Raw genomic sequence first — 57,671 nt, forward strand, 5'->3', positions numbered from 1 at the left:
ATGAGGCAGCCAGCAGCAGCGATCCGATATGATCCGTTGCGCTTTCTCCGGTTGGGATCCCGTGTGCACTCAGAAAACCACGAACTTCAGCTTCTGTCGCCCCTTCCACCCATGCGCTACGGTAAGGCGCAACGCTGCACTCTTCACCAACAAACAGGGCGTTATATTCAGCGGCCAGCGACTGCATATCACAACTCTTTTGCAGACGCTCCAGCAGCTCATCCTGCTCCAGCGGCCAACTCGCCGCCAGCTTCCCTTCACGAATAAGGGTAAACAGCGGGACCAGCAGTGGGTCCTGCGGCTGACGGTTGTAAAGTGAACCCAGCACGCGGCAGAGGATAGAAAACTCGTTCATTCATTTCTTCCAGTTATTCAAATTAAAGTTCAGCAAATTCAGGGATCGCCGCCATTCCTCGTGATTCAAGGAAATCAAGCATACGCCGAGGTGTCACGTTAAGAATGCGATCCTCCGGGAAATCAACGGCATCAAGGATCTTACGACATTCGGTAAATTCGCCCAGCGTGAATGCGGTATGGGAATCTGACCCCAGCGCAACCCAACCTCCGGCATCACGCACGGCCTGCGCGACGGCACGGCAATTATCTTCGCTTCCAATGCGCGATGAGACAAAAGATGAGTTATTGATCTCCAGCGCAACATGGTATTTCGCCGCCGCAGCAGCAATGGCCGGGATATCAACGGGGAATTTGGGATTACCGGGATGGCTAATAATATGCACTGCGCCGCTGGCCATGGTGGCGATCATCGCCTCCGTATGAGTCGCTTTATCCTGAGGCGGGAACACCGGCTCGTGGAAACCTGCAATAATCAGGTCCAGAGAGGTGAGCATTGGCCCAGTACAGTCTATTTCGCCCTGTGTGTTTTTGATGTTGGCTTCGATGCCGCGCAGAATGCCAATGCCGTCCACCAGCCGCGGCCAGATGCGCATGTTGATGAAATGCCAGTAATGTGGCGCATCAGCCATATCAGGGCCATGGTCGGTAATGGCAAAGAGTTTGATCCCCTTGCGCTTTGCTTCGGCGATATAATCGTGCAGGGTACTGTAAGCGTGGGTGCTGGCAATGGTATGCATGTGCAGGTCAACAGGATACATCACATTCTCCTTCTCTGTTTGTGGCAAGAATAGCAGGAATATGCGCTCATGATCAGCAAAAACCCCGCCGCAGCGGGGTTATCTCTTAGTATCCTCGCTGGCGATCGACCTGCCCGCTTACCGTTTCGCCTCGTTCCAGTTGGCCGATAGTTCCTGCAATATAAGCAATGGCTTCCTGAGGCCGGGTGACAGCTGCAACATGAGGCGTCATCGCAACCCGTGGATGCGCCCAAAGCGGGCTCTCTTTCGGTAATGGTTCACGGCTGAACACGTCGAGCATAGCCCCTTTAAGCTTACCGCTATCCAGCGCCGCCAACAGATCGTCTTCAACCACATGAACTCCACGCGCCAGATTCAGCACATAGCTATTATCCGGAAGCTGCGCCAACAGCGTTTTATCAATAATGCCAACGGTTTCCGCAGTGTTAGGCAACAGGTTAATCAGCACGCGAGTGCTGCTCAGAAATTCGCCCAGTTCTTCTGCCCCAGCAAAACTCGTCACCTGCGGCCAGGACTTACGGCTACGGCTCCAGCTGCGCAGCGGGAAGCCCCACGCTTGCAGCCCTTCTGCCACTTTAGCGCCCAGCACGCCCGCCCCCATAATCCCGATAGTAAACTCGTCGCGATGATACTCATCCAGCGGCTGCCAGCGGGCTTCCTGCTTTAATGCCTGGTAATCATCAAAACGACGGAACCAGTGCAGAACCTGGCTCACCGCATACTCTTGCATCTGCAAGCCCATGCCGGTGTCTTCCAGACGGAATAACGGAATCGACAGCGGCAGCATTTCCGGATGTTCCCGCAGCTTGCTAAGGATTGAATCGACGCCAGCGCCAAGGGCAAAGACCGCCTTTAAGTCACGCCCTTGCAACATTTCTACCGGAGGATGCCATACCAGCGCATAGTCGGCGGGTTGGTTATCGCCCGGTTTCCACTCGCGCACTCGCGAACCGGGCAGTTGTTTCTCCAGCTCCGTAATCCAGTACGAAGTGTCAAACGTCGGGTGGTAAAAGATAATCTCCATGATGGCTCCTGATAGCCGACGCCTTAGGCAGGTTAGGTTAGCGTCGTGTTTTATTCGTTGTTTTCTATTGGTTTGTCAGCATAGCAAATTTCGTCTGGCTATCGTGTTAAAAAAGAAATGGTGACAAAAAAATCGATTCTCGCGCATTTAGAAAGCAAGTTGCTTGAAGTTTGGCTAAACGCACGGTTTTTTAAAAAAGTTGATTGACGAGACTTACGTATTTCCCTAAATTAGCGCCCGTTCCCGGCAGCAACGGGAATGACAATATGGTGAGGTGTCCGAGTGGCTGAAGGAGCACGCCTGGAAAGTGTGTATACGGCAACGTATCGAGGGTTCGAACCCCTCCCTCACCGCCATATTTTAAGAAGAGCTCGTACGCAAGTACGGGCTTTTTTTTCGCATGTTGCACCCCACCACCCGGTAGCCCGGACAGGCGCATCGCGCCGCCTCCGGGAACAGCCAGCCTTCTGCGGCTTCAGACTATCTTCGACAGCGCTGCTCCTTACGGATTTTATCAAATCCTAATCCTCCTCCATCCGCTGATACTCTTCGCTCAGGAAATCAACCAGCGCCCTGACCGACGGCAGCAGACCACGACGTGAAGCAAAAACCGCATGAATCACCTCCCTGCGCGGTTGCCACTCATCAAGCACAACCACCAGTTCCCCTGCCGCCAGCTGATCGCGCACCATTAATAAAGGAAGCTGCACCACGCCAACTCCGGCAATTGCCGCTTCTCGCAGCGCCAGCATATCCGTTGTCACCATCCGGGGAGCGAAATAGACCTCAGCCCGCGCGCCCTCGGGGCCGGTTAGTTGCCAGTGATGCTGATGTTTTCCTGCACCGATACTTAATCCCGGCCACTCGCTGAGTTCAGACGGTGCCTGGGGCACGCCCAGCCGCTCAACTAACGTTGGACTCGCCACCAGCCGATGCCCGCGGTCGGCCAATACGCGCATCACCAGATCGCTATCTTCTATAGGCCTTGGCCGCACGCGAATAGCCACATCGACGCCTTCCCCCACTACATCGACCCGCCGGTTCGTCGCTTCCAATAATAGTGTTACCCCCGGATGACGCTGCATAAACCGCGCCAGCATCGGACCGATGTGCACATGCAAAAGCGTCACCGGGCAGGTCAGCTTCACGCTACCGCACGGCTCTGAACGCAGCGTTTCCACCGCCTGCTCAGCCGCCTCCGCCTCTATCAACATCGCTTTGCAGTGTTGATAAAAGGTGTGTCCGACCTCGGTCACAGCAAACTGCCGGGTTGTACGCTGAATCAGACGCACCCCGAGACGTTCTTCAAGCTGAGCAATCCGGCGGCTTAATTTTGATTTAGGCTGATCGAGCGCTCTTCCTGCCGCAGCAAAGCCGCCGTGATCGACCACCTGGACAAACCAGGCTAAATCATTGAGATCCTGCATCCTTCCTCCATCGTTCCATTTTTAGAACAGTATAGGCCATTTTCACTATCTACCGGGCAATTAGAACTGAATATATGCTTATTCACATCAGAAACAGACATGCAGGAGACCACCATGAAACAGATTACTGGCATCTATACCGCCCCCTCGCAGCACTGGGTAGGCGACGGTTTCCCGGTTCGCTCGATGTTCTCTTATCAGACTCACGGCGAACAGCTAAGCCCCTTCCTGCTGCTTGACTATGCAGGCCCGCACCACTTCCCGGCAGGGACAGAGAAACGCGGTGTTGGTGAGCATCCGCATCGTGGATTTGAAACCGTCACCGTCGTGTATTCAGGGGAAGTAGAGCACCGAGATTCTACCGGCCGAGGCGGCGTTATTGGCCCCGGTGATGTGCAGTGGATGACGGCAGGTGCCGGAATACTGCACGAAGAGTTCCACTCGGCGAATTTCACCCGTACCGGCGGCGAGCTGAAAATGATTCAGCTCTGGGTCAACCTTCCGGCAAAAGACAAGATGACGCATCCGGGATACCAGAGCATCACCGCTGATGCGATCCCTAACGTTGCTCTACCGGATAACGCGGGCCGTATGCGGGTCATTGCGGGCCGCTACGGCGATGTTGTCGGACCGGCGCATACCTTTTCACCGCTCAATGTCTGGGACCTGCAGCTTAATCAGGGTCAGGACATAACGCTGCATCAGCCCGATGGCTGGAGCACCGCGCTGGTCGTGCTGGAAGGTGAAGTTAAGGTGAACGGAGAGGGAAGCGCCCGTGAAGGCCAGCTGGTGGTGCTCAGCCAGAAAGGGGAATCACTCCATCTTGAGGCGAGTTCCAACGCGAAAGTCCTGCTAATGGCCGGCGAGCCACTACAGGAACCAATTGTCGGTTACGGCCCATTTGTGATGAATACCAAAGCGCAAATCGCGGAAGCCGTTCGTGATTTTAACAGCGGCCGCTTCGGCCAAATCTAATATTACAGAGGTGAATAGTATGTCGACTCCAGCTAACTTTAACGGTTCTCGTCCGGTGATTGATGTGAATGATACCGCTATGTTGTTGATTGACCATCAGAGCGGCCTGTTTCAGACCGTCGGCGACATGCCGATGCCGGAACTGCGAGCCCGCGCCGCTGCGTTGGCAAAAATGGCGTCATTAGCAGGGATCCCGGTGATCACCACGGCATCAGTCCCGCAGGGGCCAAACGGCCCACTGATCCCGGAGATTCACCAGAACGCACCGCACGCGAAATACATTGCGCGCAAGGGCGAGATCAACGCCTGGGATAACCCGGAATTCGTTGACGCAGTAAAAGCAACCGGGCGTAAAACGTTGATTATCGCCGGAACCATTACCAGCGTCTGCATGGCGTTCCCGTCCATTGCCGCCGTTGCCGAGGGTTATAAAGTCTTCGCCGTGATTGACGCTTCCGGTACCTACAGCAAAATGGCGCAGGAAATCACCCTTGCCCGCGTAGTTCAGGCAGGCGTGGTGCCAATGGATACCGCCGCCGTCGCTTCCGAGCTACAGCGTACCTGGAATCGCCCGGATGCCGCAGAGTGGGCTGAGGTTTATACCAAAATCTTCCCGGCCTACCAGTTACTGATCGAGAGCTACGCCAAAGCGCAGGACGTGGTGAAAAACAACGAACAGCTTGATTCACAGCGTTAAAATGCCTGCCCTGCCGCCCGACGGTGGGGTAGTGTTCATTGCTTGACCGAACGGTAAAGAAAGAGTAAATACTGCTTGACCGTTTTAGCGCAACTCCCTATAGTAGCGCCCCGTTGCCCACCTAAGGTGAGCAGCGAAACAATATGGTGAGGTGTCCGAGTGGCTGAAGGAGCACGCCTGGAAAGTGTGTATACGGCAACGTATCGAGGGTTCGAACCCCTCTCTCACCGCCATATTTTGAGAAAAGCTCGTACGCAAGTACGGGCTTTTTTTTCGTCTGTAATTCCTTGCTAACAATTTACATAATCTATTGATATAGCAAGTTTTGTAGGCCGGGTAAGGCATTAGCCGCTACCCGGTAAAAATATGGGCACAGTGTTTAAAACGGATTTGCCATCCGTCTCAAAGCCCGGTCTTCCCGGGCTTTGCAAGCTCAAAAACAATCAGTAGTAGGCTTTAAGCGCGCGCTGACAAAGCGTCGAGCGCACGCAGTCATCGGTCGTGAAGCGCACCACACCAACCATCTCATCCTCTTCAAAACGCGCCAGCGCATCGACCAGGCCAGACCTCACGCCAGAGGGTAAATCACACTGGGTAATGTCGCCATTGACGATAACCGTCACGTTCTCCCCGAGGCGGGTCAAAAACATTTTCATTTGCGCAGCGGTCACGTTCTGAGCCTCGTCCAGAATCACGACCGCATTTTCAAATGTACGTCCGCGCATATAAGCGAACGGCGCGATTTCCACCTTGCCGATTTCCGGACGCAGGCAGTATTGCATAAAGGAAGCGCCCAACCTCTTCACCAGCACGTCATAAACCGGTCGAAAATAGGGAGCGAATTTCTCGGCGATATCTCCCGGTAAGAAGCCGAGATCTTCGTCGGCTTGCAGAACGGGACGGGTAACAATAATTCTGTCCACATCCTTATGGATCAGGGCTTCAGCTGCTTTTGCCGCACTAATCCAGGTCTTCCCGCACCCGGCCTCGCCTGTCGCAAAGATCAGCTGTTTATTGTCGATGGCATTCAAATAATGCGCCTGAGCGTCATTGCGCGCTTCAATTGGCGATGCATCACGACTATCCCGCGCCATACCAATTGCTTCTACGCCACTCATTTGCACAAGCGATGTGACCGATTCTTCTTCGCGCTGTTTATGGCTGCGCGAATCCTGTCTCAGCACACGTTTGGCCTCACGACGAGCTTTGGTCACTGCTTTTTGTCTTCCCATGGATAGCACCTTGCGTTGTTGGTTTACATCACACGCGTCAACATCGACGCGATTATGCGCACGAACGATTGAGGTTTGGCTTCCTTGTAAGCCATTGCTTGCCTGTCGAATTGACAACGGGTCACGGCTACGCGCACCGCGCACCCTGTCTGGGTTCGAGTTTTCTGTTGTAGTGGGGGATAAATTTGAGGTGTGAGAATCGCGGCCGGAAGTGTGGCCCCCGTACTGATAAGTACGGTATGAGGTTTGACGTTTTCCGTTACAGCAATCGGGCATTCGCGATCTCCATAGTGAGACGACATCACTGCCGGGAACTACCGCGTCTTTAATAAGTACATCAAAAATAATTCTTAATGCAACTTATTTTTCACACAAAAACAACAAATAATTCTCATTGCAGCTGGGAGGAGTTTCCGACATTAAGATTACAGAAAAATTAAACAAGGCAGGAAATACAAAAAAAGAATGGAAAAACAGCAGAAAACGCCCTGCCCTTACGGGCAGGAGCGTCAGGCTTCGAGCAGCGATTGCCCGAGATAGTGCTGACTGTCGATAACTCCCGGCAGAACAAAGAAATAGCCCCCGCCGATCGGCTTAACGTACTCTTCCAGCGCTTCTCCGTTCAGGCGCTTTTGCACCGTCAGAAAGCCTTTTTCCAGATCGTGCTGATAGCAGACAAACAGCAGCCCCATATCCAGCTGGCCTGAGTTAGTCACCCCCAGCGAATAGCTGTAGCCCCGGCGCATCATCAGGCTGGACTCGGTCTCCAGAGTACGCGGATTGGCCAGACGAATATGGCTATCGAGCGCAATGGTGTCACCGTCCGGGTCCTTGCTGTAATCCGGCACATCGTGCTCATGCTGCATACCCAACGGTGCCCCGCAGTGCTTATCGCGACCAAAAATCGTCTGCTGCTCTTTGAGCGGCGTGCGATCCCAGAACTCGACATGAAACTGAATAATACGCGCTGCCTGATAACTACCGCCCGTTGCCCACACAGGCTCTCCCTGGTCGGCAGTAACCCACACCACTTTATCCATCAGCGCGTTATCGGTACTGACAGGATTAGCGGTACCGTCTTTAAAGCCCAGCAGATTAACCGGCGTCTCTTTACCTTTACTGCGCGCGGCGCTATCGGAAATGAAGCCTTCCCGCTTCCAGCGTACGCTGAGCAGGTCCGGGGTGTGCTTAATCACATCCCGCAAGGCATGTATCACCGTATCCTGAGTATTCGCGCAAATTTGCAGCAGCAGGTCGCCGTGGCAAAGTGCAGCATCCAGCGAGTCATTCGGAAAACGCGTCATCTTTTGCAGCTTTTTCGGCGCGCGGTTGGCCAGGCCAAAACGCTCGTCAAACAGCGAATGGCCAACCGACACGGTCACCGTCAGGTTATCCGGGGCGATCCACGGCCCCAGAATCCCTGAATCCATCGGTGGCAAACGCGGGTTTGGCGTCTCCGGCGCTGGCCCACCTTTGGTCAAAAAGGCAATACGCTGAGTCAGCAGGCGAAACAGACGTTCAAGGTCTGCTTTATCGCTAGCCAGCACGTCGAAAGCGACAACCATCATCGACGTCTGCTGCGGCGTCAGCACACCCGCCTGATGCGGGCCATAAAACGGCTGCGCTTCCATACGCGCATTTGGCGACAACGTCCCCGGAGAGCTGTTATCTTTTGCCGCATGCGCCACCGGACAGCCACCGGTAATCGCCAGCGCGCCGCCCAGCGCACCGATCCCTTTTAATAACCGCCGACGCGACGGTTCATTGACATCATACTTTTGCTCTGCCATCGACTTAGTCCAGACCGAGGATCCCGCGCAGTTGTGCCAGATCTTCCGCCAGAGTGGTGATCGGACCTTTCAGCGCATTGCGATCCGCATCCGTCAGCTTATCGTAGGTCTCAAAGCCGTCTTTAGTGCGGTATTTGCTCAGGATGCTATCCACTTTCTTGAAGTTGGCATCCACTTTCGCCAGCAGCGTACTGTTCTCTTTTTGCAGTTGCGGACGCAGCAGGTCGACAATTTTCTGCGCGCCGTCAATGTTGGCCTGGAAATCCCACAGGTCGGTATGGCTGTAGCGATCTTCTTCACCGCTGATTTTGCTTGCTGCTACTTCTTCAATCAGGCCCGCAGCGCCGCCAACCACTTTTGATGGAGGGAAAGCCAGTTCGCTGATGCGTTTTTGCAGGTCGAGAACATCGGTGTTCAGCTGATCGGCATATTTATCCATTCCTTTGACGCTGTTATCGTCAAACAGCGCTTTTTCCAGACGGTGGAAGCCGGTGAACTTCGGATCTTCTGCTTTTTTCTCGTAGTCATCTTCACGGGCATCAATACTGCCGTCGAGGTCAGAGAACAGCTCGGCAATGGGTTCAATGCGCTCATAGTGCTGACGCGTCGGCGCGTAGAGGGCTTTTGCCTTATCGATATCGCCCGCTTTCACCGCATCGGTAAAGGCTTTGGTGCCGCTAACCAGTTCAGCGGTCTCAGCGGTAACGTAGGCTTTATAGGCGGTAATAGCTTCACCCAGGCTGAGCAGCGCATCAGCTTTGGCGGCGTCTTTGGTGGCTTCACCGGTCACAGTGAGCTTGCCTTTCGGGTTAGTCAGCAGGCCGCAGGTCATGTCATATTCGCCAGGCTGCAGGTTCGCCGTCAGCTTTTGCGTAAAACCAGGAGCGATATTCTCGCGCTCTTCCACCACCATCACGCCTTTCAGAATTTCCCACTCCAGCGCTTTCTGGCTGTGGTTCTGAATGATGAACTGGGTTTTGCCCGCTTTCACGGTGACGTTCATCGGCTCACACTGTTTGTCGGTGACGGTCACTTTGACCTGCGGGATTTCGGCAGCCTGGGCATAAAAGGCAGAGCTGAACAGCGCAGCGAAGGCGAGCTGCAACGCATTACGGCGAAATTGATTCATGGTGATGACCATCCCTTTCGATAAGTATGTTGTAACTATTTCAATCCGCGATGCCCAACTAAGCAGCTCGGGATGCAGTGGTTTTATTGCTCGGCGGCAGAATGAACAGCACCAGCGCCGGGATCAAATAGATAAAGTAGACCGCCACTTCACTGATGGTCGGCGTTTCCTGATAGCCAAAAATCCCCTCCAGCAGCGTGCCAAATAGCGTATGCGTAGAAAGAATGTTGCTCAGATCGAAGGCGACATCCTGGAAGTGATTCCACAAACCGGCTTCATGGAAAGCGCGGATAGCACCCGCCGCTAGTCCTGCGGCCACCAGCAGAATAAACAAGCTGGTCCATTTGAAAAACACGCCGAGATTCATGCGAATACCGCCCCAGTAGATCAGGAACCCTAAAACGATGGCGGTTGCCAGACCCAACATAGCGCCGATCGGCGGCCAGATTCCCACATCCTGCTGGAAAGCGGCCAGCAGGAAAAAAACCGACTCCAGACCTTCGCGAGCCACGGCAAAAAAGACCATCATCACCAGCGCCCAGCCGTGGTTGTTCCCGCGCTGAAGGGCATTGTCGACCGCCTGCTCAAGCTGCTGCTTCACGTTGCGCGAGACTTTACGCATCCAGAACACCATCCAGGTCAGAATGCACACCGCCACTACCGCCACGATGCCTTCGAACAGCTCCTGTTCGCGCTGCGGAAACTCACCGGTTGTTTCGTTGATGAAAATCCCCAGGCCAAGGCAAAGTGCCGCCGCGAGGAACACGCCAATCCACATTACGCCTATCCAGTTGCCACGCTGAGTGCGTTTCAGATAGCTGGCGATCAGGCTGACAATCAGCGCTGCTTCCAGGCCTTCACGTAACATGATGAGAAATGGGACAAACATGCCGACACCCTTAAATGTGAACCGCAGTCAATTGATGCAAAGATAGGTAAATATTTCTGATAGTGATTATCATTACAATAATCAGAAACACAAGTGAAATGTGTAGAGAATGATGACGAGTTGTAAATTAATCGCTAACAAATAATGACTTGCGGGATTATCTGCCTGGCATCCTGGAAAACCACAGGATAAGGGAATTTTTCACAGCGGATATTTACCCGGTCCGACGGCTGTGGCTAAATGGCGGCCTAATTGACCTGCGAAATGAACAACATGACTCAATTTTTGCACTTCCTGCTGGCACTGGTGGTTATTCTGGGCCTCGCCTGGCTCGCCAGCTATGACCGACAAAAAATCCGCATTCGCTATATTATCCAGTTAATTATTATTGAAATTGCCCTGGCTTTCTTTTTTCTCCACGCCGAAAGCGGCCTGTGGCTGGTTAAAAATATTGCTGGCTTCTTTGAATCACTGCTTGGTTTCGCCGCCGAAGGGACCAATTTTGTATTTGGCGGCATGGGCGAAAAAGGCCTGGCGTTTATTTTCCTCGGCGTACTTTGTCCCATTATCTTTATCTCAGCGCTGATCGGTATTCTTCAGCACTGGCGTATTCTCCCCATTTTCATTCGCTTGATTGGTACCCTGCTGTCAAAGGTTAACGGCATGGGCAAGCTGGAATCCTTTAACGCGGTCAGCTCGCTGATCCTCGGGCAATCGGAAAACTTTATTGCCTATAAAGGCGTGCTCGGCGACCTCTCCTCTCGCCGTCTGTTCACTATGTCAGCCACCGCCATGTCGACGGTTTCATTGTCGATCGTCGGCGCTTACATGAGTATGCTCGATGCAAAATATGTTGTGGCGGCGCTGATTCTGAATATGTTCAGTACCTTTATCGTACTATCGATAATTAACCCAACGCGTCCAGGCAGCGAGGAGGAAATTAAGCTCGAAAAAATGCACGAATCTCAGAGCTTCTTTGAAATGCTCGGTGAATATATTCTTGCCGGTTTCAAAGTCGCGATGATTATTTTGGCTATGCTGATTGGTTTTATAGCCTTAATTAGCGCGATTAATGCGCTGTTCGCCATGATATTTGGCCTGAGCTTCCAGCAGATCCTTGGTTACGTTTTTTATCCGCTGGCGTGGCTGATTGGTATCCCGCTAAGCGATGCACTTAATGCGGGCAGCATAATGGCGACCAAGCTGGTGGCGAATGAATTCGTCGCTATGATTGAGCTGCAAAAAATCGCCGCCAGCATGACGCCGCGCGGGCTGGGCATTTTGTCGGTTTTCCTGGTCTCTTTCGCCAACTTCGCCTCTATCGGCATTATTGCTGGGGCGATTAAAGGTCTGAACGAACAGCAGGGAAATATTGTTTCCCGCTTCGGCCTGCGCCTGGTGTATGGCGCAACGCTGGTGAGTTTGCTCTCCGCAAGCTTCGCGGGGCTGGTGCTGTAATCGTTGAATGTTGGCTTCGATGCTGGCCTGTTTTCCCGGGGGCGGCGCAGAGCGCCTTGCCCGGGCTACAGGTTCACAGCCGTTTGCGGGCCGGTAACCCGGGATTTGTCAGATTTATGGGTGTTGTAGCCCGGACAGATGCGCAGCATCGCCTCGGGGAAACAGCGCGCAACGTAGATCTCGTAAGCCCGGCCGCTACCGGGCCATTTTACCAGGGCACAGTTTAAAAATGTACGCAGACTGGCTGGTCAACGCGCATCACCGACTCCTGCGCAAAACGTGATTTGTAAGTATTGCGCAGCGCCTCAATCCCCTCTTCGCTCTTCGCCTCTTTGCCATGGATCAGCATCAGCGCCTTGCTCTGCTCGCGCGCAACGGTGCCATCATTGCCCAACCACTGACCACGCGCATCAAATACCGTCAGGCCATCGCGAAAGCGCGGCGTCACGTCGCGATCTACGAACTGCTGCCACTCCTGAGCGGTAATATCTTTCCCCGCAGGACGGCTTAAGCCGAAATAAAGCGTCGTCTGTACCATGGCGTTATCCGCCGGGCAGGCGTTAGCGTCTGCCGCCGGGGCCGTCTTCGCGGCAGGCGCCACGCAGCCGCTTAATATCCCTGCCAGTACCAGCGCCAGCGCACCCTGTCTGAAATTCATTTTGCTACCCTCGTTGTTATTTGTGCTGAGATATCAGCGTATTTTCAAGCAATTAGCAAGAGGCACAAATAACAAAGCCCGCAGAATGCGGGCTTGAGGTCAATTCAGAGGATTACTCCGCAGTAGCGCGTACCGGTGGTGCAGTATGATAATGCGCATCCGCTTCGGCAAAGCGTCTTTGCATTTCTGCCGACGGCGCTTTCCCCAGCAGGCTGAATACCACAATCCCCAGGCTACCGAAGATAAAGCCAGGAATGATTTCATACAGGCCCAGCCAACCAAACTGCTTCCAGACAATCACCGTCACTGCGCCGATGATCATCCCGGCCAGCGCGCCGTTGCGCGTCATTCGCGACCACATCACCGAGAACAGCACCACCGGACCAAACGCCGCACCAAAGCCTGCCCAGGCGTAGCTCACCAGACCCAGCACGCGGTTCTCCGGGTTTGCCGCCAGGGCGATGGACACCAATGCCACCACCAGCACCATAAAGCGCCCTACCCACACCAGCTCTTTTTGACCGGCATTTTTGCGCAGGAACGCTTTATACAGATCTTCGGTAATCGCGCTGGAGCACACCAGCAGCTGACAGCTCAGGGTCGACATCACCGCCGCCAGAATCGCCGACAGCAGGATCCCGGCAATCCACGGGTTAAACAGAATCTGCGCCAATTCGATAAACACCCGCTCGGCGTTTTGATTCACCGCGCCCGCAACGCCGGGATTGTTATTAAAGTAAGCGATACCGAAGAAACCAACGGAACAGGCACCCGCCAGGCAGAGGATCATCCAGGTCATGCTGATGCGACGGGCATGAACGATGCTGTGGTGCGAATCCGCCGCCATAAAGCGCGCCAGAATATGCGGCTGACCGAAATAGCCCAGACCCCAGCCCATCAGCGAAATAATCGCCACAAAGTTCAACCCTTTGAGCATATCGACGTTCTCAATGCTCTTTTGTTTAATGACTTCCAGGGAATCGCCAAAACCACCGACGGAAATAATCACCATGACCGGAGTCAGAATCAGGGCAAATATCATCAGGCTGGCCTGAACGGTATCGGTCCAGCTCACCGCGAGGAAACCACCAACGAAGGTATAAATAATGGTTGCCGCCGCACCGGCCCACAGTGCGGTTTCGTAGCTCATCCCGAAGGTGCTTTCAAATAGACGAGCGCCAGCGACAATGCCGGACGCGCAATAAATCGTGAAGAACAGCAGAATAACCAGCGCTGAAATAATCCTCAGCACCCGGCTGGTGTCCTCAAAACGGCCGGTGAAATAATCCGGCAGCGTCAGCGCGTTATTATTGACCTCGGTGTGAACACGTAAGCGCCCCGCCACCAGCTTCCAGTTAACCCATGCGCCCAGCGTCAGGCCAATGGCAATCCAGCTTTCGGAAATACCGGAAATAAATATCGCCCCCGGCAATCCCATTAACAGCCAGCCGCTCATATCCGAGGCCCCGGCGGAGAGCGCCGTAACAAATGGGCCAAGACTACGGCCGCCAAGGATATAATCATCAAAGTTCTTGGTCGATCGCCAGGCAATAAAACCAATGAGTACCATGCCAAAAATATAAACAGTAAAAGTCACCAACATGGGTGTGCTAATAGCCATGCAAAAATCTCCAGAATTTTTTGTCGACAGCGTCCAACTTTGTCGTTTTTTCCACTACCGGAACGGGGTAATGGCATATTGGTTGTATTGGGCGACCGTATCCTGACGGAAGCTTTGTTTTTTCACAAACGATTTAACACAGCATTTACACGAAATACTTCCGGGACCAAACTTCATTTTGTTATAGGTTGCACTCTCTCACGTTTTTAGCGGTTGCACCACGCAAAAGTGTTAACTCACGCATATAACGACTCTCATATACAGGGAATAAATACCTACCACTTTCACCATGAAATTTAACAATCAAAGCAATTTTCAGCCTGCCACACAATTCTCAATTAACAAGGTTGCACAAAGTTGCAACATGATAGATATTTCTACGCAACCGCATAACTGCACAGAAGCGAAGTTCGCAAAATCATTCAATCTGCGTCGAGGCGGCAAATTTGTAAGACCCTGGGAGCATAGATAACTATGTGACCAGGGCGCGCAAATGCAGCCAACAAAGAGGCAGGTTGAAGGATGAAGCGAATGACCAATAACAGGAGTTCCTGACATGGGCACCACCACCATGGGTGTAAAACTTGACGACGCGACGCGCGAACGCATTAAATCCGCGGCGAGCCGTATTGACCGCACGCCGCACTGGCTGATTAAACAGGCCATCTTCAACTATCTGGAAAAGCTGGAAAACGACGAGACGCTGCCGGAGCTGCCAGCGCTGCTCGCTGGCGCGGCTAACGAAAGCGATGAGACAGGCACTCCGGGCGACGAGCCTTATCAGCCGTTCCTTGAATTCGCCGAGCAGATCCTGCCGCAGTCCGTCTCCCGCGCCTCCATTACCGCCGCCTGGCGCTGGGCCGAAACCGATGCTGTACCGATGCTGCTGGAGCAGGCCCGTCTGCCGCAAAACCTGGGCGAACAGGCGCACAAGCTGGCTTATCAACTGGCAGAAAAGCTGCGTAATCAGAAAACCGCCAGCGGTCGCGCCGGCATGGTGCAAAGCCTGTTGCAGGAATTCTCGCTCTCCTCACAGGAAGGCGTGGCGCTGATGTGCCTGGCGGAAGCGCTGCTGCGCATCCCCGACAAGGCCACCCGCGACGCGCTAATTCGCGACAAAATCAGCAATGGCAACTGGCAGTCTCATATCGGCCGCAGCCCGTCGCTGTTCGTCAACGCCGCCACCTGGGGGCTGCTGTTTACCGGCAAACTGGTCTCTACGCATAACGAAACCAGCCTGTCGCGCTCGCTGAACCGCATTATCGGTAAGAGCGGCGAGCCGCTGATCCGCAAAGGCGTCGATATGGCGATGCGTCTGATGGGTGAGCAGTTTGTTACCGGCGAAACCATTGCTGAGGCGCTGGCTAACGCCCGCAAGCTGGAAGATAAAGGTTTCCGCTACTCCTACGATATGCTCGGCGAAGCGGCGCTAACCGCCGACGATGCTCAGGCCTATATGGTCTCTTATCAGCAGGCGATTCACGCCATTGGCAAAGCCTCGAACGGGCGCGGAATTTACGAAGGTCCGGGGATCTCGATTAAGCTCTCCGCGCTGCACCCGCGCTATAGCCGCGCCCAGTACGATCGCGCGATGGAAGAGCTTTACCCACGCCTGAAGTCCCTGACCCTGCTGGCGCGCCAGTACGATATTGGCATCAACATCGACGCTGAAGAGGCCGACCGTCTGGAGATCTCTCTCGATCTGCTGGAAAAACTCTGTTTTGAGCCGGAACTGGCGGGCTGGAACGGCATTGGCTTTGTTATCCAGGCCTACCAGAAACGCTGTCCGTTCGTGATTGACTACCTGATCGACCTCGCCACGCGAAGCCGCCGTCGTCTGATGATCCGCCTGGTGAAAGGCGCTTACTGGGACAGCGAGATCAAACGCGCGCAGATGGATGGCCTCGAAGGCTATCCGGTATACACCCGCAAGGTCTACACCGATGTATCCTATCTGGCCTGCGCGAAGAAACTGCTGGCAGTACCGAACCTGATTTATCCGCAGTTCGCAACCCACAACGCTCATACCCTGGCGGCGATTTATCAGCTCGCCGGGCAGAACTACTATCCGGGACAGTACGAATTCCAGTGTCTGCACGGCATGGGTGAGCCGCTGTATGAGCAGGTCACTGGCCCCGTCGCCGACGGCAAGCTCAACCGACCGTGCCGTATTTATGCCCCGGTCGGCACCCACGAAACGCTGCTGGCGTATCTGGTGCGTCGTCTGCTGGAAAACGGCGCTAACACCTCATTCGTTAACCGTATTGCCGATAATACCCTGCCGCTGGATGAACTGGTTGCCGACCCGGTAACCGCCGTGGAAAAACTGGCTCAGCAGGAAGGTCAGACCGGCCTGCCGCATCCGAAGATTCCGCTACCGCGCGATCTCTACGGCAAAGGTCGCAGCAACTCTGCCGGTCTGGATCTGGCCAACGAACATCGCCTGGCCTCCCTCTCCTCTTCTTTATTAAATAGCGCCCTGCATAAATGGCAGGCGCTGCCGATGCTGGAAAACCCGGTTGCCGAAGGCGAAATGCAGGCGGTGATTAGCCCGGCGGAGCCAAAAGATATTGTCGGTCACGTGCGTGAAGCCAGCGAGGCTGAAGTTCAGCAGGCGCTGAGCAACGCGGTCAACAATGCGCCAATCTGGTTCGCCACCCCTCCGCAGGAGCGCGCGGCAATCCTTGAACGCGCCGCCATACTGATGGAAAGCCAGATGCCGACTCTGATGGGCATCCTGGTGCGCGAAGCGGGTAAAACCTTCAGCAACGCCATCGCCGAAGTGCGCGAAGCGGTCGATTTCCTGCATTATTACGCGGGACAGGTGCGCGACGATTTTGATAACGAAACCCATCGCCCATTGGGCCCGGTGGTGTGTATCAGCCCGTGGAACTTCCCGCTGGCGATCTTTACCGGCCAGATTGCCGCCGCGCTGGCGGCGGGCAATACCGTGCTGGCGAAACCCGCCGAGCAGACGCCGCTTATCGCCGCTCAGGGCGTGGCAATTCTGCTGGAAGCAGGCGTTCCGCCGGGGGTGATTCAACTGCTGCCAGGGCGTGGGGAAACCGTCGGCGCTGCATTAACTTCTGATGAGCGCGTGCGCGGCGTGATGTTTACCGGCTCGACCGAAGTCGCCACCTTATTACAACGCAATATCGCCAGCCGTCTTGACGCCCAGGGTCGCCCGACGCCGCTTATCGCCGAAACCGGCGGCATGAACGCAATGATCGTCGACTCCTCTGCCCTGACTGAGCAGGTAGTGATCGACGTACTCGCCTCAGCGTTCGACAGCGCAGGTCAACGCTGCTCCGCCCTGCGCGTGCTGTGCCTGCAGGACGAAATCGCCGAGCATACGCTGACCATGCTGCGCGGCGCGATGGCCGAATGCCGGATGGGCAATCCGGGCCGTCTGACCACCGATATCGGGCCGGTGATCGATGCTGAAGCCAAAGAGAACATTGAGCGCCATATCCAGACGCTGCGGACCAAAGGGCGCAAAGTCTTCCAGGCGGTGCGCGAAAATGGAGAAGATTCCCGCGAATGGACCAGCGGTACCTTTGTTCCGCCAACGCTTATCGAACTCGACAGCTTTGACGAGCTGAAAAAAGAGGTCTTCGGCCCGGTGCTGCATGTGGTGCGCTATAACCGCAATGAACTGGCTCAACTGGTCGAACAGATTAACGCTTCCGGCTACGGCCTGACCCTCGGCGTGCATACCCGTATCGACGAGACGATCGCTCAGGTGACCGGCAGCGCTAACGTCGGCAACCTGTACGTCAACCGCAATATGGTCGGCGCGGTAGTCGGCGTGCAACCGTTCGGCGGCGAAGGGCTGTCGGGTACCGGTCCGAAAGCAGGCGGCCCGCTGTACCTGTACCGCCTGCTCTCCAGCCGTCCGCAAAACGCCGTGGGTATTACCCTCGCCCGCCAGGACGCCGAGCGCCCGCTGGATGCGCAGTTGAAAACGCTGCTGGAAAAACCGCTGGTTGCGCTACAGCAGTGGGCGGCAGATCGACCGGAGCTGAAGGCCCTGTGCCAGGCGTTCAGTGAACAGGCACAGGCCGGAACCCAGCGTCTGCTGCCGGGGCCAACCGGCGAGCGTAACACTCTGACCTTTATGCCGCGCGACCGGGTGCTGTGCGTGGCCGATAACGAGCAGGATGCGCTGACCCAGCTAGCGGGCGTCACCGCCGTCGGTTGCGAAATACTATGGCCGGATGCGCCTCTCCAGCGCGAGCTGGCGAAAAAGCTGCCGCGCGAAGTCAGCGAACGCATCCACTTTGCCAAAACGGAAACCCTGATGACCGAACCTTTCGATGCGGTTATCTATCACGGCGACTCCGATCAGCTGCGGGAACTGTGCGAGCAGGTAGCGGCACGCGATGGCGCGATTGTTTCGGTGCAGGGCTTCGCCCGCGGCGAAAGCAATCTGTTGCTGGAACGTCTCTATATTGAACGTTCGCTCAGCGTTAATACCGCCGCGGCCGGCGGTAACGCCAGCCTGATGACGATTGGTTAAGGTAATTTCCCGGAGGCGGTGCTGCGTACGGTCCGCTGGTATTGTAGCCCGGGCAAGGCGCTCTGCGCCGCCCCCGGGAAAACAGACCGGCATCAACGTCAGCTAATGACACCAGGCGCAGGCTGTGGTTAATTAAGGCTCCCGGACGGGAGCTTTTTTATGGGAGTTGAACAATGAAACGCACTTTACTCGCGCTTGCCGCGCTGCTGGCAAGCACTCATGCGCTGGCGGACGAATGCAATAACGCCAGCAATCAAACGGAGATGAATCAGTGCACCGCCGCCCAATACCAGGCGGCAGATAAAAAACTGAATGAAACCTATCAGGAAGCACTGAAGCGCGCCTCCGGCAAGCAGCAGGAATTACTCAAAAAAGCGCAGCTGGCGTGGATTACCCTGCGCGATGACGACTGCAAATTCCTCGCCTCCGGCGCAGACGGCGGCAGCGTACAGCCGATGCTTATCAACCAGTGCATGTCCGATAAAACCGTTGAGCGCGAGTCATTCCTTGCCTCGCTGCTACAGTGCGAAGATGGCGATCAAAGCTGCCCTCTGCCGCCCGCCAATTAACGCAGGCGAATCCCTTCGATAATCATCCGCTGCACGTTATCGACGGTTTGCTGAAAGAATGCCTCATCGCGCAGCGTTGCGCCGGTCACCGCCTCAACCTGAGTCGCGAAATCGGCGTAATGCTGGGTGGTCGCCCAAATCATAAAAATCAGATGCTGCGGGTCGACCGGTGCCAGCTTGCCGCTCTCGACCCAGCCGGAAACAATCGCCGACTTCTCATCCACCAGCGCTTTTAAATCACCGGTCAGTTCGCCCATCAGCAACGGTGCGCCCTGTAGCATCTCCAGACAAAACAGCTTCGACGCCTGCGGGTGATCGCGCGACACCTCCAGCTTGAGGCGAATATATTCACCAATCGCCACCAGCGGGCTGATATCTTCACGAAAGGCCTTCAGCGGCGCCAGCCAGATAGCCAGAATCTGCTGCAGCACGGCAATATACAGCGCCTCTTTCGATGGGTAGTAATAGAGCAAATTGGTTTTTGACACCCCAGCCAGCTCGGCGACCTGTTCAAGGCGCGTACCGTGGATACCAAACTGCGAGAACGCGTCCAGCGCAGCGGCCAGAATAGCCTCTTTTTTCGCGCTCACCGCCTGCGAACGTTTTCCGGTCTTTTTCACGGCGCCCTGTGCCATTGATTATCTCCTTCTTTTTACGCCATCAGCATAGCAAAAGCCCAACGCCGACACGACTCTCTGCACCTCGATTGCGCATGACTGCGGTTTTTTCGTGCACTGATTTTGACCATTTAGTCTACTTTTTCGCTGTTATTTTCAGCAACCACTCAGCAACACGTTAATAACATTAGCCTTTGCAAAACTGGCATCGCCTTTGCTTTACCTTTGACACGGGGCGACCAGAGGAGATGCAGGATGCAGCGCCGCGCGACTTCTTGTTCAACGACATGCAGAGAGGTAGGTATGAAAATTGGTGTCTTCGTTCCGATTGGTAATAACGGCTGGCTGATTTCCACCCATGCTCCCCAGTACATGCCGACGTTCGAGCTGAATAAGGCCATCGTGCAGAAAGCCGAGCACTATAATTTCGATTTCGCCCTTTCGATGATCAAACTGCGCGGTTTCGGCGGCAAAACCGAATTTTGGGATCACAACCTTGAATCCTTCACCTTGATGGCCGGGCTGGCGGCAGTCACCTCGCGCATTCAGATCTATGCCACCGCCGCCACGCTGACGCTGCCCCCGGCAATCGTCGCCCGTATGGCCTCGACTATCGACTCCATCTCCGGCGGTCGCTTCGGCGTCAATCTGGTGACCGGTTGGCAAAAACCGGAATATGAGCAAATGGGCATGTGGCCGGGGGATGATTACTTCGCCAGCCGCTACGACTATCTCACTGAATATGTCCAGGTTCTGCGCGACCTGTGGGGCACCGGGCGCAGCGACTTTAAAGGCGACTACTTCACCATGAACGATTGTCGCGTTAGCCCGCAACCGTCGCAGCCGATGAAAGTGATCTGCGCCGGGCAGAGCGATGCCGGAATGGCGTTCTCCGCCCAGCACGCCGACTACAACTTCTGCTTCGGCAAAGGGGTTAACACTCCCGCCGCCTTCGCACCCACCGCAGCGCGGATGATGCAGGCAGCGGAAAAAACCGGCCGCGATGTCGGCTCCTACGTGCTGTTTATGGTGATTGCCGACGAGACCGATGAGGCGGCCCGCGCCAAATGGGAGCACTACAAAGCTGGTGCAGATGAAGAAGCGCTGGCATGGCTGACCGAACAGAGCCAGAAAGATACCCGCTCCGGCAGCGACACTAACGTCCGCCAGATGGCCGACCCCACCTCAGCGGTCAACATCAATATGGGCACTCTCGTCGGCTCTTACGCCAACGTCGCCCGCATGCTCGACGAAGTGGCGGCTGTCCCCGGCACCGACGGCGTGCTGCTGACGTTTGATGATTTCCTTATCGGTATCGAAGCCTTTGGTCAGCGCATTCAGCCGCTGATGCGCTGCCGCGACCATATCGCCACACTCACTCAAGAGGTTGCCTGATGATTACCCTTCCCGCCCGCCCGGAATCCCTGACCTTTGCGCCGCAGCAGAGCGCGCTGATCGTGGTGGATATGCAAAACGCCTACGCCAGCCTTGGGGGTTATCTTGACCTCGCCGGATTTGACGTTTCCGCCACCCGACCGGTAATCGACAATATCAACACCGCCGTTGCCGCCGCGCGCGCCGCCGGAATGCTGATTATCTGGTTCCAGAACGGCTGGGACGACCAGTACGTCGAAGCCGGTGGCCCCGGCTCACCGAATTTTCATAAATCCAACGCGCTAAAAACCATGCGTAAAAACCCTGAGCTGCAGGGCAAGCTGCTGGCAAAAGGCGGCTGGGACTATCAGTTGGTCGATCAGCTCAAACCGCTGCCGGGCGATATTGTGCTGCCAAAACCGCGCTACAGCGGTTTCTTCAACACCGCGCTCGACAGCATCCTGCGCAGCCGCGGCATTCGCCACCTGGTGTTCACCGGGATCGCCACCAACGTCTGCGTGGAATCGACCCTGCGCGACGGCTTCTTCCTCGAATATTTCGGCATCGTGCTTGAAGATGCCACTCACCAGGCCGGGCCGTCGTTCGCCCAGCAGGCGGCGCTGTTCAATATTGAAACCTTTTTTGGCTGGGTCAGCGACGTCGCCAGCTTCTGCACAGCTCTTGAGCCCGCAGCACCGCTCTCATTCCCGGAGGAGAAACGTTATGCCTAAACAGGTAATTATTCCGCCAGGCACCACCACGCCTATCGCGCCTTTTGTCCCCGGTACGCTAGCCGACGGCGTGGTTTACGTCTCCGGTACGCTGCCGTTTGATAAGCAAAACAATGTGGTTTATATCGGCGACCCAAAGGCGCAAACCCGTCACGTGCTCGAAACCATCAAGAGCGTTATCGAGACGGCGGGGGGCAGTATGGAGGATGTGACCTTCAACAGCATCTTTATCACCGACTGGAAAAACTACGCCGCGATTAACGAGGTCTACGCTGAATTCTTCCCCGGCGATAAACCGGCGCGCTTCTGCATTCAGTGCGGGCTGGTGAAGCCTGATGCGCTGGTAGAGATAGCGACCGTCGCGCATATCGGGAAACCGGCATGATTAAGCTCAATATCTCCCCGGCGCCTTATCCGGGCGCGCCGGTGGTGGTGCTGAGCGCCGGGCTCGGCGGCGCGGGAGGCTACTGGCTGGCGCAGCGGGCGGTGCTGGAAACACGGTATCAACTGGTGAGCTATGACCATAACGGCACCGGTGAAAACGGCGGCCCGCTGCCCGCAGGCTACAGCATGGCGACCATGGCGCAGGAGCTGTACGCGGCGCTGCAAGAGGCGGGAGTTTCGCGTTTTGCCCTGGTCGGTCACGCGCTGGGCGCGCTGATTGGCCTGCAGCTGGCGCTGGATTTTCCCGAGGCGATCAGCGCCCTCGTTCTGGTTAACGGCTGGCTGACGCTCTCCCCACATACCCGTCGCTGCTTTCTGGTACGCGAGCGCCTGCTGCACGCGGGCGGCGCTCAGGCATGGGTCGAAGCGCAGCCGCTGTTTCTCTATCCGGCGGAGTGGATGGCCGCGCGCCTGCCGCGCCTCGAGGCCGAAGACGCGCTCGCCATCAGCCATTTTCAGGGCAAAGATAATCTGCTGAAGCGGCTTAATGCCCTTAAGCAGGCTGACTTTTCACGGCAGGCAGCGGCAATAGCCTGCCCGACGCTCATCATCAGCGCGGCTGACGATCTGCTGGTTCCGGCCTCCTGCTCCCGCGTGCTGCAAGCGGCAATCCCCGCCAGCCAACGGGTGGAAATGGCCTGGGGCGGCCACGCTTGTAACGTGACCGATACCGCCACCTTTAACTCTATTTTATGCGACGGGCTGGCCAGCCTGCTGCCCGTTGCCAAGGACAATCTATGAGCGAAGCCATTAGCCCGGCCGCCTGCGCCACGCTGTTTACCGATGCCCGAACCCACAACGGCTGGCTGGACAAACCGGTCACCGACGACCAACTGCGTGAAATCTACGCCTTGATGAAAATGGGGCCCACCTCCGCCAACTGCTCACCGGCGCGTATCGTTTTTATCCGCACCCCGGAGGGCAAAGAGACGCTGCGCCCGACCCTGTCCAGCGGCAATCTGGAGAAGACCATGCAGGCCCCGGTCACCGCGATTGTGGCCTGGGACAGCGCTTTCTATGACCGTCTGCCGGAGCTGTTTCCTCACGGTGACGCCCGTAGCTGGTTCACCTCCAGCCCACAGTTGGCGGAAGAGACGGCCTTTCGCAACAGCTCATTACAGGCGGCATACCTGATTTTCGCCTGCCGGGCGCTGGGCCTGGATACCGGTCCAATGTCGGGTTTCGATCGCGAAAAGGTCGATGCGGCGTTTTTTGCCGACGGCGGCTGGAAAAGCAACCTGCTGATTAATATCGGCTACGGCGATACCAGCAAACTGTACGCTCGCCTGCCGCGTCTGCCCTTTGATGATGCCTGCCAGCTGGCATAAGGAGCCCGCATGTCTATTACCGATAAACAAAGCTTTCGCGACGCCATGGCCCACGTCGGGGCGGCGGTTAACATTATTACCACCGATGGCCCGGCAGGCCGCGCGGGGTTTACCGCCAGCGCCGTCTGTAGCGTGACCGACGCGCCGCCCACGCTGCTGGTGTGTCTGAATCGCTCAGCCTCGGTCTGGCCGATATTCAGCCAGCACCAGGCGCTGTGCGTCAACACGCTGGCGGCTGGCCAGGAGGAATTATCGAACATGTTTGGCGGCAAAACGCCGATGGCGGAGCGCTTCGCCGCCGCTGACTGGCAAACCGGCGTAACTGGTTGCCCGCGTCTGGAACAGGCGCTGGCGAGCTTTGACTGCCGCATCAGCCAGATTGTTAGCGTCGGGACTCACGACATTCTGTTTTGCGAAGTGGCGGCGATTGTTCGCCATCCACAACCGCGCGGACTGATGTGGTTCGATCGCGGCTACCACACGCTAATGCGCCCGGCCTGTTAACCTTAAACCCAGGATATCATCATGGCTCTCTTCGATTTTCCTCGCTGGCAGTTAACCTCCCCCTCCGCCGCGTCCGGCGTCGTCGCTCCCGATGAACGGCTGTCTGCCGGGCAAACCGTGGTGATGGGCGTTCAGCACGCGGTGGCGATGTTTGGCGCAACCGTGCTGATGCCAATCCTGATGGGACTGGATCCCAACCTGTCGATCCTGATGTCTGGCGTTGGTACGTTGCTGTTCTTTTTGGTTACCGGCGGGCGCGTGCCGAGCTATCTCGGCTCCAGTGCCGCCTTCGTCGGCGTGGTCATCGCCGTCACCGGTTTCAACGGTCAGGGGCTGAACCCGCACCTCAGCGTCGCGCTGGGCGGCATTATTATCTGCGGGCTGGTTTATACCCTGATTGGCCTGGTAGTGATGAAGATCGGCACCCGCTGGATTGAGCGGATGATGCCGCCGGTCGTTACCGGTGCGGTGGTGATGGCGATCGGCCTGAACCTCGCGCCCATCGCGGTACGCAGCGTATCGGCAACGCCGTTCGACGGCTGGATGGCGGTACTGACCGTTTTGTGTATCGGCCTGGTGGCGGTGTTTACCCGCGGGATGCTGCAGCGCCTGCTGATCCTCGTTGGACTGATTGTCGCCTGCGCGCTCTACGCGCTGCTGGCGAACGTGCTTGGGCTGGGCAAGCCGCTCGATTTTGGCCTGCTTGAGCAGGCAGCGTGGTTTGGCATGCCGCAGGTTACCACCCCGACGTTTAACAGTCAGGCGATGATGCTGATCGCACCGGTCGCAGTGATTCTGGTGGCGGAAAACCTCGGCCACCTGAAGGCGGTTGCCGGGATGACCGGGCGCAATATGGACCCGTATATGGGACGCGCGTTCGTCGGCGACGGGCTGGCAACCATGCTTTCAGGTTCGGTTGGCGGCAGCGGCGTCACGACCTACGCAGAGAATATCGGCGTGATGGCGGTAACCAAAGTGTACTCCACGCTGGTGTTCGTCGCGGCGGCAGTGATTGCGATGCTGCTCGGATTTTCGCCGAAATTCGGTGCGCTGATCCACACCATTCCCGGGCCGGTTATCGGCGGCGCATCAATTGTGGTGTTTGGTTTGATTGCCGTCGCGGGCGCGCGGATTTGGGTACAAAACCGGGTGGATTTGAGCCAGAACGGCAATCTGATTATGGTCGCGGTGACGCTGGTACTGGGCGCGGGTGATTTTGCGCTATCGCTGGGCGGCTTTACCCTCGGCGGGATCGGTACGGCGACATTCGGCGCGATTCTGCTCCACGCCCTGCTTAACCGCCGCACGCATGAAGCCGGGCAGGCTAACGTCACAACCGTGTAAAAGCTTCCGACGCCAGCAGATCCGTATCGGGAAATCCCCGGTCGCGCTGCGCTTACCGGGGCTACAAAACAGCGTCGATCTGTAGCCCGGCTAAGGCGTCAGCCGCAAGCCGGGAGATCCTCCCGTTCAGCCGGTAGCCCGATGTGATGGACACCTCCCACCTTACGGCATCAGAACGTGCCAGACTGGAAGTGTTACCTGCAGTCCACAGGAGGAGGTGTCCACCATGAATATTAAACGTATCGGTCTTGACCTGGCAAAAAATGTCTTTCAGATCCATGCCGTGGATCACCATGAGCATGTCGTCGTACGAAAATCTATTCGCCGCGCCCACATGCACGCTTATTTCTCTCAGCTGGCTCCCTGCACCATCGGGATTGAAGCCTGCGCATCATCCCACTACTGGGCCCGCGAACTCACCCGCATGGGACATACCGTGCACATTATTCCCCCGAAGTTTGTTAAGCCCTACCTCAGGGGCAACAAGAATGATGCCAACGATGCCGAAGCCATCTGTGAAGCCATCAGCCGCCCCGCCATGCGCTTCGTCGCGGTTAAGACAGAGCGCCAGCAGACTCTTCAGGCTGAGCATCGCGTGCGGGCCAGAGTGATAAAAAGCCGCACGGCGCTGTGCAACGAGATACGGGGCTTTCTGGGCGAATTCGGCGTGGTGCTGCCGGTCGGCATCAGCCAGTTGCGTAAGGCGCTGCCGGAGATACTGTCACAGCAGGAGCAGTGGGATGACCGGTTTATGCGCCTGCTGTGCGAGCTGGCCGAAGAGCTGCGGATGCTGGATGACCGGGTGGCGGGGCATGACCGGCGGCTCGCAGAGGCGGCGCGGGAAGATATCTGCATCCAGCGGCTGATGAAAATAGAAGGTATCGGCGTGATAACCGCCAGCGCGATGGTGGCGTTGTTGGGTGACGCGACGCAGTTTAAGAACGGTCGGGAGATGGCGGCTTATGTGGGGCTGGTTCCCCGGCAGCACTCAAGCGGCGGTAAGCAGCAGCTGGGGCATATCAGCAAGCGGGGTGACAGCTACCTGCGTACGCTGGTCATCCACGGGGCACGGTCAGTTCTGAAGACATGTGCAGGCAAAGAAGACCGGCGGAGCCAGTGGCTGCAGTCGGTGGCGGAAAGACGGAACCGGAATATCGCGACGGTGGCGCTGGCGAACAAGAATGTGCGGATAGCGTGGGCGGTGATGAGTCGCGGAGAAGATTACCATGGCTCACGGGTCGCCGGTTAACCGACGCCCCGTGAGCCATGCAGTAAAAAGAGCAGTAACCCTGTCGTGAGATTGCGAAGCGATTTAGCGTGATGAGTAACCGGTAAGACCAGCACCTGAGAAATCCGGCCTGTCCGAAGGCTCCCTGCGAAGCAAAGCCGATAGCCCGAAAGGAAGCAGGTGCGCAGAACACATCATGGCCCGGGTACGACGGTACCGAACGAGAGGCCGGATATACGAACGCAACTTACCCTGGTGACTCACACAAAAAATAGCTTGCATCACGGGAGGTGTCCATATACGGACAGGTGCGCAGCACCGCCTCCGGGAATACTCAGCTAAGGTTCGGCACGATCCCTCATCCCGGATAAGGCGTTCACGCCTCCATCCGGGAGTTTCTCCGGCGGCAGGATCTTTTTCCGCTTCCACTTCAGCTCGCTAACCAGCACGCCCGCCAGAATAAACACACACCCGACCAGCGCCAGCAGCGGCAAACGCTCTCCGGCAATACGGCCAAACACCCCCGCCCACACCGGTTCTCCGGTGTAAATCAGCGTTGCCCGCGTCGGCGACACGCTGCGCTGCGCCCAGTTCATGGTCACCTGAATAATGGCGCTGAAGATGCCTAATCCCAGCGCAACGCCAACCAGCCCCGACGTCATCGGCGGAATGCTTTCTCCAACCGGGGCCATACCGGCAAACGCCACCAGCGACGCCGTCGCCAGCTGGACTACCGTCACCCGGCGGATATCCACCTTCCCCGCCCAGGCGCTAATCAGAATAATTTCTGCCGCAATCGCCACCGAGCTGGCAAGAGTGATCATCTCGCCGACACCCAGCGCCAGCAGGTTACTCTCCGGGCCGGCCAGCAGGATCAGACCGATAAACGCCAGCACGATACCGACGCAGGACATCATCCCCGGCATCCGTCTGAGGAACAGCCATTGCAATAGCGGCACCAGCGGCACGTACATGGCGGTAATAAAAGCCGATTTACTGCTGGAGATCGACTGCAACCCCCAGGTTTGCAGGCCGTAGCCCAGCGCAATCGAGATACCTATCGCCACGCCCGCTTTTAGCTCCAGCCATGTCAGGCCGCGTAATGTACGCAGCGACAGTAAAGCCACCGCCAGCGCGGCGGTACCAAAACGCAGTCCGACGAAGAACAGCGGCCCGCTTAGCGTCACCGCATACTGAACGGCGAGAAACGTACCACCCCAGAACATGGTGATAACAAGCAGGATGGCTTCCTGGCGGGTAAGGGAGAATTTAAACGAAGACATCGCACAGCCAATCATAATAAATAGCCCGCTAGTGTGCAGTCTGCACCCCGCAGAGGCAACCATTCAGCCATAAAAAAACCGCCGACAATAATGCGTCGGCGGCGAGGGTGATGGGGTCGGGCCCGGGAGATTAACCCCCATCAGGAAACAGTCAGATTAACCGCTAACTCTCACGGTTGCCGTGGCTGTTTTTCCCTCCTTTCTTGCCAGCTTCGGAAGCGCGCTGGGGATCGTTTTTAAAGTTCCCCCCGCTATGCTGGCCACCTTTACGACCGGCTTCTGATGCTCTTTCACGGTCTTCGGCAAAGTTGCCGGCACCGCCACGATGGTTTGCCATTATGGACCTCCATACATGCTGCATTAGTGAATCACAAGACCGTAGCCTCCACGATACAGGTGTCGTATCGCGTGCCTTTAAGGTTAGCGAATGAAAACCATGCTCAATGGATATAGTCACATCCTGAAATAGATTTTCCATAAGAACGACCATTACCATGCCGCGCGTTCGCTAAGCGCTTCTTATGATTGCCGAAAAACGTCGGGTTAAATATGTATCTTTTTGCAACAGTCTTTAATCTTTGCAATTTTGTTATAAATCAAACAAATGATTGTTGCATTTGCACTCTTCGCCAGAGGTCTTATCTTTAAAGGTAGCCAGTCAAGTAACTGGTCTATAACGCAACCGAGGAGTGATGCAAATGGCTAAGATTCTGGTGCTTTATTATTCAATGTATGGACACATCGAGACCATGGCGCATGCCGTCGCTGAAGGGGCAAACCGAGTTGACGGTGTCGAAGTGGTCGTGAAGCGCGTGCCGGAAACCATGCAGGCAGAGATTTTTGCCAAAGCAGGCGGGAAAACACAAAACGCCCCCGTAGCCACGCCACAGGAGCTGGCAGAGTATGACGCCATCATCTTTGGTACCCCAACCCGTTTCGGCAACATGTCCGGACAGATGCGCACCTTCCTTGATCAGACCGGCGGCCTGTGGGCATCCGGCGCGCTGTACGGCAAGCTGGCCAGCGTATTCAGTTCGACCGGTACCGGCGGCGGTCAGGAGCAAACCATTACCTCCACCTGGACCACCCTTGCCCATCATGGGATGATTATTGTGCCGATTGGCTACGGTGCCCAGGAGCTGTTTGATGTGTCGCAGGTTCGCGGCGGTACGCCATACGGCGCAACAACCATTGCCGGTGGCGATGGTTCTCGTCAGCCAAGCGAAGAAGAATTGGCGATTGCCCGCTATCAGGGTGAACATGTCGCCGGTCTGGCGGTTAAATTAAACGGTTAGGAGGAAAAGCATGCCGACTCAAGAAGCTAAAGCCCACCGCGTGGGTGAATGGGCAAGTTTACGCAACACCTCTCCCGAAATTGCCGAGGCAATTTTTGAATTAGCCAATTACGATGAGAAGCTTGCGGAGAAAATCTGGGAAGAAGGCAGCGATGAAGTGTTGCCCCGCGCTTTCGCCAAAACGGATAAAGATTCCCTGTTCTGGGGCGAGCAAACCATTGAGCGCAAAAACGTCTGATGCGCGGTAGCCCGGACAGGCGCAACGCGCCGCCTCCGGGAACCTCCTGCATCATTCCCGGAGGCGGTACTGCGTACCTGTCCGGGCTACACAGCCAAAACCCGGATTGCTCCGGGTTTTTTATTACCTTCGTTACTTCGTCGCCTCGGCCATCGCCTTTTTGAAGGTATCCATCGGGCAGAAACCATTGTCATCGACCGGACACCCATTCAGCGCCAGCGTCACCCGCTGCGGCGGGGATTGCAGGGTCAGCGCGTCGGCATTGCGCAACTGCTCGGTACTTTGATAGACATACTCAATTTTCATCAAATCGCGGTTGCCGCTGTTATCGTGCCAGCGCTGGAACACCAGCTTGCCGCCGATCGGCGTGCGCTCGTACTGGTTATGCAGCTGATAAGGTTTAAAATCCAGCGCCGTCAGCAGCGAGGCGATATTGGAGTCATGGCCTACCAGTAGCGTCACTTTCGCTGCCTTCGCGGCATCGCCCACCAGCGCGTTATCAATGTATTTCACCAGAGGTTTAGCCACGTTGCGCGCCACTTCTGGAGAAGTAAACAGGCTATCCTGATAACCATTTTTCAGCTTCGACAGCACCTGCCACTGCTTGTCGCTTTTGATTTCGCCCCACGCCACCTGATCTTTGGGGAAACCTTCGTAGTATTGCAGCGTAAAGGCGTCAACCAGCGAGTTGCCCACCTTCAACGGCCCGGACACGCCCGGCTCCTGCTGATATTTGGCGCTAAAGGTATCTTTACCATCGCTCAGCGAGCATTGCTGTTTCTCTTTACAGGCAGGCGAATTGCGATAATCCGTCATCTCCTCCAGCAGCTTATAGCTCTCGCTCAACTGCATTCCCTGGCGCTCTTTCTCCATCGCCTGCACCGCTTTTTCACTGAAGGCGGCGGAATCATCGGTGATCACCGGGTTGAAGGTTGGGTCCATGGTGCCCATTTTTTCCTGATGATGCACCGTTACGCCGCAGCCAGGAAACGCGCCGGTTATAAAGAACTGCGCGGTGGCGACGGTGCGTTGCAGACTATTTGCATACGCATAAACCGCGTTCTCCGGCGGGCACTCACCGCTGGTCACCAGCCCCTGCTGCGCCAGCCATTCGCGCATATAGTGCCCCATATAAACTTCCAGCACCCCACCCTTGGTGGTCAACTGGCCGCCGGGCACATCCCACTCCGGCCAGGACTTCGGCGTTGACTGCTCCAGTACGCTGCCGTTGTTCGCCAACGGCGCACGCAGGTTATGACGACTCATGATCAGCACCTGTTGCAGTTGGTACCCTTCCGGTGCGGTCTGTTCCTGCGCCTGGACGCCTGCGGACAGTAGTACAACGCCTGCCACGGCGGCGGCGAGTAGACTTTTTCTCATCCCTTAACCCTCAGTCAGTGATTATCATCGCCTTAATTGTGACAAATTTATGACATTTTTCCGGGCAATGGCTCGCAAAGTATGGAAAGAAATATGGTTTCGGCCATGACGGAGGGATAGTGAAATCAGGGGATGGCGTTACTCCGGTAGCGGCACCGCCGCCAGCGTACAGATGGCTTCATGCTCACCACCGCGATGATCGATTATCAGTACTTTGTCTCCCGCCTTTTTACCTTCGCAGGGTTTTAAAACCTGATCGACAATACGTTCACGAATTGACTGGCGATCGGAATCAGCCAGGCTACTAAAGGAAGTCACCACCAGCGCCAGCCCAACAAGACCGACGATATGCTTATTACCCATTTATTACTCTCACCCATATTTAAGCGGGCCAAGATTAGCAGCCTGCCGGGCTCGCGTCTGTAAATTCGCTTAAAGGTGTGTAACTCAGTTTACTTTTTAACCACCCCAATGCTTTACACTTTACATTTATTCATGTAAATAATAAGTTAACAGCTTCACTGGCAGTCCATTGTTGTCTGACTCACAGGGTCATCTTTAAGAAATATCCCGATGCTATTATCTCGATATCACGGTATTTTTTCTTCATGTTAAACATAACATTAGGTTAATATATGTCAGGTATCCTGCTCTTTATCGTCGCGGTAGTTTTGCTGGGAGTAGCCCTCTACAGCCTGGTGTCCTATATCAAGGATCGACGCGCTGGACAACTACCAATTCATAAGAAAAAGAAATAATACATCCTCACTATTCTTACCTTCTGCCCCTACTATTTTTACCGGCCCGCCTGATTTCAAACGATAATGACAAAAAAGAAGGCAGGCTTGCTCGCCTGCCTTTGTGTCGGCGTAAAAAATCGTTACGATTCCCAGGCCTGTTCCGCTTTGGCTCCATCAAACTGCGGCGGCGGCTTGCGGAATCGGCGGGTGAGATAAGTCAGATAGAGTAAACCCAGCCCCGCCCACACCAGACCGAGCGTCAGCGATGTCGCCTCCAGATTCACCCACAATACCCCTACCGTCAGCGCACCAACCATCGGCAACAGCAGATAGTGAAAACGATCTTTCCACGTTTTGTTGTAACCTTTACGCCGCCAGAAGTGGTTGTACACCGACAGATTAACGAAGGTGAATGCCACCAGCGCGCCGAAATTAATCAGCGCCGTGGCGGTGACCAGATCGAAGAACAGCGCCGACAGCGCAACAATCCCGACCATAATGACGTTCAGCGCCGGGGTGCGCCATTTCGGGTGGACGTAGCCAAAAATGCGCTCCGGGAAAACGTTATCGCGGCCCATCACATACAGCAGCCGTGAGACACTGGCGTGCGAAGCCAGACCTGATGCAAGGGTATTCACAAACGTCGTGCACAGGAAAATCGACTGGAACAGCTTGCCGCCAACGTACAGGGCAATTTCCGGCAGCGCCGCATCCGGATCTTTAAAACGGCTGATATCGGGGAAAAAGAGCTGCATAAAGAACGAGGCGGCGATAAATATCACCCCGCCGTAGACGGCGGTAAGGAAAATCGCCTTCGGGATCACCCGCGCAGCGTCCGGCGTCTCTTCAGAGAGCGTGGTAACCGCGTCGAAGCCGAGGAACGAAAAGCAGACTATCGTCGCTCCGGTAATAATCGGGATCAGATGCGCATTCTGGCTAATAAACGGCTGGAGCGACCAGACGGTACCAACCCCTTCCCCTTTATGCAGCCCCTGCACCACCAGCACGATAAAGACCACCATAATCGAGATCTGCACCAGCACGAACAGGGTGTTGAAGTTCGCCACCAGGTTGACGCTTTTCAGGTTCGCCGCGGTGAGGATCGCCACAAACGTCACCACCCACACCCAGGGCGGTACTTCCGGAAACAGCGCGGAGAGATAAATCTTCGCCAGCAGAACGTTGATCATCGGCAGGAACAGATAATCCAGCAGCGACGACCAGCCAACCATAAAGCCAACATGCGGGCTGATCGACTTCTGTGCATAGGTGTAGGCCGAACCCGCCTGCGGAAACTGGCGCACCAGCTTGCCGTAGCTAATGGCGGTAAACAGCACCCCGGCCAGCGCCAGCAGATAAGAAGCCGGTACGTGACCGTTGCTGATGCCGGAAACAATACCGAAGGTATCAAACACCGTCATCGGGGTCAGGTAGGCCAGGCCCATCATCACTACCTGCCACAGCTTGAGCGATTTTCGCAGCCCGGGCTTGCTCTTTTCAGGAGCGTTGTCGAGAGAGGTGTTAATAGCCATGGTCATTTCCCCCGCTGCAAACCTGGGTTTGCGGTCGTAATGACCGGAAAACAAACCAACTTCGCAACGGGGTTAATGGCAAATCAGAAGGTAAAAAGAACCGACCAGCGGCGGTGGCTGCGCACTCCATGCGGCCAGGACGGCCCCCTTCTCCCTGCGGATATTTGAACATCTGCATCATCTCACTTTCCTCGTCACACACTGTGTCGTTAACTGAAGCCCGTTGCCGCCTGCGCTCCTTAACGCGGCATCCGGGAAATGGCTGGGCTCCCAGCACAAACGTCCGACCAGGCTCCGCTCAGGCCGTATGATGCTACTTGTGGTAAACCTAAGGTGCCCCTCGCGGGGCGGCAATCAGGCGTTTTTCAACATCCACTCAATTTCAGTTTCGGTAATCAGACGCTCAAACTGCAGTAGTTCGTCATGTTTACAGGCGTGATAAACATGGCAGAAACGCTCGCCAAGCCGCTCGCGTAGATGATCGTTTTGCATAAACTCCCACAGCGCATCGCTCTGGCGAATCGGGAACGGCAGGCCATCTTGCTCCAGACCGTTGCCTTCCACCTCTTCCTGTAGCGGCAGAGTGTTATCCAGACCGTGCAAAATACCGGCAAAAATCGCCGCCATGACCAGATACGGGTTGGCATCCGCTCCGGCCACGCGATACTCCACGCGATGGTTATGGCGATCGCCGCACGGAATACGCAGCGCCACCGTCCGGTTGTTATGCCCCCACGACGCCTGGGTCGGTACGTACATTCCCGGCTGGAAGCGGCGATACGAGTTCACGTTCGGCGCCAGCAGCGCCATCGAGGCCGGCATCAGGTCAATCATCCCGGCGAGCGCACGTTTTAACATCGCGGAATCTTCGCCATCAGCTTCCGCCAGCACGTTCTCGCCTTTGTTGTTCTGCATGCTGATATGGATATGCATCCCGCTACCGGCGTGCTCTTCATAGGGTTTCGCCATAAAAGTGGCGTGCATCTTATGCTTCTCGGCCATCAAACGCACGAGGCGTTTTAGCGCCAGCGCGTCATCGCAGGCGTCCAGCACGTTATCGGTATGATGCAGGTTGATTTCAAACTGACCAGGAGAGGCTTCCGCCACCGCGCCGTCGGCCGGGATCAGCTGAAGCTGGGCGATTTCATCAATATCGTTAAGGACATCGGCAAAGTGGTTGAGGTTATCAACGGAGTAAACCTGGCTCTGGGTATTGCGATCGCCAGTCCCCGGCGCGCACGGCGGCTGCAGGTAGCCTTCGGCATCGCGCTTGCGGTCAAGTAAATAGAACTCCAGCTCTACCGCTACCACGGGGAACAGTCCGCGCTGGCGCAGTTGCTGCCAGAGTCGGTTCAGAACGTTCCGCGGCTCAACGTCAAAGGGAGCGCCATCTTCATCAACCATGGTCAACAGCACCTGACCGATATATTCCGGGTCCGCCGCCGACGGCGTTAAGGTACCCAGCACCGGCACGCAGGTGCAATCCGGCTCGCCCATCTCCTGGCCGAGACCCGCTTCTTCCACCACGTTGCCAAGAATGTCCATCGCGAACACCGAAGCCGGGAAATAGCACCCTTTCTCCAGCTTACTCAGGCTGGAGACTGGAATACGCTTGCCGCGGAAACAGCCATTCAGGTCAGTCAACAGGACATCGACGTATTGCGTATTCGGGTAACGCTCGAGGTAGCGCCTCACTTCATGAGTGAATGCGCTTACCCGTCTCTCTTCCGACTGCTGAACAAAATTCTCAACTTCTACGATATTGGTTTCCATGATTCACCGCCGTTGTTTTAGTTTCGGACCCTGAAAAAGCACTGTTAAATATAATGTCCACCATTCGAATGTGTATGCAAACAAATTGTTTGTCAAATGTTAAATTAAGTTTGCAAAGGGCTATTTCCACTGCTAGATTGAGAAAATATTGAACGAAATGGCCGTTTTACCCGCTAATCCGGTCATAATTTAGTCCACTTTGTGAGGGCGATCATGGAAAATATAATGTACAAGCCAGTTGTTGGCGTGGTGATGTGTCGGAACAGGCTTAAGGGTCACCAGACCCAAACTCTGCAAGAGAAGTATCTGAATGCGATTGTTCACGCCGGAGGGTTACCCATTGCCCTGCCGCACGCGTTAGCGGAACCGGACCTGCTTTCTACGTTACTGCCTAAGCTGGATGGCATTTATTTGCCTGGCAGCCCGAGCAACGTGCAGCCGCACCATTATGGTGAAAACGGCGATGAGCCTGACGCCGATCCCGGGCGTGATCTTCTGAGCATGGCGCTGATCAACGCCGCGCTCGAAAGGCGCATCCCCATTTTCGCCATCTGCCGTGGGTTACAGGAACTGGTTGTCGCCACCGGCGGGACTCTGTATCGTCGTCTGTTCGAGCAGCCTGAACTGCTTGAGCACCGCGAAGATCCTGAACTTCCTGTAGAACAGCAATATGCGCCCTCACATGAAGTCCAGGTTCAGGAAGGAGGTTTACTTTCTCAGTTAATACCGGGCTGCAACACGTTTTGGGTCAACTCGTTACACGGACAGGGAGCAAAAACACTGGGTCCACGGTTGCGCGTGGAGGCGCGTTCTTCGGACGGGCTGGCGGAAGCGGTTAGCGTTTATGACCATCCTTTCGCTCTTGGCGTGCAGTGGCATCCTGAATGGAACAGTAGCGAATACGCCCTGTCGCGGATGTTGTTTGAAGGTTTTATCACCGCCTGTCAGAACTATGCCCAAAATAATTCGAGTTGCAGGAAGGCGGCAAGTGAGGGAATCCCCAGGAGCTTACTGGAGTAAGTGACTGGGGTGAGCGAGCAAAGCCAACGCACAAGCAACTTGAAGTATGACGGGTATATGTCGCTGAAAAACAGCGACTCTGACCACTACCGTTAAGGAAATGCAAATATGAGCGATGACGGACTGGCGCCAGGGAAACGTTTGTCAGAGATCCGCCAGCAATTGGGTCTCTCACAGCGTCGTGCCGCCGAACTGTCTGGGTTAACACATAGTGCCATCAGCACCATAGAACAGGACAAAGTCAGTCCTGCCATCAGCACGCTGCAAAAGCTGCTGAAAGTCTATGGGCTGTCGCTCTCGGAATTCTTTTCTGAACCAGAAAAACCGGCTGAACCGCAGGTGGTTATCAATCAGGACGATCTGATTGAAATCGGCAGTCAGGGGGTGTCGATGAAGCTGGTTCATAATGGAAATCCGAACCGCACGCTGGCGATGATTTTTGAAACGTACCAGCCTGGAACCACAACCGGGGAGAGGATCAAGCATCAGGGCGAGGAGATAGGCACCATACTGGAGGGTGAAGTCGTGTTGACCATCAACGGTCAGGCGTATCACCTGGTGGCGGGGCAAAGCTATGCCATTAACACCGGCATACCACATAGCTTCAGCAACACCTCGGCAGGCATCTGTCGAATTATCAGTGCCCATACCCCCACCACATTCTGATTTTTTAGCCTGAGATTTTTCAGGCTTTCTTCAGGCCTGCGCCGTCGGAGCTTAATTCCGGCGGCGCGAAGAAAACGCAGATCACCTTGCGCAATGCGGAAAGACTTATTCCGCTGGCCCCAGATAATTCATGCCTGTTAACAGGCATTTTAAACGGTACTCAACCCCGGGGACGTCCTGCGCCCTGAGGGTCTGAAATCACCACTTTTTAATTTTTCCGATTATGTCATTAAGGAGTCATGATGGATTTTCACAACCTGGCTTACTGGCAACAAAAAGCACGCGAACTGACGATTGAGACGCGCTTATTTATTAACGGTGAATACAGCGCCGCCGCCGATAATAGCGTTTTTGAAACCAATGATCCTGCCGCGCAGCAAACGCTCGCCGAAGTGGCTCGCGGCAAAAAAGCTGACGTGGACCGTGCGGTGCAGGCCGCCCGCAGCGTATTCGAGAACGGCGACTGGTCGCAGGCGTCCCCTTCTCAACGCAAAGCCGTGCTAAATAAATTCGCCGATCTAATGGAAGCTCACCGTGAAGAGCTGGCGTTGCTGGAAACCCTGGATACCGGCAAACCGATTCGCCACAGCCTGCGCGATGATATTCCCGGCGCCGCCCGCGCGATTCGCTGGTACGCCGAAGCCATTGATAAAGTGTACGGCGAAGTCGCACCTACCGGTATCAACGAACTGGCGATGATCGTTCGCGAACCCATTGGCGTGATTGCGGCGGTAGTACCGTGGAACTTCCCGCTGCTGCTGGCCTGCTGGAAGCTTGGCCCGGCTCTGGCCGCCGGAAACAGCGTGGTTCTCAAACCTTCCGAAAAATCCCCGCTTACCGCTCTGCGTCTGGCGGGCCTGGCAAAAGAGGCCGGGCTGCCGGACGGGGTGCTCAACGTGGTGAGCGGTTTCGGCTATGAAGCCGGTCAGGCGCTGGCGCTGCATCCGGATGTTGAAGTCATCACTTTCACCGGCTCTACCCGCACCGGCAAGCAACTGCTGAAAGATGCAGGCGACAGCAATATGAAGCGCGTCTGGCTGGAGGCAGGCGGCAAAAGCGCCAATATCGTCTTTGCCGACTGTCCGGACCTGCAAAAAGCGGTCAATACCACCGCTGGCGGCATCTTCTATAACCAGGGCCAGGTCTGTATTGCCGGAACCCGTCTGCTACTCGAAGAGAGCATCGCCGATAAGTTTCTCGAGCTGTTAAAAGAGCAGGCAAAAGGCTGGCAGCCGGGCAACCCGCTCGACCCGAATACCACCATGGGCATGCTTATCGACAACAGCCACGCCGACAGCGTCCACAGCTTTATTCGCGCCGGGGAAGCGCACAGCACGCTGCTGCTGGACGGGCGCAAAAATCCATGGCCCGCAGCGGTCGGCCCGACCATTTTTGTCGACGTCGACCCCGCATCTCCTCTCAGTCAGGAAGAGATCTTCGGCCCGGTGCTGGTGGTGACCCGTTTTAAAACCGAAGAACAGGCCGTGAGTCTTGCTAACGACAGCCGCTACGGCCTCGGCGCGGCGGTCTGGACCCGCGATCTTTCCCGCGCCCATCGCGTCAGCCGCCGCCTGAAAGCCGGCTCCGTCTTCGTGAATAACTATAACGATGGCGATATGACCGTGCCTTTTGGCGGCTACAAGCAGAGCGGCAACGGACGCGATAAGTCCCTGCACGCAATGGAAAAATTCACCGAACTGAAAACTATCTGGATTGCCCTGGAGGCTTAATCATGACCGAACATACCACCAGCTATTACGCCGCCAGCGCCAATCGCTATGAACCGTTTCCAACGCTGGACGAATCGATAAGCTGCGACGTCTGCATCGTTGGCGGCGGCTATACCGGACTATCTTCAGCACTGCATTTAGCCGAAATGGGCTACGATGTGGTGCTGCTGGAAGGCGCGCGCATCGGCTTCGGCGCCAGCGGGCGCAACGGCGGTCAATTGGTTAACTCCTACAGCCGCGATATCGACGTTATCGAGAAAACCTACGGTCCGGACGCGGCGAAAATGCTCGGCAGCATGATGTTTGAAGGCGGCGATATTATCCGCGAGCGCATCCAGCGCTATCAAATCCAGTGCGACTATCGCCCCGGCGGCCTGTTTGTCGCGCTGAATCATAAACAGCTGGAGACGCTCGAAGAGCAGAAAGAGAACTGGGAGCGCTACGGCAATACACAACTGGAACTGCTAGATGCCAGCGCTATACGTAACGAAGTGGACAGCGATCGCTACGCGGGCGCGCTGCTGGACCATAGCGGCGGCCATATCCATCCGCTGAATCTGGCGATCGGCGAAGCGAACGCTATTAGGCTGAACGGCGGCCGGGTTTACGAGCAATCGCCGGTCACCCGTATTCAGCACACCAGCCCGGCGGTGGTGACCACCGAACGCGGTCAGGTTACCGCCCGCTACGTGATTGTCGCCGGTAACGCCTATCTCGGCGATAAAGTCGAACCGGAACTGGCGAAGCGCAGCATGCCCTGCGGTACCCAGGTCGTCACTACCGCACCGCTGTCTGAGGATCTGGCTCGTTCGTTGATCCCGAAAAACTACTGCGTGGAAGATTGTAACTATCTGCTGGATTACTATCGTCTGACCGCCGATAACCGCCTGCTGTATGGCGGCGGCGTGGTGTACGGCGCACGCGACCCGGACGATGTTGAACGTATGATCATGCCGAAGCTGCTGAAAACCTTCCCACAGCTGCAAGGGGTGAAAATCGACTACCGCTGGACCGGCAACTTCCTGCTGACCCTCTCGCGGATGCCGCAGTTTGGTCGTCTCGATAACAATATCTACTATATGCAGGGCTACAGCGGCCACGGCGTCACCTGTACCCACCTCGCCGGACGACTGATTTCAGAGCTGCTGCGCGGTGACGCCGAACGCTTTGACGCCTTCGCGAAGCTGCCGCACTACCCGTTCCCTGGGGGGCGTAGCCTGCGCATTCCGTTTACCGCGATGGGCGCGGCCTACTACAGCCTGCGCGACAGACTCGGCGTTTAATCCCCTCGGCCGACGGGACCCGCCGTCGGCAATTTCACCTCGACGTACTGCTGCGGGAAGTAGTGACGCAAAAACTCCACGGTGGTGCGAATCTTCGCTGAGGTCGCCAGCCGCGACACATAGACAGCCCAGATATTAGCGGGCTGATAGTACTCCGGCAGCAGGTGCACCAAATTCCCGCTGGCGATATTTTCACGCACATCCCACCAAGAACGCAGCGCGATCCCCTGCCCGTCCAGGCACCATTGATGAACGATCTCGCCGTGGTTTGACGACAGCGGCCCGGTCACTTTAATCGCGTGTTCGCCCTCTTTACTGTGCAGTTGCCAAACGCCAAAGGGCCGGTCGCGCTCTTTAATCACCAGGCAAGGCAGCGCGGCGAGATCGCTAAGCTGTTTTGGTCGCGAATGACGGGCCACAAATTCCGGCGAGGCGCAGAGAATACGGTGGTTAGTCGCAAGCTGACGGGCAATCAGATTGGGGGCAATATCGTCGTCGACGCGAATATCCAGATCGACTCCCTCATTGGCTAAATCCACCAGCCGGTCGGCGACGTCAAAACGGATCTCCAGCTGCGGATACCGGCGGGCCAGCTCGGACAGCGCCGGGGCGACAACCTGACGGCCAAAGCCGAAGCTGCTGATAATGCGCAGCGTCCCCTGCGGCACCTGCCGCACATCGGAGAGCTCATCCATCATCTGATCAACATCCTGCAAAATGCGCTGCCCCCATTCGTAAATGCGTTCGCCCTCCTCGGTAATGGCGACCCGCCGGGTGGTGCGATGCAATAGCTGAACATTGAGCGTCTGCTCCAGCAACGACACCCGCTTGCTGACAAAAGCCGGAGAGACGCCCAGTTCTTCAGCGGCGGCGGCAAAACCGGCGCGGCGGGCGACCAGCATAAAGACGCGTAAATCGTTCAGCAGCGGCAGATTATTCATGATTCGTGTTTTATGTTTCACCAGTTAACGGGATTAATTATGAATCAGTCAATTATAGGATAGAGGTGAAGTCAATTTCCCTTACCGCAAACTGAGAACAACGATGAATAAAACCTTACGTATTGCCGCCATCCCCGGCGATGGCATCGGAAAAGAAGTGCTGCCTGAGGGCGTTCGCGTACTGCAGGCCGCCTCTGAACGCTGGGGACTGGCGTTAAGCTTTGAGCATTTTGAGTGGGCCAGCTGCGATTACTATGCGCAACACGGCAAAATGATGCCCGATGACTGGCACGCACAGTTGCAAGAGTTTGATGCTATCTACTTCGGCGCGGTCGGCTGGCCGGATATCGTGCCGGATCACATTTCGCTTTGGGGTTCGCTGCTGAAGTTCCGCCGCGAATTTGACCAGTACGTCAACCTGCGCCCGGTGCGCCTGTTTCCCGGCGTGCCCTGCCCGCTGGCGGGTAAGCAGCCGGGCGATATCGATTTTTACGTGGTGCGCGAGAATACCGAAGGGGAGTATTCCGCCCTCGGCGGACATGTGAATCCGGGAACCGAGCATGAAGTGGTGATTCAGGAGTCGGTGTTTACCCGCCGCGGCGTTGACCGGATCCTGCGCTACGCCTTTGAGCTGGCGCAAAGCCGCCCGCGCAAAACGTTAACTTCAGCGACCAAATCCAACGGCCTTGCCATCAGTATGCCCTTTTGGGATGAACGCGTGGAAGCGATGGCGCAGCACTACCCAGAGGTGAAGTGGGATAAGCAGCATATTGATATTCTGTGCGCCCGCTTTGTGCTGCAGCCGGAGCGTTTTGATGTGGTGGTCGGCTCAAACCTGTTCGGCGATATCCTCTCCGATCTCGGCCCGGCCTGTACCGGCACCATCGGTATTGCCCCGTCGGCGAATCTCAATCCGGATCGAACCTTCCCGTCGCTGTTTGAGGCGGTCCACGGTTCAGCGCCGGATATCTACGGCAAAAATATCGCCAACCCTATCGCTACCATCTGGGCCGGGGCGATGATGCTCGATTTCCTCGGCAACGGGGATGAACGCTATCAGGCCGCTCATGACGGCATTCTGGCGGCGATTGAGCAGACCATCGCCAGCGGGCCGAAAACGCCGGATATGAAAGGCACCGCTTCCACCCAGCAGGTGGGCGAAGCGATTTGTCAGGCCATTGCCGGATAAAAGCCCGGACAGGTGCATTAAGCGCCACCTCCGGGAAGATTTTCATGCAGCAACTGAATCCCACTGAAACAGAAAAACTCACAGCGATGCCCAGGCCCCCGCTGAAATCGGCGAACCGGAGGTCCGAAGACAAGAGCTGGACGCCAGGGATGGCGGACAGAGGCGAATCGAGACATGGACAAAATTGCCCGGAGCAATTTTGAACAGCGCTTGCGCTGGCCCCGGAGGGGCGAGTCCCAGGGATGGGACGAGTAGTGTCGAGTTGAGCCGACCGCAGGCTGAGGACCGGGAGGTGAGCGCAGTGCGCAGCACCGATTTCTTTGCGGGACCGCGGGGATTGTAAAGGGGGAGACGGTTTTCTCCCCCTTTACCCGTTCACGTTCGACAGAAATACATTTTCTGCGGGATAGCGGTGAACGGAATCCATATACATTCCCGGAGGCGGCGCTTGACGCGCCTGTCCGTATATGGACACCTCCCGTGATGCAAGCTATTTTTTGTGTGAGTCACCAGGGTAAGTTGCGTTCGTATATCCGGCCTCTCTTTCGGTACCGTCGTACCCGGGCCATGATGTGTTCTGCTCACCTGCTTCCTTTCGGGCTATCGGCTTTGCTTCGCAGGGAGCCTTCGGACAGGCCGGATTTCTCAGGTGCTGGTCTTACCGGTTACTCATCACGCTAAATCGCTTCGCAATCTCACGACAGGGTTACTGCTCTTTTTACTGCATGGCTCACGGGGCGTCGGTTAACCGGCGACCCGTGAACCATGGTAATCTTCTCCGCGACTCATCACCGCCCACGCTATCCGCACATTCTTGTTCGCCAGCGCCACCGTCGCGATATTCCGGTTCCGTCTTTCCGCCACCGACTGCAGCCACTGGCTCCGCCGGTCTTCTTTGCCTGCACATGTCTTCAGAACTGACCGTGCCCCGTGGATGACCAGCGTACGCAGGTAGCTGTCACCCCGCTTGCTGATATGCCCCAGCTGCTGCTTACCGCCGCTTGAGTGCTGCCGGGGAACCAGCCCCACATAAGCCGCCATCTCCCGACCGTTCTTAAACTGCGTCGCGTCACCCAACAACGCCACCATCGCGCTGGCGGTTATCACGCCGATACCTTCTATTTTCATCAGCCGCTGGATGCAGATATCTTCCCGCGCCGCCTCTGCGAGCCGCCGGTCATGCCCCGCCACCCGGTCATCCAGCATCCGCAGCTCTTCGGCCAGCTCGCACAGCAGGCGCATAAACCGGTCATCCCACTGCTCCTGCTGTGACAGTATCTCCGGCAGCGCCTTACGCAACTGGCTGATGCCGACCGGCAGCACCACGCCGAATTCGCCCAGAAAGCCCCGTATCTCGTTGCACAGCGCCGTGCGGCTTTTTATCACTCTGGCCCGCACGCGATGCTCAGCCTGAAGAGTCTGCTGGCGCTCTGTCTTAACCGCGACGAAGCGCATGGCGGGGCGGCTGATGGCTTCACAGATGGCTTCGGCATCGTTGGCATCATTCTTGTTGCCTTTGAGGTAAGGCTTGACGAATTTCGGGGGAATAATGCGCACGGTATGCCCCATGCGGGTGAGTTCGCGGGACCAGTAGTGGGATGATGCGCAGGCTTCAATCCCGATGGTGCAGGGAGCCAGCTGAGAGAAATAAGCGTGCATGTGGGCGCGGCGGAGAGATTTCCGTACGACGACATGTTCATGGTGATCCACAGCATGGATCTGAAAGACATTTTTTGCCAGGTCAAGACCGATACGTTTAATATTCATGGTGGACACCTCCTCCTGTGGACTGCAGGTAACACTTCCAGTCTGGCACGTTATGATGCCGTAAGGTGGGAGGTGTCCATCACATCGGGCTACAAAACCGCAGACGATGCCAATCCGTAGCCCCGGTAAGCGCAGGGTATGAACCGGAAACATGGGTAACACTTTAGACCGGATACATGGGTAACAGTTATAACTGACATAGAAGAGGAGACTCACTATGCCCTGGACTGAGACCCGACCTATGCAACGTCTTGATTTTATCCGTGCCTGCCATGCAGGTACGGGCTCCTTCTCTGCTCTTTGCCGTCTTTTCGGCATCAGCCGAAAAACTGGCTATAAATGGCTTGAACGTTTTGACCCTTCTGACCTCTCATCTCTCTCTGACCGCTCACGCGCTCCCCACTCCCACTCCCGGACTGTTCCTGATGATATCGTCGGGCATCTGACTGCCCTGCGTCAAAAACACCCTGACTGGGGGCCTAAAAAACTGCGGATGTGGTTGCTCAATCACCATGTCGATTTTACCGTACCTGCTGCCAGCACTATCGGCGATATCCTCAAGCGTGAAGGCCTGGTCCCGGATAAAAAGAGAAAACGCAGAACACCGGGTAATCGCCAGCCCCTGACCCTCATCACTGAGAACAATCAGGTCTGGAGCGCTGATTTTAAAGGCAAGTTCAGGTTGCTGAGCAGAGAGTACTGCCATCCCTTCACTCTGACCGACAATCACAGCCGATATCTGCTGAGCTGCCGTGGAACATTCCGGGAGAGTGAATCCTTTGTCAGAGAGTGCCTGACTGATGCGTTCCTGGAATATGGCCTGCCGGAAGTCCTCAGAACTGATAACGGTCAACCCTTTGCGGGAACAGGTATAGCCGGATTAAGCCGTCTTGCCGTCTGGCTAATCAAGCTGGGCATCAGACCGGAACGTATCAGAAAGGGTCATCCGGAAGAAAATGGCCGCCATGAGCGAATGCATCGCTCCCTGAAAAGTGCGGTGAAATATGGCAACACCTTCATGACGATGGCAGAACAACAGCGGTGGTTCAGTGACTACCGGGAAGAGTTTAACCACGAGAGGCCGCATGAAGCCCTGGCAGGCGCAACGCCCGGAACGGTGTGGCAACCGTCGGGCCGACAATGGGATGGCAGTGTTCCGGAATATGTGTATCCGGCAGGAGGCACGGTCTACAGGGTGAAATCGAGGGGAACACTTTATATGGGTAAAAAGGGGGCGGTGTTCCTGAGTGAAGCGCTGACTGACGAGTACATTATGCTGAAAGAACAAGATGATGGCCTGGAAGCCATCATCTTTAATGGAATAACGCTTGCGTACTATGACCAAAAAAACCAGAGTGTGCTCCGGATAGACTAAAAAGTGTTACCTATGTTCCCGGTCTGATCTGTCACCTATGTATCCGGTCATACAGCAGCGCCACCGGGGAGATTCTCCGGCCCGAACTACAGCTCCAGCTCGCGCTGCAACAGCGTCGCAATCGCCTCGCTGCTCTCAGCCGTCACCAGCGCCTTGCGGAACTCCTCATGCATAATACGCCGCGCCAGACGCGAGAAAATACGCATATGCTGATCGCCAGCCGAGTGTTTGTTCAGCGTGAGCATAATGACAAACTGCGCCTCATCGTCGCCCCAGACCACCGGCTGCGCCAGACGAGCGACGCTGATGGTTGACTGCTCAATATGCTCCGATTTGCTGTGCGGAATGGCAAAACTAAACCCTAACCCGGTAGAGAACACTGCTTCGCGGGCCCACAGGTCGGCCTCCAGCTTGCGCGGGTAGCGACAGCGCCCGGCCAGCAGCAGGTTATCAGTCATGCCCTTAATCACTTCCTCTTTGCTGCGCCAGTCGCTGTTCAGCGTAATGCACTGGGCGCTAATCAGCGGCGCGTCCTGCTGGGTCATGCGGAACTGGGCCAGCAGGTGTTCGACTTCAAGTGAAGTGCGGCACTGCATCGCCTGATTAAGCAGCTGACGGCAGGCGCGGCTATCAAGCTGCGCCAGACGCGCTTTGGTCGCCGGAATCGACGGCGCGCTCATGCTCAGCTCATCCAGCCCCAGCCCTACCAGCAGCGGCAGCACCGAACCTTTAGCTCCCAACTCACCGCACAGGCCAATCCATTTCCCCTGACGATGCACCGCCTGAACCGCATAATCCAGCGCGCGTAAGAATGCCGGATTGAGGCTATTGTAGTGACGCGTTACCTTGGCGTTATCGCGATCCACCGCCAGCAGATACTGGGTCAGGTCATTACTGCCGATACTAAAGAAATCAATCTCTTCGCAGCATTGATCGATGATAAACATCACCGATGGCACTTCGAGCATAATGCCCAGCGGGATTTTCTCATCAAACGGAATATGCTCGCTGCGCAGCGATTGTTTAGCATCCGCCAGCTGCTCTTTGACCCATAGAATTTCTTCCATCGATGAAATCATCGGGATCATGATTTTCAGCGAACCGTGCGCCGAAGCGCGCAGAATTGCCCGCAGCTGGGTGCGGAACAGCGCCTGATACTCTTCGTAAATACGCACCGCGCGATAGCCGAGGAACGGGTTGTTCTCCGCCGGAATATTGAGATAGGCCACCGGCTTGTCGCCGCCGATATCCATGGTACGAATAATAATGCTGCGCCCGTTGGCCGGTTCCAGCGCCTGGCAGAAGATGTTGTAAAGTTCATTTTCCGACGGCGCGCTCGGGCGGTCCATATACAGCATTTCGGTGCGGAACAGCCCTACCGACTGCGCGCCGTTATTAAATGCCGCCATCGCCTCTACCGAGTGGGCAATGTTCGCCGCCACTTCCAGACGAATGCCGTCCTCCGTGCGCCCTTCTTTATCCAGCCAGGTCTGCTGCTGACGGCGAATTTGCTCCTGTACCCACGCTTCCTGCTGATAGTAGCGCGCGACGGCTTCATCGGGTTTCACCACCACCAAACCGGCGTTGCCGTCAATCTGCACCTGTTGATCAACCCACGGCAGCAGCGCATCCATATCGACGCCCACCAGGGTCGGAATATTAAATGAGCGCGCGAGGATCACCGTGTGTGAGGTCGTGCCGCCGCTGCGCAGCAGCAGTCCTTTGAGCAGCGTTTTATCCAGTTCGAGGAACTGGCTGGGGGTTAATTCATCAGCCAGACAGATAGACTCTTCCGTCAGCTTGCCCGGCACCGGGAAGCGCGATTCGCCGTAGATATGCTGTAGCAGCTGGAAGCAGACGTCGCGAACGTCCAGCACGCGCTCCTGCAAATAGCTATTGCCGGAGGCGCTGAACTGAGCGCAGAAATGTTCGCTGGTCGCCACCACTGCTTCAGCACAGCTCAGGCCGGTCAGCAGGCCGCCAAGCAGATGCTGGCGCAGCGAGGCATCGGTCGCTAAAGAACGATGTGCTTCAAGGATCGCGCTGGCGGTGCCGTCGTTATCCAGCAAACGGAACTCAATATTTTTAACCAGCAGCATCAACCCTTTATCCAGCGACGCCTGCTCTTGTTCAATATTTCCCGCCGCCGGCAGCGTGCCTAAATCGCGCAGATCCAGCGATTTAAGATGCGTGAGCCGTCCGCCCGCGCTTCCGGCACAGACAGGTAAGGCATGAAACAGCGTGGGATTAAGGCGTGAGAGCGATTCCGGAACCGGCTGAACGTCCATTTGATCGACCGTCGGCAACGGCGCATCGCAGTGCGGAAATTCGTCGGTGATAAAGGCCGACAGCGCGTCAAACGCTTGCTGCTCATCCTGACCGCTGATGATCAGCTGACAGCTATCACCCTTAATGGTGTTGGTACCAATAATCGCCAGCGCACTTTTCGCATTCCCGCGCCCTTCGCTGCGGGTATTCAACCATTCGACCGAAGACGAAAAAGTATTACACAGCGTTTCTACCAGGCTTGCCGGACGCGCATGTACGCCGTTGGGCAAATCACATATGAATTCAATTACCAGAGCCATCGTCTTCCTCCTGAAAATACGTTATTGCCTCAAAAGTAAAGAAAGAAGCCGCCAGCCACTACGCGACAAAACTGGTAATTACTGGATAATTGTATGCACGGATCTTTTTTATGCTCGACATCACAAATACGCCAGCCAAATAGCTTAAAAACCCAGCAGGACTAAGATTTGAGGTGGATCGCAATTTTCTTCTCGCCTTACAAATATCCAGTAAATGCACTTTTTCTCTACTGTTTTATAAGCCGCCCTTTTTCTAAGGTTGATGCATCAACTCAGTCACGAGCCGCACAGGCTCAGGAGAAAACAATGAACGAACTGGTGCAAATACTAAAAAATACACGCCAGCACCTCATGACCGGGGTTTCACATATGATCCCTTTTGTCGTGTCCGGAGGAATATTGCTGGCCGTCTCCGTCATGTTGTACGGCAAGGGCGCGGTGCCCGATGTTGCCACCGATCCTAATCTGAAAAAGCTGTTTGATATCGGCGTGGCCGGTCTGACGTTAATGGTGCCGTTCCTGGCGGCCTATATCGGCTACTCCATTGCCGACCGCGCGGCGCTGGCCCCCTGCGCGATTGGTGCCTGGGTTGGCAACAGCTTCGGTGCTGGTTTCTTCGGTGCGCTGATTGCCGGGATGATCGGCGGCCTGGTGGTCTACTACCTGAAGAAAATCCCGGTGCACAAAGTCCTGCGCTCGGTGATGCCTATCTTTGTTATCCCGATTATCGGCACCTTTATTACTGCCGGGATCATGATGTGGGGCCTCGGTGAACCGATTGGCGCGCTGACTGCCAGCTTAACCGGCTGGCTGCAAGGGATGCGCGAAGGCAGCATCGTCGTGCTGGCCATCATTATGGGCCTGATGCTGGCTTTCGATATGGGCGGGCCAGTAAACAAAGTTGCCTACGCCTTTATGTTGATTTGCGTTTCGCAAGGTGTTTACAGCGTCGTCGCGATTGCCGCCGTTGGCATCGCCGTACCGCCGCTGGGCATGGGGCTGGCAACGCTGATTGGCCGTAAATACTTCTCCGCTGAAGAGCGCGAAACCGGTAAAGCCGCGCTGGTTATGGGATGCGTTGGCGTCACCGAAGGCGCGATTCCTTTCGCCGCCGCCGACCCACTGCGCGTGATCCCGGCCAACATGATTGGCGCCGCCGCCGGCTGTGTGACCGCTGCGCTGCTCGGCGCGCAGTGCTACGCCGGTTGGGGTGGACTGATCGTTCTGCCGGTCGTTGAAGGTAAATTCGGCTTTATCGCGGGTCTCGCGGTTGGTGCCATCGTTAGCGCAGCCTGCGTCATTCTGTTCAAAGCCCTTGCTAAGAAGAAAACGTCAGACGCCAAAGCTGATGACGAGATGGATCTTGATTTCGAAATTAACTGAAAAACTGGAAGGAATATTTTATGACCAAAATTATCGCCGTTACCGCTTGCCCGTCTGGCGTCGCACATACCTATATGGCCGCTGAGTCGCTGGAAAGCGCCGCTAAAGCCAAAGGCTGGCAGGTCAAAGTCGAGACTCAGGGCTCCATCGGCATTGAGAATGAACTGACGGCAGAAGACGTCGCCAGCGCCGACATGGTTATCCTGACCAAAGATATCGGCATCAAGTTCGAAGAGCGTTTTGCCGGTAAAACCATCGTGCGCGTCAACATCAGTGACGCCGTTAAGCGCGCCGAAGCCATTATGAACAAAATTGACAGCCACCTTTCCCAGAATGCCTGAATAAAATCGCGGGGTGCGGTCTGCGCCCCGCAAAAACAACATGGAGTTTGTCATGACTAATCGCACTCAACGTTTAAAAGACCGTTTGTTCGCTAACCCGCGCGAGATCTCCCTCGAGCGCGCACTGCTCTATACCGCCAGCCATAAGCAGACGGAGGGGGAGCCGGTGATGATCCGCCGGGCGAAAGCGACCGAATGGGTCCTCGACCACGTACAGATTTCGATTCGTGATGATGAACTGATCGCCGGTAACCGGACGATTAAACCGCGCGCCGGAATTGTCTCCCCGGAGATGGACCCCTACTGGCTGCTCAAAGAGCTGGATCAATTCCCGACCCGCCCGCAGGACCGCTTCAACATTAGCGAAGAAGACAAACGTATCTATCGTGAAGAGCTGTTCCCGTACTGGGAAAATCGCTCGATGAAGGACTTCATCAACAGCCAGATGACGGATGAAGTGAAAACCGCCGTCAGCACGCAGATTTTTAGCGTTAACCAGACCGATAAGGGCCAGGGGCACATCATTATTGACTACCCTCGCCTGCTGGAAAACGGCCTTTCCGCGCTGGTGGCAGAGCTTAAAGCGGTCAACAAACAGCATCCGCAAAACAGCTTCTATCAGGCGGTACTGATCCTGCTGGAAGCCTCTCAGCGTCATATTCTGCGCTATGCGGCGCTGGCCGATGAAATGGCCGCCAGCTGCGTTGATGAACAGCGGCGTAAAGAGCTGGAAACTATCGCCGAAATTTCTCGCCATAACGCGGTGCATCGCCCGGAGGATTTCTGGCAGGCCAGCCAGCTCTTCTGGTATATGAATATCATTTTGCAATATGAATCCAACGCCAGCTCCATTTCGCTGGGGCGCTTTGACCAGTACATGCTGCCGTATTATCAGGTGTCGCTGAATCGCGGCCAGGACCCGCAGTTCCTCAAAGAGCTGCTGGAATCGCTGTGGGTGAAGTGCAACGATATCGTTCTGCTGCGCTCCACCAGCAGCGCGCGCTACTTCGCGGGCTTCCCAACCGGCTACACGGCCCTGCTCGGCGGCCTGACCGAGACCGGGCGCAGCGCGGTGAATATCCTGTCGTTTTTGTCCCTCGACGCCTATCAGAACGTGCGTCTGCCGCAGCCGAACCTCGGCGTGCGGGTCAATGAATTGATCGACCGCCCTTTCCTGCGCAAAACCGCAGAGACCATTCGCCTCGGCACCGGCATTCCGCAAATCTTTAATGATGAAGTGGTGATCCCGGCGTTTCTCAACCGCGGCGTGTCGCTGGAAGACGCGCGGGATTACTCGGTCGTCGGCTGCGTTGAGCTGTCGATCCCGGGGCGCACCTACGGCCTGCACGATATCGCGATGTTCAACCTGCTGAAGGTGATGGAAATCGTGATGCTGGAGAACGAAAGCAATCCTGACATCACCTGGGACGGACTGATTGACCAGATCCGCGACAAGACACGCTACTACATTCGTCTGATGGTCGAAGGCAGCAATATTTGCGATATTGGCCACCGCGACTGGGCACCGGTTCCCCTGCTCTCTTCTTTTATTGAAGATTGCGTGCAGCACGGCAAAGATATTACCGAAGGCGGCGCGCGCTATAACTTCTCCGGAGTCCAGGGCATCGGCATCGCCAACCTCAGCGACTCGCTGCACGCGCTAAAAGGAATGGTGTTTGAGCAAAAACGCCTGAGCTTTGCCGAGCTTATGGCGGTGCTAAAAGCCAACTTCCAGACGCCGGAAGGCGAGAAAATCCGCGCACGGCTGATCAACCGCTTTGAGAAATACGGCAACGATATCGACGAAGTGGATAACATCAGCGCCGACCTGCTGCGCTTCTACTGCAAAGAAGTTGAGCAGTACCAGAACCCGCGCGGCGGCCACTTCACGCCGGGTTCATATACCGTATCTGCCCACGTGCCGCTGGGTTCAGTGGTTGGCGCGACCCCGGACGGGCGTCTGGCCGGGGAACAACTGGCGGATGGAGGGCTGTCGCCGATGGTCGGCCAGGATTCTCAGGGCCCGACCGCAGTGCTCAAATCGGTGAGCAAGCTGGATAACTATCTGCTGTCCAACGGCACGCTGCTGAACGTCAAATTCACCCCGGCGACGCTTGCCGGTGACGGCGGACTGAACAAGCTGGCCGATTTTTTACAGGCGTTCACCAAGCTGAAGCTGCAGCATATTCAGTTCAACGTGGTCAACGCCGACACGCTGCGTGAAGCCCAGCAGCGACCGCAGGATTTTGCCGGTCTGGTGGTACGCGTCGCGGGCTACAGCGCCTTCTTTGTCGAGCTGTCGCAGGAGATTCAGGATGACATTATCCGCCGCACCGCGCATCAGCTGTGAGGTGATGGAAACGCGCGCCGATAAGGCGCGCATTTTTAACATCCAGCGCTACTCTTTAAATGACGGTCAGGGGATCCGCACCGTCGTTTTTTTTAAAGGCTGCCCGCATACGTGTCCGTGGTGCGCCAACCCGGAGTCGATCTCGCCGAAAATCCAGACCGTGCGCCGGGAGAGCAAATGCCTGCACTGTTCCCGCTGCCAGCAGGATGTTGTCGAGTGCCCTTCCGGCGCGTGGGAGCAAATTGGTCGCGACGTCACGCTGGATAATCTGCTGAAGGAAGTGCTAAAAGACGAGGTTTTCTTCCGCGCCTCCGGCGGCGGCGTCACCCTATCGGGAGGCGAAGTGCTGATGCAGGCCGAGTTTGCCACTCGTCTTCTGCGCAGCTTACGCGAGTGGGGGATCAGAACCGCGATTGAAACGGCTGGCGATACCGCGTTCAGCCGTTTTTTCCCGCTGGCGAAAGAGTGTGATGAAGTCTTATTTGATCTTAAAATTATGGATGAAGCACAGGCCCGAGGGCAGCTATTGATGAATATGCCACGGGTGCTGGATAACTTCACCCGCCTGGTGGAAGCCAATATTCACGTCATTCCTCGGGTGCCGTTAATTCCGGGTTTTACGCTTGATGAAGAGAATTTCCGCCAGATCCTGGCGTTTTTAGCCCCGTTTAAGCTGCCCGAAATTCATCTTCTACCGTTCCATCAATACGGCGAACCAAAATATCACTTACTGGGAAAAACATGGTCGATGTCGATGATTAAAGCACCTGAAGAATCTGAGATTCAACCATTCAAGACGCTGGCTGAACAGGCTGGTTTTAGCGTGACCATCGGCGGATAACGCCTGGAGGATGCTATGGATTTCAATATCGTTGCCGTAACGGCCTGCGTAAGCGGTGTCGCTCACACTTATATGGCAGCCGAGCGCCTGGAAAAGGTCGGCCACCATGAGAAATGGAATATCAAAATTGAAACGCAAGGAGCGTTGGGGGTTGAGAACAAAATCACGGCGGACGATATTGCCCATGTCGATGTCGTTCTGCTGGTGACGGATATTGAGATTGACGATGCCAAACGCTTTAGCGGCATCCGTACCATTAAGACCAGCATCAAAACTTTCTTGTTGCAGCCGCAGCAGATTGTCGAGGCGGTGAAATGCATCATGAAAAAGCCGGTTGTTTATATTGAGATCCCTTGAGTGCGCCTGCGATTTTGTAGCCCGGGCAAGGCGCTTGCGCCGCGGCCCGGGGAAATAGCACTTCGGCAGCGTCGAACTTTCCCCCGGTCGCGCTGCTGTATGACCGGATACATAGGTGACAGATCAGACCGGGAACATAGGTAACACTTTTTAGTCTATCCGGAGCACACTCTGGTTTTTTTGGTCATAGTACGCAAGCGTTATTCCATTAAAGATGATGGCTTCCAGGCCATCATCTTGTTCTTTCAGCATAATGTACTCGTCAGTCAGCGCTTCACTCAGGAACACCGCCCCCTTTTTACCCATATAAAGTGTTCCCCTCGATTTCACCCTGTAGACCGTGCCTCCTGCCGGATACACATATTCCGGAACACTGCCATCCCATTGTCGGCCCGACGGTTGCCACACCGTTCCGGGCGTTGCGCCTGCCAGGGCTTCATGCGGCCTCTCGTGGTTAAACTCTTCCCGGTAGTCACTGAACCACCGCTGTTGTTCTGCCATCGTCATGAAGGTGTTGCCATATTTCACCGCACTTTTCAGGGAGCGATGCATTCGCTCATGGCGGCCATTTTCTTCCGGATGACCCTTTCTGATACGTTCCGGTCTGATGCCCAGCTTGATTAGCCAGACGGCAAGACGGCTTAATCCGGCTATACCTGTTCCCGCAAAGGGTTGACCGTTATCAGTTCTGAGGACTTCCGGCAGGCCATATTCCAGGAACGCATCAGTCAGGCACTCTCTGACAAAGGATTCACTCTCCCGGAATGTTCCACGGCAGCTCAGCAGATATCGGCTGTGATTGTCGGTCAGAGTGAAGGGATGGCAGTACTCTCTGCTCAGCAACCTGAACTTGCCTTTAAAATCAGCGCTCCAGACCTGATTGTTCTCAGTGATGAGGGTCAGGGGCTGGCGATTACCCGGTGTTCTGCGTTTTCTCTTTTTATCCGGGACCAGGCCTTCACGCTTGAGGATATCGCCGATAGTGCTGGCAGCAGGTACGGTAAAATCGACATGGTGATTGAGCAACCACATCCGCAGTTTTTTAGGCCCCCAGTCAGGGTGTTTTTGACGCAGGGCAGTCAGATGCCCGACGATATCATCAGGAACAGTCCGGGAGTGGGAGTGGGGAGCGCGTGAGCGGTCAGAGAGAGATGAGAGGTCAGAAGGGTCAAAACGTTCAAGCCATTTATAGCCAGTTTTTCGGCTGATGCCGAAAAGACGGCAAAGAGCAGAGAAGGAGCCCGTACCTGCATGGCAGGCACGGATAAAATCAAGACGTTGCATAGGTCGGGTCTCAGTCCAGGGCATAGTGAGTCTCCTCTTCTATGTCAGTTATAACTGTTACCCATGTATCCGGTCTAAAGTGTTACCCATGTTTCCGGTTCATACCCTGCGCTTACCGGGGCTACAATTCAATTTACTCCACACCCAGCAGCCATTTCTGCGCAGGCGTCAGGCGGCTGGCGGTTTCCGGCGTCAGCCAGCGCTGCTGATCCTGCTGCGCCGTATCTTCGCGGTCAATATACAAACTGTGCAATACGCGCCGTCTGCTGCCGATGCGATTGCGCGTCCCGCCGTGCCAGGCATGGGCGTTATAAATCATTACGCTACCCGCCGGAGCGGCAAACACCACCTCATCAGGATGCGTCAGCTCTGGATTATCCAACACCTCTTCCGGCAGCTCCGGTCGGTGATGCGTTCCAGGAATAATGCGCGGTGCGCCGTTTTCCGCGCTTAAATCATCAATAGCCCAGATAGCATTAACCAGATGCACTTTCGGGAAATCCGGACGCGGCTTTTTCCAGTCCGCATGCAGCGGTTGATGACCACCGTTAAACAGCGCTTCCCGCGCGTTCAGGCTGGAGATTTTAAAATCCCCCTGAAAAATATACTGACAGGCAGAAAGGACCAGCGGATGGGACCAGACTTTCTCCCAAACCACCCCTTTATTAATCAGGTTGGCTATGCGCGTTGCCGTCGCTTCCTGATGGTGCTCAATTGCCAGGTTATCGCCCTCTTTCTCAACGATGGCGTCAATCAGCGAGCGCATCGCCTCCAGCCATTCCGCGTCCGCCACGTTATGCACGACGGTGTAGCCCAGAGTATCCAGTTCCTGTTTCATTTTCTCAGTCAGCGCAATGTTCGCTCCCAGCGCTTCCAGATAAACCGCAGATTGTTGTTCCATATTTATATTCCTTAACTTATCGATAACACAAAACAAACTCTAATCTGTGCCGACCGGGAATACATGAGGCTAAAACTACAAAAAACTGGACAAGCATACACGGCAGGGAAAAGTGTGATGGCTATCAAAATCCAGTCACCACCTGATCCTCACCAGGACTATCAATACTGGGGTAGCCTGATACAGAACAAATCAGCCCCGACAAAATAGATTATAATCAACAGGATAATAGCTCCACTCTAAGGCTAACGGGATGATTGACGATCTGGCAGACATTTTAAATCGTTTAGTAAATCAGAAGGATAATCTGCACGTCAGGTTTCCCGAACCGGATATCTCCGAGCCTGCGCTGGCGTTTAAAGTGCCCTTTCCTCGGCTGGAAATCGTGCTGGAGGGTGAACTGAAGGAAAATGGCTTGCCGCTGTCGGAGACGATGCTATCCACCTCGCAGGTGCTTTACGTCCAGGCGGGGAAATGGACCCAGCCGGAATGGACCGGACCGGCATCAACGCTAAGCATCCTGTTTGGTCGCCAGAAGCTCGGGTTTTGCGTGCAATACTGGGATGGCAAACAGCTGCGAACGGAAAAGCAGAACGTTGCTCGCCTCGGGCCACGCGTGGGCTCCTACCTGCTGCTGTCGCTCAATGAAATCTGCCTGCAGCCGGATCCGGTGACCGCCAGGCTGGTGGTCGCTGCGCTCTTGAGCCACTGCCTTGAGCAACTGGTTGGCCTGGAGATGCGGGTCAGCCGCAGCCGCGACCTGTTTATGGCGGTACAGGATTATCTGGAAGAGCATCTCAGCCAACCCCTGACCCGCGAGTCGGTTGCGAAACGTTTTCATATTACGCCCAACTATCTTTCGCATATTTTCCAGAAATCAGGTTCCGTCGGCTTCAACGAATTCCTCACCAGCGTGCGCCTGGAGAAAGCGAAAAAGCTGCTGCGCGGCTACGACCTGAAGGTGAAAGAGATCGCCCATAACTGCGGATTTGTCGACAGCAACTATTTCTGCCGGGTGTTTAAACGCTATACCGAGCGCTCCCCTTCCGAATATCGCCGTCACTGCCGCAGCGCTCAGCAGGGATGATTCAGGCCGCGCTATGCGGCCCACTCCACGCGCCCGCGACCGTTATTTTTCGCCTTGTAGAGCACGTCATCGACCTTTTTAATAAACTCATTCTGCGGTTCATCCTGATTGCGCAGGCCGACGCCAATGCTGATCGACAGCGGATTATGGTGATTAATCAGGATCGCGCGGGCATTTTGCAAAATTGACTGCGCCAGCTCATCAACTTCCTGCGCCGACAGACCATCAACAATAATGGCGAACTCTTCTCCGCCGATCCTCGATGGCAGCACTTTTTCGCTGGTGAGCTTCGCCAGCTGCTTACCGAGGGCAAACAAGACTTCATCGCCCACCAGATGGCCGTAGGTGTCATTGATTTTCTTAAAGAAATCGATATCGACAATCATTAGCGCCAGCGGATGCCCCTCTTTCTCGCGGATGGTGTCGATAAAAAAGCGGCGGTTTGGCAACTGGGTCAGCTCATCCTTCAGCGATTGAGAACGCGCATCGACGTACAGAAGATTGATACGCTCAATGATTTTGTAGATCCCAATAGCGGTCAGCAGCATCCCGGACAAGCGCAAGAGATCTTCGCAGTAGTAGCCCATCCAGCGCGGCTGATGGAAGATTTCGTCCATCAGGTCAAACGTTCCCCCGGCAATCCACAGCAGCAGTCCGTAGCGTACCCAGTTAACCGCCACATGGTTCATGCGTACTTTGGTTGAACTCCACAATATAAACAGCAGAAAAAGCAGCGCCAGGAGATCGATATACATTCCAGGATTAGACAAAATCACGCTCCACGGCCCCAGCGGCGGCGATACAAATGCACACAGGCCGGATACGGCAACGATCGTCAGCAGTGCGGGAAGAAAATGCGTTCGGGAAATAGCGGAGAGTGGTTGAATATTGATATTTTTTTCGCGTTCAGGCATGGGTAGGTCTCTCAACAACGTGGCTTACCATGTGTTAAGCATACCAGCCAACGGTGTTCGAGCGAACTTTAACGGCACATTACCTATTGATGGGGGAAATCAGCAAAAGAGAGAGTGGACTGACCCCGCGGAATTTTTCCAACGTACTACCAGTCCATGGCGACGAAGTCAGTGGCGCGGATGGTATAGGGTTATCCTGATAAGGATTTAGCTATCGGTGCGGGTTGGGGAGGACTTTTTTGGACAGTGGGAATTTTCGAAATGAACATATCAAAAACAGGGAATTACACAATTTAAATTACAGTCTCAATTTTAACTGTCCCCATATCACACATACCTATGCTAAATCCCCATGATCATTTGCTAAATAATCATGGGGTAAAAGTTGCATTTCCGTTGGTACTCAATAAGTATCAACCATCTAACCATAGCGAATCTTATTATTAAAAATCAGAAGATTCGCTATATTCGATGTTATCTTCTGTTAACCTGTCAAAGCCATCTTCTTTCAACATGGTATTAAAGTACTTTATAGTATCCTCTAAAGCTTCTTCGATACTACTGCCGTATCCTATAACTGATTCAGGACTACCATCAAATTTTCTTTTTATCCTAAGATCTGTTATTCCGGTATATTCACCTGATTGATTTTCGTAAATTTTAACTTTCATTTTTGCATATGGTAAAATATCAATCATCCAAATAATAAATTCGGCTACTGTTTTTTCAATTTTGCCAAC

53 protein-coding genes and 2 tRNA genes (2 of these 55 cut by a window edge) are annotated in these 57,671 nt (G+C 55.6%); 30 read left to right on the forward strand and 25 right to left on the reverse strand.

Going from position 1 to position 57,671, the window contains the following annotated elements:
- The 3 genes from HV213_RS17770 to ghrA form a co-directional block, all read right to left on the reverse strand.
- Positions 1-355: the 5' portion of a TorD/DmsD family molecular chaperone gene (locus HV213_RS17770; RefSeq protein ID WP_181482718.1), read on the reverse strand. The gene continues 200 nt to the left of window position 1, outside the view; only the first 355 of its 555 coding nucleotides appear in the window; it begins with the start codon at positions 353-355; its stop codon lies beyond the left edge, outside the window.
- A gap of 22 nt (positions 356-377) precedes the next feature.
- Positions 378-1,115 (reverse strand): phosphatase, encoded by a 738-nt coding sequence (locus tag HV213_RS17775; RefSeq protein ID WP_167492786.1) that lies wholly within the window; start codon positions 1,113-1,115, stop codon positions 378-380.
- An 85-nt stretch (positions 1,116-1,200) separates the two neighbouring features.
- Positions 1,201-2,139: a glyoxylate/hydroxypyruvate reductase GhrA gene (gene ghrA / locus HV213_RS17780; RefSeq protein ID WP_181482719.1), complete on the reverse strand. Its 939-nt coding sequence runs from the start codon at positions 2,137-2,139 to the stop codon at positions 1,201-1,203.
- A 268-nt stretch (positions 2,140-2,407) separates the two neighbouring features.
- Here ghrA and HV213_RS17785 point away from each other — a divergent pair.
- Positions 2,408-2,495: transfer RNA gene (locus tag HV213_RS17785), tRNA-Ser, on the forward strand.
- 165 nt (positions 2,496-2,660) lie between these two features.
- Here the strand turns inward: HV213_RS17785 and HV213_RS17790 are convergent.
- Entirely contained in the window at positions 2,661-3,566 is a 906-nt protein-coding gene (locus HV213_RS17790) for a LysR family transcriptional regulator (protein ID WP_181482720.1), read from the reverse strand.
- A 114-nt stretch (positions 3,567-3,680) separates the two neighbouring features.
- Here HV213_RS17790 and HV213_RS17795 point away from each other — a divergent pair, with 114 nt between their 5' ends.
- From HV213_RS17795 to HV213_RS17805, 3 genes are all read left to right on the forward strand, one after another.
- Positions 3,681-4,541 (forward strand): pirin family protein, encoded by an 861-nt coding sequence (locus tag HV213_RS17795; RefSeq protein WP_181482721.1) that lies wholly within the window; start codon positions 3,681-3,683, stop codon positions 4,539-4,541.
- Positions 4,542-4,560: 19 nt separating this feature from the next.
- Entirely contained in the window at positions 4,561-5,238 is a 678-nt protein-coding gene (locus HV213_RS17800) for an isochorismatase family protein (RefSeq protein WP_181482722.1), read from the forward strand.
- 145 nt (positions 5,239-5,383) lie between these two features.
- A tRNA-Ser gene (locus HV213_RS17805) sits at positions 5,384-5,471 on the forward strand.
- Positions 5,472-5,681: 210 nt separating this feature from the next.
- On the opposite strand, the gene phoH is transcribed toward HV213_RS17805, so the two are convergent.
- From phoH to efeU, 4 genes are all read right to left on the reverse strand, one after another.
- Positions 5,682-6,470 carry a phosphate starvation-inducible protein PhoH gene (gene phoH, locus HV213_RS17810; protein ID WP_181421921.1) on the reverse strand — a complete coding sequence of 263 codons (789 nt, stop codon included), beginning with the start codon at positions 6,468-6,470 and terminating at the stop codon, positions 5,682-5,684.
- 509 nt (positions 6,471-6,979) lie between these two features.
- Entirely contained in the window at positions 6,980-8,260 is a 1,281-nt protein-coding gene (efeB, locus tag HV213_RS17815; RefSeq protein WP_181482723.1) for an iron uptake transporter deferrochelatase/peroxidase subunit, read from the reverse strand.
- A 4-nt stretch (positions 8,261-8,264) separates the two neighbouring features.
- Positions 8,265-9,389: an iron uptake system protein EfeO gene (efeO, locus tag HV213_RS17820; protein WP_442788109.1), complete on the reverse strand. Its 1,125-nt coding sequence runs from the start codon at positions 9,387-9,389 to the stop codon at positions 8,265-8,267.
- Between the two features lie 58 nt (positions 9,390-9,447).
- On the reverse strand, positions 9,448-10,278 hold the full coding sequence (efeU, locus tag HV213_RS17825) for an iron uptake transporter permease EfeU (protein ID WP_142467166.1): 831 nt from the start codon (positions 10,276-10,278) through the stop codon (positions 9,448-9,450).
- Between the two features lie 273 nt (positions 10,279-10,551).
- Between efeU and HV213_RS17830 the strand changes: the two genes are divergently transcribed.
- A complete protein-coding gene (locus tag HV213_RS17830) occupies positions 10,552-11,736 on the forward strand; it encodes a NupC/NupG family nucleoside CNT transporter (protein ID WP_181482725.1) in 1,185 nt (394 codons plus the stop codon).
- A gap of 223 nt (positions 11,737-11,959) precedes the next feature.
- Here the strand turns inward: HV213_RS17830 and HV213_RS17835 are convergent, their stop codons facing one another.
- Together HV213_RS17835 and putP are read right to left on the reverse strand one after the other, a co-directional pair.
- Positions 11,960-12,394, reverse strand: a complete 435-nt coding sequence (locus tag HV213_RS17835; protein WP_181482726.1) for a DUF3574 domain-containing protein — start codon at positions 12,392-12,394, stop codon at positions 11,960-11,962.
- 112 nt (positions 12,395-12,506) lie between these two features.
- The gene (gene putP / locus HV213_RS17840; RefSeq protein ID WP_181482727.1) at positions 12,507-14,015 is read right to left on the reverse strand and encodes a sodium/proline symporter PutP; all 1,509 of its coding nucleotides are present in this window, start codon (positions 14,013-14,015) and stop codon (positions 12,507-12,509) included.
- 556 nt (positions 14,016-14,571) lie between these two features.
- Here putP and putA point away from each other — a divergent pair.
- On the forward strand, positions 14,572-18,534 hold the full coding sequence (gene putA / locus HV213_RS17845) for a trifunctional transcriptional regulator/proline dehydrogenase/L-glutamate gamma-semialdehyde dehydrogenase (RefSeq protein ID WP_181482728.1): 3,963 nt from the start codon (positions 14,572-14,574) through the stop codon (positions 18,532-18,534).
- Positions 18,535-18,707: 173 nt separating this feature from the next.
- Entirely contained in the window at positions 18,708-19,103 is a 396-nt protein-coding gene (locus tag HV213_RS17850; protein ID WP_110277507.1) for a lysozyme inhibitor LprI family protein, read from the forward strand.
- On the opposite strand, the gene rutR is transcribed toward HV213_RS17850, so the two are convergent.
- The gene (gene rutR, locus HV213_RS17855; RefSeq protein WP_110277506.1) at positions 19,100-19,738 is read right to left on the reverse strand and encodes an HTH-type transcriptional regulator RutR; all 639 of its coding nucleotides are present in this window, start codon (positions 19,736-19,738) and stop codon (positions 19,100-19,102) included. The two genes, HV213_RS17850 and rutR, sit on opposite strands and share 4 nt — an antisense overlap.
- A gap of 285 nt (positions 19,739-20,023) precedes the next feature.
- Between rutR and rutA the strand changes: the two genes are divergently transcribed.
- From rutA to HV213_RS17895, 8 genes are all read left to right on the forward strand, one after another.
- On the forward strand, positions 20,024-21,115 hold the full coding sequence (gene rutA, locus HV213_RS17860; protein ID WP_112215187.1) for a pyrimidine utilization protein A: 1,092 nt from the start codon (positions 20,024-20,026) through the stop codon (positions 21,113-21,115).
- Positions 21,115-21,825, forward strand: coding sequence for a pyrimidine utilization protein B (gene rutB, locus HV213_RS17865; RefSeq protein WP_181482729.1), 711 nt, complete (start codon positions 21,115-21,117; stop codon positions 21,823-21,825). The genes rutA and rutB overlap by 1 nt, the downstream gene beginning before the upstream one ends.
- Positions 21,818-22,210 carry a pyrimidine utilization protein C gene (gene rutC / locus HV213_RS17870; protein WP_004871301.1) on the forward strand — a complete coding sequence of 131 codons (393 nt, stop codon included), beginning with the start codon at positions 21,818-21,820 and terminating at the stop codon, positions 22,208-22,210. The genes rutB and rutC overlap by 8 nt, the downstream gene beginning before the upstream one ends.
- On the forward strand, positions 22,207-23,010 hold the full coding sequence (rutD, locus tag HV213_RS17875) for a pyrimidine utilization protein D (RefSeq protein ID WP_181482730.1): 804 nt from the start codon (positions 22,207-22,209) through the stop codon (positions 23,008-23,010). Before rutC ends, rutD begins: the two co-directional genes overlap by 4 nt.
- Positions 23,007-23,597, forward strand: a complete 591-nt coding sequence (locus tag HV213_RS17880; protein WP_181482731.1) for a malonic semialdehyde reductase — start codon at positions 23,007-23,009, stop codon at positions 23,595-23,597. The genes rutD and HV213_RS17880 overlap by 4 nt, the downstream gene beginning before the upstream one ends.
- 9 nt (positions 23,598-23,606) lie before the next feature.
- The gene (gene rutF, locus HV213_RS17885; RefSeq protein WP_181482732.1) at positions 23,607-24,101 is read left to right on the forward strand and encodes an NADH-dependent FMN reductase RutF; all 495 of its coding nucleotides are present in this window, start codon (positions 23,607-23,609) and stop codon (positions 24,099-24,101) included.
- Positions 24,102-24,122: 21 nt separating this feature from the next.
- Entirely contained in the window at positions 24,123-25,445 is a 1,323-nt protein-coding gene (rutG, locus tag HV213_RS17890; protein WP_181482733.1) for a pyrimidine utilization transport protein G, read from the forward strand.
- 226 nt (positions 25,446-25,671) lie between these two features.
- A complete protein-coding gene (locus HV213_RS17895; protein WP_181482734.1) occupies positions 25,672-26,694 on the forward strand; it encodes an IS110 family RNA-guided transposase in 1,023 nt (340 codons plus the stop codon).
- A 317-nt stretch (positions 26,695-27,011) separates the two neighbouring features.
- Here the strand turns inward: HV213_RS17895 and HV213_RS17900 are convergent, their stop codons facing one another.
- Together HV213_RS17900 and HV213_RS17905 are read right to left on the reverse strand one after the other, a co-directional pair.
- A complete protein-coding gene (locus tag HV213_RS17900) occupies positions 27,012-27,956 on the reverse strand; it encodes a DMT family transporter (protein ID WP_181482735.1) in 945 nt (314 codons plus the stop codon).
- 163 nt (positions 27,957-28,119) lie between these two features.
- Positions 28,120-28,293: a con-10 family general stress protein gene (locus tag HV213_RS17905; protein ID WP_110277165.1), complete on the reverse strand. Its 174-nt coding sequence runs from the start codon at positions 28,291-28,293 to the stop codon at positions 28,120-28,122.
- 361 nt (positions 28,294-28,654) lie between these two features.
- Between HV213_RS17905 and wrbA the strand changes: the two genes are divergently transcribed.
- Together wrbA and HV213_RS17915 are read left to right on the forward strand one after the other, a co-directional pair.
- Positions 28,655-29,251 (forward strand): NAD(P)H:quinone oxidoreductase, encoded by a 597-nt coding sequence (wrbA, locus tag HV213_RS17910; RefSeq protein WP_181482736.1) that lies wholly within the window; start codon positions 28,655-28,657, stop codon positions 29,249-29,251.
- Positions 29,252-29,261: 10 nt separating this feature from the next.
- A complete protein-coding gene (locus HV213_RS17915) occupies positions 29,262-29,489 on the forward strand; it encodes a YccJ family protein (protein ID WP_142512388.1) in 228 nt (75 codons plus the stop codon).
- Positions 29,490-29,621: 132 nt separating this feature from the next.
- On the opposite strand, the gene agp is transcribed toward HV213_RS17915, so the two are convergent.
- Both agp and HV213_RS17925 read right to left on the reverse strand, forming a co-directional pair.
- Positions 29,622-30,869 (reverse strand): bifunctional glucose-1-phosphatase/inositol phosphatase, encoded by a 1,248-nt coding sequence (gene agp, locus HV213_RS17920; RefSeq protein WP_181482737.1) that lies wholly within the window; start codon positions 30,867-30,869, stop codon positions 29,622-29,624.
- Between the two features lie 138 nt (positions 30,870-31,007).
- Positions 31,008-31,232 (reverse strand): hypothetical protein, encoded by a 225-nt coding sequence (locus HV213_RS17925; protein WP_110277170.1) that lies wholly within the window; start codon positions 31,230-31,232, stop codon positions 31,008-31,010.
- A gap of 272 nt (positions 31,233-31,504) precedes the next feature.
- Here HV213_RS17925 and HV213_RS17930 point away from each other — a divergent pair, with 272 nt between their 5' ends.
- Positions 31,505-31,627, forward strand: coding sequence for a small membrane protein (locus tag HV213_RS17930; protein WP_110277171.1), 123 nt, complete (start codon positions 31,505-31,507; stop codon positions 31,625-31,627).
- 122 nt (positions 31,628-31,749) lie between these two features.
- On the opposite strand, the gene HV213_RS17935 is transcribed toward HV213_RS17930, so the two are convergent.
- From HV213_RS17935 to HV213_RS17940, 3 genes are all read right to left on the reverse strand, one after another.
- Positions 31,750-33,141, reverse strand: a complete 1,392-nt coding sequence (locus HV213_RS17935; RefSeq protein ID WP_181482738.1) for an APC family permease — start codon at positions 33,139-33,141, stop codon at positions 31,750-31,752.
- On the reverse strand, positions 33,131-33,322 hold the full coding sequence (locus HV213_RS33775; protein ID WP_442788111.1) for a YmjE family protein: 192 nt from the start codon (positions 33,320-33,322) through the stop codon (positions 33,131-33,133). The genes HV213_RS17935 and HV213_RS33775 overlap by 11 nt, the downstream gene beginning before the upstream one ends.
- 173 nt (positions 33,323-33,495) lie before the next feature.
- Entirely contained in the window at positions 33,496-34,914 is a 1,419-nt protein-coding gene (locus HV213_RS17940; protein ID WP_181482739.1) for a glutamine synthetase family protein, read from the reverse strand.
- Positions 34,915-35,139: 225 nt separating this feature from the next.
- On the opposite strand from HV213_RS17940, the gene puuD reads away from it, so the two are divergent.
- The 4 genes from puuD to HV213_RS17960 all read left to right on the forward strand — a co-directional run bounded on the left by puuD (position 35,140) and on the right by HV213_RS17960 (position 39,613).
- A complete protein-coding gene (puuD, locus tag HV213_RS17945; RefSeq protein WP_228288552.1) occupies positions 35,140-35,934 on the forward strand; it encodes a gamma-glutamyl-gamma-aminobutyrate hydrolase in 795 nt (264 codons plus the stop codon).
- A 108-nt stretch (positions 35,935-36,042) separates the two neighbouring features.
- Positions 36,043-36,600: an HTH-type transcriptional regulator PuuR gene (puuR, locus tag HV213_RS17950; protein ID WP_004849766.1), complete on the forward strand. Its 558-nt coding sequence runs from the start codon at positions 36,043-36,045 to the stop codon at positions 36,598-36,600.
- A gap of 242 nt (positions 36,601-36,842) precedes the next feature.
- On the forward strand, positions 36,843-38,330 hold the full coding sequence (gene puuC, locus HV213_RS17955) for an aldehyde dehydrogenase PuuC (RefSeq protein ID WP_181486447.1): 1,488 nt from the start codon (positions 36,843-36,845) through the stop codon (positions 38,328-38,330).
- 2 nt (positions 38,331-38,332) lie between these two features.
- On the forward strand, positions 38,333-39,613 hold the full coding sequence (locus tag HV213_RS17960) for an NAD(P)/FAD-dependent oxidoreductase (RefSeq protein ID WP_181482741.1): 1,281 nt from the start codon (positions 38,333-38,335) through the stop codon (positions 39,611-39,613).
- Here HV213_RS17960 and HV213_RS17965 read toward each other — a convergent pair.
- Complete coding sequence (locus tag HV213_RS17965; protein WP_181482742.1) at positions 39,610-40,575, reverse strand: LysR substrate-binding domain-containing protein; 966 nt, start codon at positions 40,573-40,575, stop codon at positions 39,610-39,612. The two genes, HV213_RS17960 and HV213_RS17965, sit on opposite strands and share 4 nt — an antisense overlap.
- Positions 40,576-40,657: 82 nt before the next feature.
- On the opposite strand from HV213_RS17965, the gene HV213_RS17970 reads away from it, so the two are divergent.
- Positions 40,658-41,743 (forward strand): tartrate dehydrogenase, encoded by a 1,086-nt coding sequence (locus HV213_RS17970; protein ID WP_181482743.1) that lies wholly within the window; start codon positions 40,658-40,660, stop codon positions 41,741-41,743.
- A 744-nt stretch (positions 41,744-42,487) separates the two neighbouring features.
- On the opposite strand, the gene HV213_RS17975 is transcribed toward HV213_RS17970, so the two are convergent.
- The gene (locus HV213_RS17975) at positions 42,488-43,510 is read right to left on the reverse strand and encodes an IS110 family RNA-guided transposase (RefSeq protein ID WP_181482387.1); all 1,023 of its coding nucleotides are present in this window, start codon (positions 43,508-43,510) and stop codon (positions 42,488-42,490) included.
- A 217-nt stretch (positions 43,511-43,727) separates the two neighbouring features.
- On the opposite strand from HV213_RS17975, the gene HV213_RS17980 reads away from it, so the two are divergent.
- Positions 43,728-44,885, forward strand: a complete 1,158-nt coding sequence (locus HV213_RS17980; RefSeq protein WP_181482744.1) for an integrase core domain-containing protein — start codon at positions 43,728-43,730, stop codon at positions 44,883-44,885.
- A gap of 86 nt (positions 44,886-44,971) precedes the next feature.
- Here the strand turns inward: HV213_RS17980 and ptsP are convergent, their stop codons facing one another.
- A complete protein-coding gene (gene ptsP, locus HV213_RS17985) occupies positions 44,972-47,473 on the reverse strand; it encodes a phosphoenolpyruvate--protein phosphotransferase (RefSeq protein ID WP_181482745.1) in 2,502 nt (833 codons plus the stop codon).
- 306 nt (positions 47,474-47,779) lie between these two features.
- On the opposite strand from ptsP, the gene HV213_RS17990 reads away from it, so the two are divergent.
- The 5 genes from HV213_RS17990 to HV213_RS18010 are packed head-to-tail and all read left to right on the forward strand — an operon-like array spanning position 47,780 to position 52,745.
- Complete coding sequence (locus tag HV213_RS17990; RefSeq protein WP_181482746.1) at positions 47,780-48,856, forward strand: PTS fructose transporter subunit EIIC; 1,077 nt, start codon at positions 47,780-47,782, stop codon at positions 48,854-48,856.
- 20 nt (positions 48,857-48,876) lie between these two features.
- The gene (locus tag HV213_RS17995; RefSeq protein ID WP_004100938.1) at positions 48,877-49,197 is read left to right on the forward strand and encodes a PTS fructose-like transporter subunit IIB; all 321 of its coding nucleotides are present in this window, start codon (positions 48,877-48,879) and stop codon (positions 49,195-49,197) included.
- A gap of 52 nt (positions 49,198-49,249) precedes the next feature.
- Positions 49,250-51,547 carry a formate C-acetyltransferase gene (locus HV213_RS18000; protein WP_181482747.1) on the forward strand — a complete coding sequence of 766 codons (2,298 nt, stop codon included), beginning with the start codon at positions 49,250-49,252 and terminating at the stop codon, positions 51,545-51,547.
- Positions 51,513-52,388: a [formate-C-acetyltransferase]-activating enzyme gene (locus tag HV213_RS18005; protein ID WP_181482748.1), complete on the forward strand. Its 876-nt coding sequence runs from the start codon at positions 51,513-51,515 to the stop codon at positions 52,386-52,388. The genes HV213_RS18000 and HV213_RS18005 overlap by 35 nt, the downstream gene beginning before the upstream one ends.
- Before the next feature lie 15 nt (positions 52,389-52,403).
- Positions 52,404-52,745, forward strand: a complete 342-nt coding sequence (locus HV213_RS18010; RefSeq protein WP_110277185.1) for a PTS fructose-like transporter subunit IIB — start codon at positions 52,404-52,406, stop codon at positions 52,743-52,745.
- Positions 52,746-52,895: 150 nt separating this feature from the next.
- On the opposite strand, the gene HV213_RS18015 is transcribed toward HV213_RS18010, so the two are convergent.
- Entirely contained in the window at positions 52,896-54,053 is a 1,158-nt protein-coding gene (locus HV213_RS18015; protein ID WP_181482744.1) for an integrase core domain-containing protein, read from the reverse strand.
- A gap of 109 nt (positions 54,054-54,162) precedes the next feature.
- Entirely contained in the window at positions 54,163-54,930 is a 768-nt protein-coding gene (locus tag HV213_RS18020) for a phytanoyl-CoA dioxygenase family protein (RefSeq protein ID WP_181482749.1), read from the reverse strand.
- 253 nt (positions 54,931-55,183) lie between these two features.
- Here HV213_RS18020 and HV213_RS18025 point away from each other — a divergent pair, with 253 nt between their 5' ends.
- Positions 55,184-56,017, forward strand: coding sequence for a helix-turn-helix transcriptional regulator (locus HV213_RS18025; protein ID WP_181482750.1), 834 nt, complete (start codon positions 55,184-55,186; stop codon positions 56,015-56,017).
- A gap of 11 nt (positions 56,018-56,028) precedes the next feature.
- Here HV213_RS18025 and HV213_RS18030 read toward each other — a convergent pair whose 3' ends face one another.
- Positions 56,029-56,931 (reverse strand): GGDEF domain-containing protein, encoded by a 903-nt coding sequence (locus HV213_RS18030; RefSeq protein WP_181482751.1) that lies wholly within the window; start codon positions 56,929-56,931, stop codon positions 56,029-56,031.
- Positions 56,932-57,374: 443 nt separating this feature from the next.
- Positions 57,375-57,671 carry the 3' portion of a hypothetical protein gene (locus tag HV213_RS18035; protein ID WP_181482752.1) on the reverse strand. Its footprint extends 27 nt past the window's final position, so the window shows 297 of its 324 coding nt (coding positions 28-324); its start codon lies beyond the right edge, outside the window; the stop codon is at positions 57,375-57,377.

This window comes from Klebsiella sp. RHBSTW-00484, from assembly GCF_013705725.1.
GTDB lineage: Bacteria > Pseudomonadota > Gammaproteobacteria > Enterobacterales > Enterobacteriaceae > Klebsiella.

Coding starts and splice junctions, on each gene's coding strand:
- HV213_RS17775 (WP_167492786.1), bottom strand. CDS start 1,115: ATGTATCCTGTTGACCTGCACATGCATACCATTGCCAGCACCCACGCT.
- ghrA (WP_181482719.1), bottom strand. CDS start 2,139: ATGGAGATTATCTTTTACCACCCGACGTTTGACACTTCGTACTGGATT.
- HV213_RS17790 (WP_181482720.1), bottom strand. CDS start 3,566: ATGCAGGATCTCAATGATTTAGCCTGGTTTGTCCAGGTGGTCGATCAC.
- HV213_RS17795 (WP_181482721.1), top strand. CDS start 3,681: ATGAAACAGATTACTGGCATCTATACCGCCCCCTCGCAGCACTGGGTA.
- HV213_RS17800 (WP_181482722.1), top strand. CDS start 4,561: ATGTCGACTCCAGCTAACTTTAACGGTTCTCGTCCGGTGATTGATGTG.
- phoH (WP_181421921.1), bottom strand. CDS start 6,470: ATGGGAAGACAAAAAGCAGTGACCAAAGCTCGTCGTGAGGCCAAACGT.
- efeB (WP_181482723.1), bottom strand. CDS start 8,260: ATGGCAGAGCAAAAGTATGATGTCAATGAACCGTCGCGTCGGCGGTTA.
- efeO (WP_442788109.1), bottom strand. CDS start 9,389: ATGAATCAATTTCGCCGTAATGCGTTGCAGCTCGCCTTCGCTGCGCTG.
- efeU (WP_142467166.1), bottom strand. CDS start 10,278: ATGTTTGTCCCATTTCTCATCATGTTACGTGAAGGCCTGGAAGCAGCG.
- HV213_RS17830 (WP_181482725.1), top strand. CDS start 10,552: ATGACTCAATTTTTGCACTTCCTGCTGGCACTGGTGGTTATTCTGGGC.
- HV213_RS17835 (WP_181482726.1), bottom strand. CDS start 12,394: ATGAATTTCAGACAGGGTGCGCTGGCGCTGGTACTGGCAGGGATATTA.
- putP (WP_181482727.1), bottom strand. CDS start 14,015: ATGGCTATTAGCACACCCATGTTGGTGACTTTTACTGTTTATATTTTT.
- putA (WP_181482728.1), top strand. CDS start 14,572: ATGGGCACCACCACCATGGGTGTAAAACTTGACGACGCGACGCGCGAA.
- HV213_RS17850 (WP_110277507.1), top strand. CDS start 18,708: ATGAAACGCACTTTACTCGCGCTTGCCGCGCTGCTGGCAAGCACTCAT.
- rutR (WP_110277506.1), bottom strand. CDS start 19,738: ATGGCACAGGGCGCCGTGAAAAAGACCGGAAAACGTTCGCAGGCGGTG.
- rutA (WP_112215187.1), top strand. CDS start 20,024: ATGAAAATTGGTGTCTTCGTTCCGATTGGTAATAACGGCTGGCTGATT.
- rutB (WP_181482729.1), top strand. CDS start 21,115: ATGATTACCCTTCCCGCCCGCCCGGAATCCCTGACCTTTGCGCCGCAG.
- rutC (WP_004871301.1), top strand. CDS start 21,818: ATGCCTAAACAGGTAATTATTCCGCCAGGCACCACCACGCCTATCGCG.
- rutD (WP_181482730.1), top strand. CDS start 22,207: ATGATTAAGCTCAATATCTCCCCGGCGCCTTATCCGGGCGCGCCGGTG.
- HV213_RS17880 (WP_181482731.1), top strand. CDS start 23,007: ATGAGCGAAGCCATTAGCCCGGCCGCCTGCGCCACGCTGTTTACCGAT.
- rutF (WP_181482732.1), top strand. CDS start 23,607: ATGTCTATTACCGATAAACAAAGCTTTCGCGACGCCATGGCCCACGTC.
- rutG (WP_181482733.1), top strand. CDS start 24,123: ATGGCTCTCTTCGATTTTCCTCGCTGGCAGTTAACCTCCCCCTCCGCC.
- HV213_RS17895 (WP_181482734.1), top strand. CDS start 25,672: ATGAATATTAAACGTATCGGTCTTGACCTGGCAAAAAATGTCTTTCAG.
- HV213_RS17900 (WP_181482735.1), bottom strand. CDS start 27,956: ATGTCTTCGTTTAAATTCTCCCTTACCCGCCAGGAAGCCATCCTGCTT.
- HV213_RS17905 (WP_110277165.1), bottom strand. CDS start 28,293: ATGGCAAACCATCGTGGCGGTGCCGGCAACTTTGCCGAAGACCGTGAA.
- wrbA (WP_181482736.1), top strand. CDS start 28,655: ATGGCTAAGATTCTGGTGCTTTATTATTCAATGTATGGACACATCGAG.
- HV213_RS17915 (WP_142512388.1), top strand. CDS start 29,262: ATGCCGACTCAAGAAGCTAAAGCCCACCGCGTGGGTGAATGGGCAAGT.
- agp (WP_181482737.1), bottom strand. CDS start 30,869: ATGAGAAAAAGTCTACTCGCCGCCGCCGTGGCAGGCGTTGTACTACTG.
- HV213_RS17925 (WP_110277170.1), bottom strand. CDS start 31,232: ATGGGTAATAAGCATATCGTCGGTCTTGTTGGGCTGGCGCTGGTGGTG.
- HV213_RS17930 (WP_110277171.1), top strand. CDS start 31,505: ATGTCAGGTATCCTGCTCTTTATCGTCGCGGTAGTTTTGCTGGGAGTA.
- HV213_RS17935 (WP_181482738.1), bottom strand. CDS start 33,141: ATGGCTATTAACACCTCTCTCGACAACGCTCCTGAAAAGAGCAAGCCC.
- HV213_RS33775 (WP_442788111.1), bottom strand. CDS start 33,322: ATGATGCAGATGTTCAAATATCCGCAGGGAGAAGGGGGCCGTCCTGGC.
- HV213_RS17940 (WP_181482739.1), bottom strand. CDS start 34,914: ATGGAAACCAATATCGTAGAAGTTGAGAATTTTGTTCAGCAGTCGGAA.
- puuD (WP_228288552.1), top strand. CDS start 35,140: ATGTACAAGCCAGTTGTTGGCGTGGTGATGTGTCGGAACAGGCTTAAG.
- puuR (WP_004849766.1), top strand. CDS start 36,043: ATGAGCGATGACGGACTGGCGCCAGGGAAACGTTTGTCAGAGATCCGC.
- puuC (WP_181486447.1), top strand. CDS start 36,843: ATGGATTTTCACAACCTGGCTTACTGGCAACAAAAAGCACGCGAACTG.
- HV213_RS17960 (WP_181482741.1), top strand. CDS start 38,333: ATGACCGAACATACCACCAGCTATTACGCCGCCAGCGCCAATCGCTAT.
- HV213_RS17970 (WP_181482743.1), top strand. CDS start 40,658: ATGAATAAAACCTTACGTATTGCCGCCATCCCCGGCGATGGCATCGGA.
- HV213_RS17975 (WP_181482387.1), bottom strand. CDS start 43,510: ATGAATATTAAACGTATCGGTCTTGACCTGGCAAAAAATGTCTTTCAG.
- HV213_RS17980 (WP_181482744.1), top strand. CDS start 43,728: ATGCCCTGGACTGAGACCCGACCTATGCAACGTCTTGATTTTATCCGT.
- ptsP (WP_181482745.1), bottom strand. CDS start 47,473: ATGGCTCTGGTAATTGAATTCATATGTGATTTGCCCAACGGCGTACAT.
- HV213_RS17990 (WP_181482746.1), top strand. CDS start 47,780: ATGAACGAACTGGTGCAAATACTAAAAAATACACGCCAGCACCTCATG.
- HV213_RS17995 (WP_004100938.1), top strand. CDS start 48,877: ATGACCAAAATTATCGCCGTTACCGCTTGCCCGTCTGGCGTCGCACAT.
- HV213_RS18000 (WP_181482747.1), top strand. CDS start 49,250: ATGACTAATCGCACTCAACGTTTAAAAGACCGTTTGTTCGCTAACCCG.
- HV213_RS18005 (WP_181482748.1), top strand. CDS start 51,513: ATGACATTATCCGCCGCACCGCGCATCAGCTGTGAGGTGATGGAAACG.
- HV213_RS18010 (WP_110277185.1), top strand. CDS start 52,404: ATGGATTTCAATATCGTTGCCGTAACGGCCTGCGTAAGCGGTGTCGCT.
- HV213_RS18015 (WP_181482744.1), bottom strand. CDS start 54,053: ATGCCCTGGACTGAGACCCGACCTATGCAACGTCTTGATTTTATCCGT.
- HV213_RS18020 (WP_181482749.1), bottom strand. CDS start 54,930: ATGGAACAACAATCTGCGGTTTATCTGGAAGCGCTGGGAGCGAACATT.
- HV213_RS18025 (WP_181482750.1), top strand. CDS start 55,184: ATGATTGACGATCTGGCAGACATTTTAAATCGTTTAGTAAATCAGAAG.
- HV213_RS18030 (WP_181482751.1), bottom strand. CDS start 56,931: ATGCCTGAACGCGAAAAAAATATCAATATTCAACCACTCTCCGCTATT.